Origin of the sequence: Streptomyces sp. NPDC089915 (assembly GCF_040684675.1) — a bacterium.
Taxonomy (GTDB): domain Bacteria; phylum Actinomycetota; class Actinomycetes; order Streptomycetales; family Streptomycetaceae; genus Streptomyces.
The window spans coordinates 1-44,056 of record NZ_JBFBGN010000052.1; the positions used below are offsets into that span (position 1 = coordinate 1).

General features: G+C 74.2%; 36 protein-coding genes. 22 read left to right on the forward strand and 14 right to left on the reverse strand.

The genetic code is table 11. The features are described 5' to 3' along the window. Positions 1 to 37: 37 nt before the first annotated feature. Positions 38 to 2,503: a penicillin acylase family protein gene (locus tag AB0O29_RS17620; RefSeq protein WP_365152588.1), complete on the reverse strand. Its 2,466-nt coding sequence runs from the start codon at positions 2,501 to 2,503 to the stop codon at positions 38 to 40. A 167-nt stretch (positions 2,504 to 2,670) separates the two neighbouring features. Between AB0O29_RS17620 and AB0O29_RS17625 the strand changes: the two genes are divergently transcribed. Next, positions 2,671 to 4,170, forward strand: a complete 1,500-nt coding sequence (locus tag AB0O29_RS17625; RefSeq protein WP_365152590.1) for a fatty acyl-CoA synthetase — start codon at positions 2,671 to 2,673, stop codon at positions 4,168 to 4,170. A gap of 58 nt (positions 4,171 to 4,228) precedes the next feature. Here AB0O29_RS17625 and AB0O29_RS17630 read toward each other — a convergent pair whose 3' ends face one another. The 3 genes from AB0O29_RS17630 to paaK form a co-directional block, all read right to left on the reverse strand. Continuing rightward, complete coding sequence (locus AB0O29_RS17630) at positions 4,229 to 5,086, reverse strand: oxidoreductase (RefSeq protein ID WP_365152592.1); 858 nt, start codon at positions 5,084 to 5,086, stop codon at positions 4,229 to 4,231. Between the two features lie 71 nt (positions 5,087 to 5,157). Further along, complete coding sequence (locus tag AB0O29_RS17635; protein ID WP_365152594.1) at positions 5,158 to 6,012, reverse strand: YhjD/YihY/BrkB family envelope integrity protein; 855 nt, start codon at positions 6,010 to 6,012, stop codon at positions 5,158 to 5,160. Positions 6,013 to 6,097: 85 nt separating this feature from the next. Next, entirely contained in the window at positions 6,098 to 7,435 is a 1,338-nt protein-coding gene (gene paaK / locus AB0O29_RS17640; protein ID WP_365152596.1) for a phenylacetate--CoA ligase PaaK, read from the reverse strand. Positions 7,436 to 7,563: 128 nt separating this feature from the next. Between paaK and AB0O29_RS17645 the strand changes: the two genes are divergently transcribed. Continuing rightward, positions 7,564 to 8,412: an alpha/beta hydrolase gene (locus tag AB0O29_RS17645; protein ID WP_365152598.1), complete on the forward strand. Its 849-nt coding sequence runs from the start codon at positions 7,564 to 7,566 to the stop codon at positions 8,410 to 8,412. A 106-nt stretch (positions 8,413 to 8,518) separates the two neighbouring features. On the opposite strand, the gene AB0O29_RS17650 is transcribed toward AB0O29_RS17645, so the two are convergent. Beyond that, entirely contained in the window at positions 8,519 to 10,150 is a 1,632-nt protein-coding gene (locus tag AB0O29_RS17650; RefSeq protein WP_365152600.1) for an acyl-CoA synthetase, read from the reverse strand. A 173-nt stretch (positions 10,151 to 10,323) separates the two neighbouring features. Between AB0O29_RS17650 and AB0O29_RS17655 the strand changes: the two genes are divergently transcribed. The 7 genes from AB0O29_RS17655 (at position 10,324) to AB0O29_RS17685 (ending at position 18,752) form a co-directional block, all read left to right on the forward strand. After that, positions 10,324 to 11,124 (forward strand): crotonase/enoyl-CoA hydratase family protein, encoded by an 801-nt coding sequence (locus AB0O29_RS17655; protein ID WP_365152602.1) that lies wholly within the window; start codon positions 10,324 to 10,326, stop codon positions 11,122 to 11,124. Between the two features lie 357 nt (positions 11,125 to 11,481). Beyond that, the gene (locus AB0O29_RS17660) at positions 11,482 to 12,465 is read left to right on the forward strand and encodes an OB-fold domain-containing protein (protein WP_365152604.1); all 984 of its coding nucleotides are present in this window, start codon (positions 11,482 to 11,484) and stop codon (positions 12,463 to 12,465) included. Beyond that, on the forward strand, positions 12,465 to 13,532 hold the full coding sequence (locus AB0O29_RS17665; RefSeq protein ID WP_365152606.1) for a thiolase domain-containing protein: 1,068 nt from the start codon (positions 12,465 to 12,467) through the stop codon (positions 13,530 to 13,532). Before AB0O29_RS17660 ends, AB0O29_RS17665 begins: the two co-directional genes overlap by 1 nt. Then, positions 13,529 to 14,713 (forward strand): thiolase domain-containing protein, encoded by a 1,185-nt coding sequence (locus AB0O29_RS17670; RefSeq protein ID WP_365152608.1) that lies wholly within the window; start codon positions 13,529 to 13,531, stop codon positions 14,711 to 14,713. Before AB0O29_RS17665 ends, AB0O29_RS17670 begins: the two co-directional genes overlap by 4 nt. 111 nt (positions 14,714 to 14,824) lie before the next feature. Continuing rightward, the gene (locus AB0O29_RS17675; protein WP_365152610.1) at positions 14,825 to 15,064 is read left to right on the forward strand and encodes a DUF397 domain-containing protein; all 240 of its coding nucleotides are present in this window, start codon (positions 14,825 to 14,827) and stop codon (positions 15,062 to 15,064) included. 167 nt (positions 15,065 to 15,231) lie between these two features. After that, entirely contained in the window at positions 15,232 to 17,916 is a 2,685-nt protein-coding gene (locus tag AB0O29_RS17680) for an AAA family ATPase (RefSeq protein ID WP_365152612.1), read from the forward strand. 17 nt (positions 17,917 to 17,933) lie between these two features. Further along, entirely contained in the window at positions 17,934 to 18,752 is an 819-nt protein-coding gene (locus AB0O29_RS17685; RefSeq protein ID WP_365152614.1) for a maleylpyruvate isomerase family mycothiol-dependent enzyme, read from the forward strand. A gap of 18 nt (positions 18,753 to 18,770) precedes the next feature. Here AB0O29_RS17685 and AB0O29_RS17690 read toward each other — a convergent pair whose 3' ends face one another. The 3 genes from AB0O29_RS17690 to AB0O29_RS17700 are packed head-to-tail and all read right to left on the reverse strand — an operon-like array spanning position 18,771 to position 21,156. Then, complete coding sequence (locus tag AB0O29_RS17690) at positions 18,771 to 19,991, reverse strand: MAB_1171c family putative transporter (RefSeq protein WP_365152616.1); 1,221 nt, start codon at positions 19,989 to 19,991, stop codon at positions 18,771 to 18,773. Then, entirely contained in the window at positions 19,988 to 20,518 is a 531-nt protein-coding gene (locus AB0O29_RS17695; RefSeq protein ID WP_365152655.1) for a toxin-antitoxin system, toxin component, read from the reverse strand. Before AB0O29_RS17695 ends, AB0O29_RS17690 begins: the two co-directional genes overlap by 4 nt. 14 nt (positions 20,519 to 20,532) lie before the next feature. Next, a complete protein-coding gene (locus AB0O29_RS17700; protein WP_365152618.1) occupies positions 20,533 to 21,156 on the reverse strand; it encodes a hypothetical protein in 624 nt (207 codons plus the stop codon). A gap of 326 nt (positions 21,157 to 21,482) precedes the next feature. Between AB0O29_RS17700 and AB0O29_RS17705 the strand changes: the two genes are divergently transcribed. Next, on the forward strand, positions 21,483 to 21,983 hold the full coding sequence (locus AB0O29_RS17705) for a hypothetical protein (protein ID WP_344168321.1): 501 nt from the start codon (positions 21,483 to 21,485) through the stop codon (positions 21,981 to 21,983). Positions 21,984 to 22,021: 38 nt separating this feature from the next. On the opposite strand, the gene kstD is transcribed toward AB0O29_RS17705, so the two are convergent. Together kstD and AB0O29_RS17715 are read right to left on the reverse strand one after the other, a co-directional pair. Continuing rightward, positions 22,022 to 23,821 carry a 3-oxosteroid 1-dehydrogenase gene (gene kstD / locus AB0O29_RS17710; RefSeq protein ID WP_365152620.1) on the reverse strand — a complete coding sequence of 600 codons (1,800 nt, stop codon included), beginning with the start codon at positions 23,819 to 23,821 and terminating at the stop codon, positions 22,022 to 22,024. Between the two features lie 201 nt (positions 23,822 to 24,022). Further along, positions 24,023 to 25,144 (reverse strand): aminoglycoside phosphotransferase family protein, encoded by a 1,122-nt coding sequence (locus tag AB0O29_RS17715; protein WP_365152622.1) that lies wholly within the window; start codon positions 25,142 to 25,144, stop codon positions 24,023 to 24,025. Positions 25,145 to 25,376: 232 nt separating this feature from the next. Here AB0O29_RS17715 and AB0O29_RS17720 point away from each other — a divergent pair, with 232 nt between their 5' ends. Then, complete coding sequence (locus tag AB0O29_RS17720) at positions 25,377 to 26,879, forward strand: hypothetical protein (protein ID WP_365152624.1); 1,503 nt, start codon at positions 25,377 to 25,379, stop codon at positions 26,877 to 26,879. 116 nt (positions 26,880 to 26,995) lie between these two features. Here the strand turns inward: AB0O29_RS17720 and AB0O29_RS17725 are convergent, their stop codons facing one another. Next, the gene (locus AB0O29_RS17725; protein WP_365152626.1) at positions 26,996 to 28,420 is read right to left on the reverse strand and encodes a SpoIIE family protein phosphatase; all 1,425 of its coding nucleotides are present in this window, start codon (positions 28,418 to 28,420) and stop codon (positions 26,996 to 26,998) included. Positions 28,421 to 28,613: 193 nt separating this feature from the next. Next, positions 28,614 to 28,862: an SCO4226 family nickel-binding protein gene (locus AB0O29_RS17730; protein ID WP_365152628.1), complete on the reverse strand. Its 249-nt coding sequence runs from the start codon at positions 28,860 to 28,862 to the stop codon at positions 28,614 to 28,616. Positions 28,863 to 29,164: 302 nt separating this feature from the next. Here AB0O29_RS17730 and AB0O29_RS17735 point away from each other — a divergent pair, with 302 nt between their 5' ends. Next, positions 29,165 to 31,411 (forward strand): molybdopterin cofactor-binding domain-containing protein, encoded by a 2,247-nt coding sequence (locus tag AB0O29_RS17735; RefSeq protein WP_365152630.1) that lies wholly within the window; start codon positions 29,165 to 29,167, stop codon positions 31,409 to 31,411. Between the two features lie 18 nt (positions 31,412 to 31,429). Continuing rightward, the gene (locus AB0O29_RS17740; RefSeq protein WP_365152632.1) at positions 31,430 to 31,885 is read left to right on the forward strand and encodes a (2Fe-2S)-binding protein; all 456 of its coding nucleotides are present in this window, start codon (positions 31,430 to 31,432) and stop codon (positions 31,883 to 31,885) included. 19 nt (positions 31,886 to 31,904) lie between these two features. Here the strand turns inward: AB0O29_RS17740 and AB0O29_RS17745 are convergent, their stop codons facing one another. After that, on the reverse strand, positions 31,905 to 32,324 hold the full coding sequence (locus AB0O29_RS17745) for an SHOCT domain-containing protein (protein ID WP_365152634.1): 420 nt from the start codon (positions 32,322 to 32,324) through the stop codon (positions 31,905 to 31,907). Between the two features lie 175 nt (positions 32,325 to 32,499). Between AB0O29_RS17745 and AB0O29_RS17750 the strand changes: the two genes are divergently transcribed. Continuing rightward, on the forward strand, positions 32,500 to 34,446 hold the full coding sequence (locus tag AB0O29_RS17750) for an APC family permease (RefSeq protein ID WP_365152636.1): 1,947 nt from the start codon (positions 32,500 to 32,502) through the stop codon (positions 34,444 to 34,446). Here the strand turns inward: AB0O29_RS17750 and AB0O29_RS17755 are convergent. After that, positions 34,358 to 35,884: a helix-turn-helix domain-containing protein gene (locus tag AB0O29_RS17755; protein ID WP_365152638.1), complete on the reverse strand. Its 1,527-nt coding sequence runs from the start codon at positions 35,882 to 35,884 to the stop codon at positions 34,358 to 34,360. The two genes, AB0O29_RS17750 and AB0O29_RS17755, sit on opposite strands and share 89 nt — an antisense overlap. Before the next feature lie 130 nt (positions 35,885 to 36,014). On the opposite strand from AB0O29_RS17755, the gene AB0O29_RS17760 reads away from it, so the two are divergent. The 8 genes from AB0O29_RS17760 to AB0O29_RS17795 all read left to right on the forward strand — a co-directional run bounded on the left by AB0O29_RS17760 (position 36,015) and on the right by AB0O29_RS17795 (position 43,959). After that, the gene (locus AB0O29_RS17760; protein WP_365152640.1) at positions 36,015 to 36,578 is read left to right on the forward strand and encodes a TetR family transcriptional regulator; all 564 of its coding nucleotides are present in this window, start codon (positions 36,015 to 36,017) and stop codon (positions 36,576 to 36,578) included. Between the two features lie 43 nt (positions 36,579 to 36,621). Beyond that, a complete protein-coding gene (locus AB0O29_RS17765; RefSeq protein ID WP_365152642.1) occupies positions 36,622 to 37,287 on the forward strand; it encodes a DUF6461 domain-containing protein in 666 nt (221 codons plus the stop codon). 170 nt (positions 37,288 to 37,457) lie between these two features. Further along, entirely contained in the window at positions 37,458 to 37,865 is a 408-nt protein-coding gene (locus AB0O29_RS17770; protein ID WP_365152644.1) for a hypothetical protein, read from the forward strand. Continuing rightward, positions 37,862 to 38,650, forward strand: coding sequence for a transcriptional regulator (locus AB0O29_RS17775; RefSeq protein ID WP_365152646.1), 789 nt, complete (start codon positions 37,862 to 37,864; stop codon positions 38,648 to 38,650). Before AB0O29_RS17770 ends, AB0O29_RS17775 begins: the two co-directional genes overlap by 4 nt. Before the next feature lie 71 nt (positions 38,651 to 38,721). Continuing rightward, the gene (locus AB0O29_RS17780; protein ID WP_365152648.1) at positions 38,722 to 39,168 is read left to right on the forward strand and encodes a roadblock/LC7 domain-containing protein; all 447 of its coding nucleotides are present in this window, start codon (positions 38,722 to 38,724) and stop codon (positions 39,166 to 39,168) included. Between the two features lie 48 nt (positions 39,169 to 39,216). Beyond that, on the forward strand, positions 39,217 to 39,591 hold the full coding sequence (locus AB0O29_RS17785) for a hypothetical protein (protein ID WP_365152650.1): 375 nt from the start codon (positions 39,217 to 39,219) through the stop codon (positions 39,589 to 39,591). 196 nt (positions 39,592 to 39,787) lie between these two features. Continuing rightward, entirely contained in the window at positions 39,788 to 43,345 is a 3,558-nt protein-coding gene (locus AB0O29_RS17790; RefSeq protein ID WP_365152651.1) for a bifunctional glycosyltransferase family 2 protein/CDP-glycerol:glycerophosphate glycerophosphotransferase, read from the forward strand. Positions 43,346 to 43,470: 125 nt separating this feature from the next. Then, the gene (locus tag AB0O29_RS17795) at positions 43,471 to 43,959 is read left to right on the forward strand and encodes a VOC family protein (protein WP_365152653.1); all 489 of its coding nucleotides are present in this window, start codon (positions 43,471 to 43,473) and stop codon (positions 43,957 to 43,959) included. Positions 43,960 to 44,056: the final 97 nt, after the last annotated feature.

Consider the following 44,056-nt stretch of genomic DNA (forward strand, 5'->3'; position numbering starts at 1 on the left):
CGGGCGGTTCCGGGCCCGGAACCGCCCGCCCGCCGGGTCAGCGCCGCTCGCTCGGGACGACCACCCGCAGCGCCGGCGAGGCCAGGACGTCCCGCTCGCAGAACCGCGAGGTCACCCACCGCTCCCGCGAGAACAGCCGGGTCTGGTCCGCGTGGAACGGCGAGGTGGGATCCGCCGACTGGCTGTACGTCAGCACCGTGCGCGCCACCGGGCAGCGGCTGCCGTCCCAGCCGACCGCCTGGATGTGGCTGGAGCCGTGGACCACCTCCGCGTAACCGCCGGCCGCCGCGTTCCACGGCGCCTCGATCTTGTTCCACACGCCGAGGGCCTCCGTACCGCCGCCCACCGGCAGCCGCCGCCCGTCGCGCACCACGAACTGGTGCTCGCCCAGCGGCGCGTCCAGCGCGATCCCGGCCGCCCGCAGCTCGGCGACCGTGTCCGCGAGGGCCCGGCCGACGCCGGGGGCCGCCCGGTTCAGCGTCCGGGGGGTGCGCACCGGATCGGCCGCCGAGAACGGCACCAGCCACAGCTCCCGCGCCGGCGTCGAGGCCGTCAGCCGCCGCCAGAACCGGTCGAACAGCAGCGCGCCCCGGCTCGTGGAGTCCGCCGTACGGTCCCAGCCCGCCAGCACCCCGCAGGCCGCCGACACGTCCACCGCCCCGCCGTCGCTCCCCGTCGCGCTCCCGCCGGGCAGCTCCGCGCAGGCCCGCGCCGCGTCGGCGGCCGCCAGGTCCCCGGCCGGGACCCGGTCGGCGTACTGCTGGCGCTGCAGGTCGCCCACCGTCAGCCGGCCCCGAGCGGCCATCGCCGACACGTCCTCCAGCGCCCCGCGCGTACGCGTCGAGCGCGGGGCGGAGACATCGCCCCAGACCCGCTCGTAGCCCGTCAGCGGCCGGTCCGCGTTGGCCAGCCAGGCGCTGTCGTTGGAGTTCTCCGCGTACGGGGCGTCCCGCAGCACCGGCGCCCGGCCCGGGCCGAACACCCCCGGCTGCACGGCGTCCGGGTCGGAGCCGAGGGCGCAGTCGCCGCGCGAGCCGTCCAGGACCGCCAGCCCCGACGCCGGATAGGTGGCCCGGCCCAGCGGGGTGGAGCAGCGGGCCGCGAGCTCGTCGGTGATCCGGGGGAGCACCTGGGACTGGGTGAAGAGGGTGCCGCCGGCCGAGTCGGCGGCCACCGTGTTGACCCAGGGCAGCCCCTGGGTGCGCCGCAGCGCGTCCTGGATCCCTGCGACCGAGCCGGCCCGGGCCAGGGCCAGAGCGGTGTCGGAGCCGCGCAGGTTGACCGCGTTCGGGTCGTTCAGCGCGTAGGCCTCCGCGCCCGTCCACGGCAGCGGCAGCCCGGGGCCCAGGGTGGTGACCACCGGCCCGTACCGGGTCCACCACTGGCCGCGGGTGACCGGGGCCCCGCCCGCCACCTCGACGGTCACCCTCCGCTCCGTCATCCGCTCCGGCTTCCCGTCGACCAGGTAGGCCGTCGGGTCGCCCGGAACGAGCGACAGCCGGTGCACGCTGACCGGGGTCCCGGTGGCCACCGTGTGGCTCCACGCCACCTTCTCGGTGAAGCCGATGTTCACCACCGGCGTGCCGAGCAGCGAGGCGCCCGAGACGTTCAGCTCGCCCGGGATCGTCTGCTGCGCCTGCCAGAACCGGCGCCCGCCCTGCCACGGGTAGTGCGGGTTGCCGAGCAGCAGGCCCCGGCCGTTGGCGGTGGTGGAGCCGGCGAAGGCCACCGCGTTGGAGCCCATGTCGTAGCGGGAGGTGTCGAACAGCCGGCGGGCGGCCTCGGCGGCGGCGCCGGGATCCGGCCCGTCGGCATCCGGCCCGCCGGGGACGGCCGTCCGGGCGGCCGGACCCGGCCCGGGCGGCAGCGCCGCCGTGATCCCGTCCACCGCGCGCCCCTGCCCGCCGAGCACCGACACGGCCAGGGCGCGCGCGGCGACGTCGGTGGCGGTGACCGGGCGCACCCAGGCGGCGCCCGCGCAGGCGGGGTCGGTGATCCGGTTCTGGGCGAGCCAGGCGTCGTACCCGGCGGCCCAGCCGCGCATCAGCTCCCGCAGCGGTCCGCTGGGGCCGGCCGGAGCGGGGGCGGCCAGCAGCCGCTCCACCGTGCCGGACTCCCGTACGCCCTTGAAGTACAGGTCGCTGGAGAGGTTCCGGGAGGCCGAGGAGAGCGAGTAGTCGGTCGCGGCGTCGGGGCCGAACCAGCGGGAACGCTCCCCGGACACCGTCACGAACCCGTCCGCGAGCACGCAGACCTGGTCGGCCGCCTGGGCCCAGCCGGTGCCGAAGCCCAGCCGCGCGTAATCGCGGGCCCATATGTGCGGGATGCCGTTCTCGGTGTACCGGATGACGGCCGACAGCCCGCCGCCCCGGACTGAGGAGTCCTCCGGGCCGGCGGCTCCCGCCTGGGGCGCGGCGGCCGTCGCGGTGAGCAGCGCGGCCCCGGCGACGGCGAGCCGGCGCAGCAGCCGGCGGGCTCGGGGCGGACCGTGTAACGCGTGCACTGTGTCTCCCAAGTGGCATGAGGGCGGGCGGGGTTGCCGGTGCGGCGGATGGTGCCCGCGTGACTGACACTCATGCAGCCGGCCCGACGGCCTGTCAACAACGCCGTACCCGCCCGTCCGCCGCGCCGATCTTGACCCCGGCCGCGCGGCGGGGCGAGGATCGCGCCATGACGGCAGTACGGCACCACACGGTCGACGGGCTCGTACGGGCCGCCGCGCGGCGGCACCCCGACCGGACCGCCCTGCGCTACCGGCAGCGGACCTGGACCTACGGGGAACTCGACGCGGCGGTCTCCACCGGCGCCGCCGTCCTGCGGCAGCGCTACGGGCTGGCCCCCGGCGACCGGGTCGCGGCCTTCGCCCACAACTCCGACGCCTACCTGATCGCCTTCCTCGCCTGCGCCCGGGCCGGGCTCACCCACGTCCCCGTCAACCAGAACCTCACCGGCGGGGACCTCGCGCACATCCTGCGCGACTGCGCGGGCGCCCTGGTCCTGGCCGACCCCGGCCTGGTGGACCGGATCCCCGCCGGTCAGCCCGTACGGGCGCTGCGCGACGCCCCCGGCTCCTTCCTGGAGGAGCTGGCCGAACCCCTGCCCCACGAGCCCTCCGCCGACCCCGCCGCCGTGGTGCAGCTGCTGTACACCTCGGGGACCACGGCCCTGCCCAAGGGCGCGATGATGACGCACCGGGCGCTGGCCCACGAGTACGAGAGCGCCATCGCCGCCCTGGACCTGGCGGAGGGGGACCGCCCGGTCCACTCGCTGCCGCTGTACCACTCCGCGCAGATGCACGTGTTCCTGCTGCCGTACCTGGCGGTGGGCGCGGACAACACCGTCCTGGACGGGCCGGTAGCCGAGGAGGTCTTCGACCTGGTGGAGGCGGGCCGGGCGGACAGCCTGTTCGCGCCGCCGACCGTGTGGATCGCCCTGGCCGGCCACCCTCAGTTCGGGGAGCGGGAGCTCGGCAACCTGCGCAAGGCCTACTACGGGGCCTCGGTCATGCCGGTCCCGGTCCTGGAGCGGCTGCGGGAGCGGCTGCCGGGGCTGGCGTTCTACAACTGCTTCGGGCAGAGCGAGATCGGCCCGCTGGCCACCGTGCTGGGGCCGGACGAGCACGAGGGGCGGCTGGAGTCCTGCGGGCGGCCGGTGCCGCACGTGGAGGCCAAGGTGGTCGACGAGGCCGGGGCGGAGGTCCCGGACGGCACGGCGGGCGAGGTGGTGTACCGGTCGCCGCAGCTGTGCCTGGGCTACTGGAACGACCCCGAGGCCACCCGCGCGGCCTTCCGGGACGGCTGGTTCCGCTCCGGCGACCTCGCCGTACGGGACGCCGAGGGCTACTTCACCGTCGTCGACCGGGTCAAGGACGTCATCAACTCCGGCGGGGTGCTCGTGGCCTCACGGCAGGTGGAGGACGTGCTCTACACCCATCCGGGCGTGGCCGAGGCGGCCGTCGTGGGGCTGCCCGACGAGCGGTGGATCGAGGCCGTCACGGCCGTCGTCGTTCCCCGCGGGGAGGTCACGGAGGCCGAGCTGATGGCCTACGCCCGCGAGCGGCTCGCCCACTTCAAGGCCCCCAAGCGGGTGCTGTTCGCGGAGGCCCTGCCGCGCAACGCCAGCGGCAAGATCCTCAAGCGGGAGCTCCGCGACCGCCTCGGCGACTCGTGACACCCCGCCGGCCGGGCCCCGCGGGACGCGGGACCCGGCCGGCGGGCGGCGGCGCCGGTCAGGCGTCGAAGTCGGTGCCCCGGCTGACGGACTCCCAGGTACGGGCCTCCTCGCGGCCGGCGTCCCCGTGGGCGAGGATCGCGTCGAGGGCGTCGTTGCCCAGGGCGAGCCGCAGCGGGGTCTCCTCGGCGTCCAGCGCGGCCAGGATCGCGGCGGCCGCCTTGACCGGGTCACCGGGCTGCCTGCCGTCGCTGCCGGGCAGGCCGGTGCGGACCGCGCCGACGGTGTCCGCGTACGCGGGCAGGACGGCGGCCGACTGCTGGAGCGCCGCTCCGCCCGCGAAGCCGGTACGGAAGGACCCGGGTTCCACGATCAGCGTCTTGATCCCGTAGGGCGCGACCTCGCCGCGCAGCGCCTCGGTGAGGCCCTCCAGGGCGAACTTCGTCGCCGAGTAGGCGCCGACGCCCGGGAAGGACAGCCGCCCGCCCATGCTGCTCATCTGCACGATCGCCCCGGACTTGCGCTCGCGCATGTGCGGCAGCACGGCGCGGATCAGCGTGACCGGGCCGAAGAAGTGCAGCTCCATCAGATCGCGGAGCTCGGCCTCGGAGGTCTCCTCGACCGCTCCGATCAGCCCCCGGCCGGCGTTGTTGACGAGGACGTCGATCCGGCCGAACCGCTCCACGGCCGCGGCGACGAGCTCCTCCGCCCGCGCCGTGTCCGTCACGTCCGCCGCGACCGGTACGAGCCGGCCCGGGTGGGCGGCCGCCAGGCCGTCGAGCGCGGCGGGCCGGCGGGCCGCCGCGACGACCGTGTCACCGGCCGCGAGCGCGGCCTCCGCCAGCGTCCGTCCGAAGCCCGACGTGGCTCCGGTGATCAGCCATACCCGCCCGGCGCCGAGATCCTGCGCAGACATCAATCCCCCTGATATCAAACGGTGTTGTGGGTGGTGCAGGCGTGATCCTGCCATGTTCCCGCCCGCCGGGCTCACTCCTGTCCCGGATCGTGGGAAGGGTCCTCGCCGGAACGCAGGACTCCGCCGGCCCGCAGCCGCCGCAGCGTGAGGTGCTCGTGGACCAGGCGGCCCACCAGCGCCCCGCCGTAGACGACGAAGCCGACGCCGACCAGCCAGGACTGGACGACCAGCAGCGTCCCGAACGGGCCGTACGTCACCGCGTTCGAGGCGATCAGCGGGGAGAACACGAGCTGGGAGAAGACCCGCAGGCCCAGCAGGCCGACGCTGGTCGCCACGGCCCCGGGGAACAGCGCGGCCCAGCGCACCCGCCCGCCCAGCAGCAGCCGGCCGGAGCTCCAGAAGAACAGGCAGGTGCCGACCAGGTCGCTGACGGTGCCGAGGGCCGCCCCCGCCGTGTCCGCGGAGGGTGCGGGGATCCCGACGAGCAGCGCCAGGTAGCAGACCAGCAGGGCGAGCCACACCACGTGCCGCCACATGGTGTGCCAGCGGGCCGTCGGCAGGTCCCACACCTTCTCGTAGCCGGTCTGCACGGCGGAGCCGAAGGTCAGCCCGAACACCGCGAGGGCGGCCAGCCCGAAGGCGGTGGTCCGCTCCAGCGCCAGGTCCGCCGCCCCGAACAGCATCTCGACCTTGGCGCGGGAGGACGCGGTGACCCCGAGCGCCTGCCCCAGCCAGCGGCCGAAGCCCGACCCGCTGCCCGGCGCGGCCGCCGCCACGACCACCAGCAGCGGCACCAGGGTGAGGAACCCGAGGGCGGCGAAGCCCATCGCCCGGTGCATCAGCTCGATCTCGCGGCCGCGGCTCCAGGCCAGCCCGACGGGCGAGGCCAGTAACCGGTCGTGCAGCTGCCGGAGGGTCGAGGTCACACCCCATCCCCTACCCGGGCCGGCCCGGCCGGTCCCGCACGCCGCGCCGAAGTGGGGCCGAAGGGGTGGCGCCGCCGGCCGCGTCTCAGCCCTGCGCGGTGTCCTCCCCGATCCCGCGTAGGTCCTTCACCCGCTTGATCTTGCCGACCGAGCGCTCCAGGCTCTCCGGCTCCACCACCTCCACCCCCACGGACACCCCGGCCCCCTCCTTCACCGACCGCGCCAGCTCCGCGGCCGCCGCCCGCCGCTGCCCGGCATCGGCCTCCCGGCGCGCCTCCACCCGTACGGTGAGGACGTCCATCCGCCCCTCGCGGGTCAGCCGCAGCTGGAAGTGCGGGGCCAGCGCGGGGATGCGCAGGAGTATCTCCTCGATCTGGGTCGGGTAGAGGTTCACCCCGCGCACGATGAGCATGTCGTCGCTGCGGCCGGTCACCTTCTCCATCCGGCGGAACGCGGGCCGCGCCGTCCCCGGCAGCAGCCGCGTCAGGTCCCGGGTGCGGTAGCGGATCAGGGGCATGGCCTCCTTGGTGAGGGAGGTGAACACCAGCTCGCCGAGCTCGCCGTCCGGCAGCACCGCCCCGGTCAGCGGGTCGATCACCTCGGGGTAGAAGTGGTCCTCCCAGATGTGCAGCCCGTCCTTGTGCGAGGCGAACTCCTGGGCCACGCCCGGGCCCATCACCTCCGACAGGCCGTAGATGTCGACGGCGTCGATGCCGAGCCGGTCCTCGATCTCGCGGCGCATCTCCTCGGTCCAGGGCTCCGCGCCGAAGACCCCGGTCCGCAGGGAGGTCGAGCGCGGGTCGACGCCCTGGCGCTCCATCTCGTCGAGCAGGGTGAGCATGTAGGAGGGGGTCACCATGATGACCTCCGGCCGGAGGTCCTGGATGAGTCTGACCTGGCGGTCCGTCATGCCCCCGGAGGCGGGGACGACCGTACAGCCCAGCCGCTCGGCCCCGTAGTGGGCGCCCAGGCCGCCCGTGAACAGGCCGTACCCGTAGGCGATGTGGACCATCTGCCCGGGCCGGGCGCCCGCCGCGCGCAGCGACCGCGCGACCACGTCGGCCCAGGCCGCGAGGTCCCCGTCCGTGTAGCCCACCACCGTGGGCCGGCCGGTGGTGCCGCTGGAGGCGTGCAGCCGGCGGACGTCGGGGCGGGGGACGGCGAACATCCCGAAGGGGTACTGGGCGCGCAGGTCGGCCTTGGTGGTGAGCGGGAAGAGCGCGAGGTCGGCCAGTGAGCGGCAGTCGTCGGGGTGGACGCCCGCCTTGTCGAAGGCCTCCTGGTAGAAGGGCACGCGGTCGTAGACCCGGTGCAGGGTCGCCCGCAGCCGCTTGAGCTGGAGCGCGGCCAGCTCGTCGGGGCCGAGCCGCTCCCCCTCGTCGCCGAAGTCACCCTGATCGTCGCGTTCCGTGTACGCCGCCATCGCCGTCACCTCATCCAGGACCAACCCGCAGGACCAACCCGTCCAACCGAACGTTCATTCGGTAGATTGCCGGACCCCGACCGGCAAATCAATGACTCGAACGAGTGATCGTCTGATGGGATGGGCCCATGCATGTATTCACCACGTACGACGGGACCGAACTCGCCTACCACGTCCAGGGTGACGGTGAGCCGCTGATCTGCCTGCCGGGCGGGGCCATGCGGGCCTCCCGCTACCTCGGCGACCTCGGCGGACTGGCCGCCGGGCGCCGGCTGATCCGGCTCGACCTGCGCGGCACGGGCGGCTCCGCGGTACCGGCGGACGAGTCCACGTACCGCGTCGACCACCAGGTCGCGGACGTGGAGGCGCTCCGCGTCCACCTGGGCCTGGAGCGCGTGGACGTCCTCGGCCACTCGGCGGCCGGAAACCTCGCCATGATGTACGCGGCCGCACACCCCGAACGGGTGGGCCGCCTGGTCCTGGTCACCCCCACCACCTGGGCGGTGGGCCTCGACATCACCCCCGAGCAGCGCCTGCGGGCCGCCCGGCTGAGGGCGGGGAGCGAGCCGTACGACACGGCGATCGAGGCCTACGGGCGGATCCTGGCCGGCACGGGCGCCGAGGCGGACTGGGGCCTCACCGCGCCGCTCTTCCACGGGCGCTGGGACGAGGCGGCCCGCGCCCATCAGGCGGCGGGGGCGGAGCAGCGCAACGAGAAGGCCTCACTGGCCTTCGCCGGCGAGGGCGCCTTCGACCCGCCCGCCACCCGCGCCGCCCTGGAGGGGTTCACCCGGGAGGTCCTGGTCCTGGCGGGCGAGCTGGACGGCACCCCGCCGCCGGAGGTGGCGACGGAACTCGCGGCCCTCTTCCCCGCCGGCGTCCTCGCCGTCCAGCCCGGCGCCGCCCACTTCCCCTGGCTGGACGACGCCCCCGCCTTCGCCGCCCGCGTCGAACGCTTCCTGACCACGGGAGCCTGACGACACCGCCGCCCCGGGCCCTCGGGCACCCCGTCGGCCCGGCCGACGGGGCACCCCGTCGCCCCGGCCGAGGGGGCTCCATGCCGGCCGGGGCGCCGGGCCGCGGTCAGGCGCCCGCGTCCGCCTCGGTGGCCACCGCCTTCGCCCAGCGGTAGTCCGCCTTGCCGCTCGGCGAGCGCTGGACGGACGGGGTGATCACCAGCTGGCGCGGGATCTTGTACCCCGCCAGCCGGGTCCGGCAGTGCGCCTGGATCTCCTCCAGCGTGGGCTCCGGGGCGCCCGCCCGGACCTGGACCACGGCCGCCACGTGACTGCCCCAGGTCGGGTCCGGGACGCCCGCGACCAGGGCGTCGTACACGTCCGGATGGGACTTCAGCGCCTGCTCGACCTCCTCCGGGTACACCTTCTCGCCGCCGGTGTTGATGCACTGCGAGCCGCGCCCGAGAACGGTGACGATCCCCTCCTCGTCGACCGTCGCCATGTCACCGAGGAGCACCCACCGCTCCTCGCCCTTCCGGAAGAAGGTCTCCGCGGTCTTCACCGGGTCGTTGTAGTACCCCAGCGGGACGTGCCCGCGCTGGGCGAGGCGCCCGGGGACGCCCACCGCCACCGGCTCGTGCGTCACCGGATCCACCACCTGCGTACGGTCGTTGACCTGGAGCCGGAAGCCCTTCTCCGGGCCGGAGTCGTCCGTGGCCCGCCCGTTCGAACCCGACTCGGACGAGCCGAAGTTGTTCAGCAGCACCACGTTCGGCACCAGCCGCTGGAACTCCGCGCGCACCGACTCCGACATGATCGCCCCCGACGAGGAGACGCTGAACAGCGAGGACAGGTCCGTCCCCCGCAGCGGCCCGTTCAGCGCGTCGATCAGCGGCCGGAGCATCGCGTCGCCGACCAGCGACACGCTCGACACCCGCTCCTTCTCGATGGTGCGCAGCACCTCCTCGGGCGCGTACTTGCGGTGGATCACCACCCGCTGCCCGTAGTTGAAGGCGATGAACGAGGTCAGGGTGGAGGTGCCGTGCATCAGCGGGGGAGCCGGGAAGAAGGTCAGCCCCGCCCCCCGGGCGGCGACCCGCTCCGCCAGCTCCTCCGGCCGCTTGACGGGCTCCCCCGAGGGCTCGCCGCCGAACAGCCCGGCGAAGAACAGGTCCTCGGCCCGCCACATGACCCCCTTGGGCATGCCGGTCGTCCCGCCGGTGTAGATGATGAACAGGTCGTCGGGGCTGCGCGGCGGGAACCCGCGCTCCGGGGAGCCCGCCGCCTCGGCGTCCGCGTACGCCACGGGCGCGATCGCCGGCTCCCGCGCCCCCGGCGGGGTGGGGCCGACCCGGACCAGGTGGCGCAGCCCCGGGGTCTGGGGGAGCGCGGCCGCGACCCGTTCGGTGAACTCGCCCTCGAAGACGAGCGCGGCGAGGTCGGCGTCGTTGTAGAGGTAGACCAGCTCCTCCTCCACGTACCGGTAGTTGACGTTCACCGGCACCAGCCGGGCCTTCAGGCAGGCCAGGACGGTCTGCAGGTACTCGACCCCGTTGTAGAGGTGCAGCCCCACGTGCTCTCCGGGGGCCAGGCCGCTGTCCGCGAGGTGGTGCGCGACGCGGTTCGCCGCCGCGTCCAGCTGCGCGTACGTCAGGCGGCGCTCGGCGCCGGTCCCGGGGTGGTCCACGTACACCAGTGCCTCGCGGTCGGGGACCACGTCCACGACCGATTCGAACAGGTCGGCAAGGTTGTACTCCACCGTTCCTCCTCCTGACCCGGACCGGGCGGCCGGTCTGCTCGGCGGTCATTAGAGCGTCGCCCGGCGCAACTGGGAAGGGCGCGCGCAAGAAAACTGACTGGCCGTCAGAAAACCCTTGTACTGCACCCGGCCCTCCTGCAACCTGTTCTAGGTCTCGAGACGGGAGGACGGCAATGGGTGGGACGGAACACCTCACCGTGGACCGGCACGGCGCCACGCTGGTGCTCACCATGAACAGGCCGGAGGCGAAGAACGCGCTCTCGCTTCCGCTGCTCGTGGGGCTGTACGACGGCTGGCTGGAGGCGGACGCGGACGACGGGATCCGCTCGGTGGTCCTCACGGGCGCGGGCGGGGACTTCTGCGCCGGCATGGACCTCAAGGCGCTGGCCGGGAAGGGGATGGCGGGCGACCACTACCGGGAGCGGCTCAAGGCCGATCCCGACCTCCACTGGAAGGCGATGCTCCGTCACCACCGGCCGCGCAAACCGGTGATCGCGGCGGTGGAGGGCTACTGCGTGGCGGGCGGCACCGAGATCCTCCAGGGCACCGACATCCGCGTCGCCGGGGCCGGGGCCACCTTCGGGCTGTTCGAGGTCAAGCGGGGGCTGTTCCCCATCGGCGGCTCCACGGTGCGGCTGCCCCGGCAGATCCCGCGCACGCACGCGCTGGAGATGCTGCTGACGGGACGGCCCTACTCGGCCGAGGAGGCGGAGCGGATCGGGCTCGTGGGACGGGTGGTGCCTTCGGGGACGGCGCTGGAGGCGGCGCTGGAGATCGCCGAACGGGTCAACGCGTGCGGGCCGCTGGCCGTCGAGGCGGTGAAGGCCTCCGTCTACGAGACGGCGGAGATGGCGGAGGAGGAGGGACTCGCGGCCGAACTGGCCCGGGGCTGGCCGGTCTTCGACACCGCCGACGCGAAGGAGGGGGCGCGGGCCTTCGCGGAGCGGCGTCCGCCGGTCTTCCGGCGGGCCTGACGGTCCCTCGCGGGGGCGCGGCGTCCCTGCGGGGCCGTTCCCCTACCCACCCTTCCCCCGTTCCCCGGAGCTGCGCCCCGGACCCCGGCGGGGCTGCGCCCCGGACCCCGGCGGGGCTGCGCCCCGGACCCCCCTGGGGTTGCGCCCCGAACCTCTTGGGGTTGTGCCCCGGACCCCGACGGGGCTGAGCCCCGACCCCCTTGGGGTTGCGCCCAAGACCCCCGACGGGCTTGTGCCCCAGACCCCTTGGGGCTGAGCCCCGGACCCCGTCGGGGCCCGCCCCCGGCCCCGGGGGTGGCCGGACCCCTCGCGGCCGCGCCCCCCGTATCCGTACCTTCCGAGCATCGGAGACCACCCATGACAGCAGCCGCGTCCCCGCCCGAGGTGCTGCGTGCGCCCCTCGTGGTCGAGTTCCCCTTCACCCGGTCCCTCGGGCCCGTCCAGAGCGCCTTCCTCACCGGGCTGCGCGAAGGCGTCGTCCTCGGGGTCCGGACCTCCGCCGGGGCGGTGATGGTGCCGCCCGTCGAGTACGACCCCGTCACCGCCGACGAGCTCCGCGAGCTCGTCGAGGTCGCGCCCACCGGGACCGTCACCACCTGGGCCTGGAACGGCGAACCCCGCCCCCAGCAGCCCCTCGCCGCCCCCTTCGCCTGGGTGCTGGTCCGGCTCGACGGCGCCGACACCGCCCTCCTGCACGCCCTCGACGCCCCCGGCCCCGAAGCCGTCCGCACCGGTATGCGGGTGCGCGTCCGCTGGGCGGCCGAACGCACCGGCGCCATCACCGACATCGCCTGCTTCGAGCCCTACGAGGACGACGAGCCCGACGAAAACGACGGGCGGCGCGCCAGCGCCGTTCCGCACGACGGGGTCTTCGACGAGCCCGTCACCGGCATCGTCGCCGAGGCCCGGCTGGACTACACGTACAGCCCCGGCCGCGCCCAGACCGCCTACATCAACGCCCTCTCCGAGCGCCGCACCGTCGGCGAGCGCTGCCCCTCCTGCCACAAGGTCTACGTCCCCCCGCGCGGCGCCTGCCCCACCTGCGGGGTCGCCACCACCGACCGGGTGGAGGTCGGCCCCGCCGGCACCGTCACCACCTTCTGCATCGTCAACATCAAGGCGAAGAACCTCGACATCGAGGTGCCGTACGTGTACGCCCACATCGCCCTCGACGGCGCCGGCCTCGCCCTCCACGGCCGGATCGGCGGCATCCCCTACGACCGGGTCCGCATGGGCCTGCGCGTCGAACCGGTGTGGACCGAGGGCGGCCGCTACCCCGACCACTACCGCCCCACCGGCGAACCGGACGCGGACTACGACGCGTACAAGGAGCTCATCTGATGCCCAGGACGAGCAGGCACGCGCGCGAGGTGGCCGTCGTCGCCTTCGCCCAGAGCGACCACCTGCGCCGCACCGACGAACTCAGCGAAGTCGAGATGGTCATGCCGGTCCTGCACCGGGTGCTGGCCGCCACCGGCCTGAAGACCGGCGAGATCGGCTTCACCTGCTCCGGCTCCAGCGACTACCTCGCCGGCCGGGCCTTCTCCTTCACCATGACCCTCGACGGCGTCGGCGCCTGGCCGCCGATCTCCGAGTCCCACGTGGAGATGGACGGCGCCTGGGCGCTCTACGAGGCCTGGGTCAAGATCCAGACCGGCGAGGCCGACACCGCGCTCGTCTACGCGTACGGGAAGTCCTCCCCGGGCTCCGTCCGCGACGTCCTCACCCGCCAGCTCGACCCGTACTACCTCGCCCCCCTCTGGCCCGACTCCGTCGCCCTGGCCGCCCTCCAGGCGCGGGCGCTCATCGACGCCGGGGAGACAGACGAACGGGCCCTCGCCGCCATCGGCGCCCGCAGCCGGGCCGACGCCGCCGCCAACCCACACGCCCAGCTCCGCGGCGCCGTCCCGCAGGGCGGCTACCAGGTCGCGCCCCTGCGCACCGGGGACTGCCCGCCCATCGGAGACGGGGCGGCCGCCGTCGTCCTCGCCGCCGGGGACACCGCCCGCCGGCTGTGCGAGCGGCCCGCCTGGATCACCGGGATCGACCACCGCATCGAGGCCCACGCCCTGGGCCTGCGCGACCTGACCGACTCCCCGTCCACCCGCACCGCCGCCGAGCGGGCCGGCCTCTTCGACGCCCCCGTGGACACCGCCGAACTGCACGCGCCGTTCTCCTCCCAGGAGGTCGTCCTGCGCAAGGCGCTCGGCCTCGGCGACGAGGTCGCCGTCAACCCCTCCGGCGGCGCCCTCGCCGCCAACCCCGTCATGGCCGCCGGCCTGATCCGCATCGGCGAGGCCGCCGCCCGGATCCACCGCGGGGAGTCCGACCGGGCCGTCGCCCACGCCACCTCCGGCCCCTGCCTCCAGCAGAACCTGGTCGCCGTCCTGGAAGGGGACCGAGCATGAGCGGATCGGACGCGTCCGGCAAGGAGCCGGTGGCCGTCGTCGGAGTCGGCCAGACCAAGCACGTCGCCGCCCGCCACGACGTCTCCCTCGCCGGCCTGGTCCGCGAGGCCGCCGTCCGCGCCCTCGCCGACGCGGAACTGACCTGGGCGGACATCGACGCCGTCGTCATCGGCAAGGCCCCCGACTTCTTCGAGGGCGTCATGATGCCGGAGCTCTACCTCGCCGACGCCCTCGGCGCCGCCGGCAAGCCGATGCTCCGCGTGCACACGGCCGGATCGGTCGGCGGTTCCACGGCGCTCGTCGCCGCCAACCTGGTCGCCGCCCGCGTCCACCGCACCGTCCTGACCCTGGCCTTCGAGAAGCAGTCCGAGTCGAACGCCATGTGGGGCCTCTCCCTCCCCGTCCCCTTCCAGCAGCCGCTGCTGGCCGGGGCCGGCGGGTTCTTCGCCCCGCACGTGCGCGCCTACATGCGGCGCACCGGCGCGCCCGACACGGTGGGCTCGCTGGTGGCCTACAAGGACCGGCGCAACGCGCTGAAGAACCCGTACGCGCACCTGCACGAGCACGACATCACCCTGGAGAAGGTCCAGGCCTCGCCCATGCTCTGGGACCCGATCCGCTACTCCGAGACCTGCCCCTCCTCGGACGGGGCCTGCGCCATGGTCCTCACCGACCGGGCGGGCGCGGCCCGTTCGCCCCGGCCCCCGGCCTGGGTGCACGGCGGCGCGATGCGCAGCGAGCCCACCCTCTTCGCGGGCAAGGACTTCGTCTCCCCGCAGGCCGGCAAGGACTGCGCCGCCGACGTCTACCGGCAGGCCGGGATCACCGACCCGCGCCGGGAGATCGACGCGGTCGAGATGTACGTCCCGTTCTCCTGGTACGAGCCCATGTGGCTGGAGAACCTGGGCTTCGCCCAGGAGGGCGAGGGCTGGAAGCTCACCGAGGCCGGGGTCACCGAACTCGACGGCGACCTCCCCGTCAACCCCTCCGGCGGCGTCCTGTCCACCAACCCGATCGGCGCCTCCGGCATGATCCGCTTCGCCGAGGCGGCCCTCCAGGTCCGCGGCCTGGCCGGGGAACACCAGGTCCCGGACGCGCGGCGGGCCATGGGACACGCGTACGGGGGCGGCTCCCAGTTCTTCGCGATGTGGCTGGTGGGGTCCGAGCGGCCGGGCGGCTGAACGGACCGCGGGCACCGCACCGGCCACGGGCGACGGACCGGGGTCTGTGCGGCACCCGCAGCGATGGCTACCCTGGCCCCCCGACGACGACGTACCGGGAGGAGCAGGCAGATGGCCGAGAGCACGACCGCGCGGACCCTCGCCGAGCGGGTCAGGCCCCAGCTCGATCTCAGCGGGGCGGACTGGCAGCCGAGCAGCCGGGGCGAGGGAGACCTCCAGGTCGCCTTCGTGGAGGGCTTCATCGCGATGCGCGACGGCGAGCGCCCCGGCGACCCGTCACTGGTCTTCGCCCCCAACGGATGGCGCAAGTTCGTCCTGGGCGCCCGGGCCGGCCGCTTCGGCCCGGTCTGAGCACCGCGCCCCCGGTCCGCCGCCCCGCCCCGCCGCCCCGCCCCCCTCCGGGCCGGGGCGGCGGCGAGGTCCGGAAGAGAAGATCGGGTTCTTTCCCGATAGGGGCAGCCCCCGGGTCGTGCGCGGGCGTACGCTGATCCCCCGAACCGGCCTGGGGGGTACCAGCCATGACGGACCGCCGCAGCCGCACACGGCGCACGCTCTTCGAGCGCGAGACCGAACTCATCAGCGTCGACGAGGCCCTGGACCGGCTCACCGGAACCGGCCCCGACGCGGCCGGCGGCCTGCTCGCCCTCTCCGGCCCCGCCGGACTCGGCAAGACCACCCTCCTCGCCGAAGTGCGCCGCCGCGCCCTCGCCCGCTCCTGTACCCTCCTCGCCGCACGCGGTGGCGAACAGGAGCAGAGCCAGCCCTTCCACGTCGCCCGCCAGCTCATCCAGCCCCAGCTCGCCGGCCGCCCCGAGGCCGAACTGCGCGCCGCGCTCGGCGGCTGGTACGCCATCATCGGCCCCGCCCTCGGCCTGTGCGCCCCCGAACAGGGCGCCCCGCCCGACCCCCAGGGCCTGCGCGACGGCCTCGACTGGGTCCTCACCCACCTCACCGTCCAGCGCGCCCCCGTCGTCCTCGTCCTCGACGACGCCCACTGGGCCGACCCCGAATCCCTCGGCTGGCTCGCCGCCTTCGCCCCGCGCGCCGAACACCTCCCGCTGCTCCTCGTCGTGGCCTACCGCCCCGACGAACTCCCCGTCCACGCCGAGGCCTTCCGCACCCTGCCCGGCCGGGCCGGCCGGCGCCCGCTCAGCCTCGCCCCGCTCACCGAGGCGGCCGTCGCCACCCTGGTCCGCGAGACCGTCGGCGCCCACGCCGAGGACGCCTTCTGCCGCGAGGCCTGGGCCGTCACCACCGGCAACCCCTTCGAAGCGGTCGAACTCACCGCGAAGGTCCGCGCCCGGGGCATCACCCCCGTCGAGTCCAGCGCCCCGCTCCTGCACGACCTGGCCGCCGCCCAGCGCGGCAGCGGCCTCGTCGCCCGGCTCCAGAACCTCGGCCCCTCCACCGTCCGCTTCGCCTGGGCCTGCGCCGTCCTGGGCACCGCCATCCCCCGGCAGATCGCCGCCCGCGTCGCCGGACTCGGCGCCGAGGAGGCCGCCGGCGCCACCTGGCGGCTGCGCGACGCCCGCATCCTGTCGGGACCCCCGGCCGACGCCGAGGACGAGGACACCGGGCTGGAGTTCGTCCACCCGCTCATCGCCACCGCCATCTACCGGGCCATCCCCGACGCCCTGCGCGTCGCCCTGCACGGCAAGGCGGCCGCGGCCGTCGTCGACGCCGGACTCGGCTCCTCCGCCGCCGCCCGCCACCTCCTGGAGACCCACCCCGAGAACGACCCCTGGGTGGTGCGCACCCTGCGCGAGGCCGCCGCCGAGAACCTCAGGGCCGGAGCCCCCGAAGCCGCCCGCCGCCAGCTCGCCCGCGCCCTCCAGGAACCCCCGGACTTCGACGAACGCGCCGCCGTGCTCTACGAACTCGGCTGCGCCTCCCTCCTCACCGAACCCGCCACCACCGTCAACCACCTGCGGGCAGCCCTCGCCGAGCCCTTCGACGACCCCGCGCTGCGCCAGGGCATCGTCATCCGGCTGGCCCAGGTCCTCGCCCACAGCGACCACCTGCGGGCCGCCTCCGAACTCCTCGCCGGCGAGATACCCCGCGCCCACGACCCGCGCGCCCGGCTGCGCCTGCAGTCCGAACAGTTCATGTGGGACGCCTTCGACGCCGCCGAACCCGACTCCCCGGCCCGCTCCCGCCGCCTGGCCAAACTCGCCGACCGGCTCACCGGCCGCGACCTCACCGAGCGCTACGTCATCGGACTGCGCGCCTGGGACGCCTGCCTGCGCGGCGAACCCCTGGAGGTCTCCCTCCACCACGCCGGGCGGGTCCTGGAACAGCCCTTCAGCTGGGCGCACGAGGACCGGGGCTTCGAGGTCCCGGTACTCGCCGCCATGGTCCACATGTACGCCGACCGGCCCGGCCGCGCCGAGGAGCTGTTCGAGGCCGGCACCGCCGAGTTCGAACGCCAGGGCTGGCACGGCGCCCACCTGTCCTTCGCCTACAGCCTGCGCGCCTACATCCGCTTCCGGCGCGGCCGCCTCACCGAGGCCGAGGAACTGGCCCGGGCGGGCCTGCGGCTCGCCGAGCGCGTGGGCCGCCGTACGCCCGTGCACTGGTACGCCATCACGATCCTCCTCACCACCCTCCTCGCCCGGGGCCGCACCGAGGAGGCCTGGGCGCTCGCCCGGGAGCACGCGTACGGGGAGCCCTTCCCCGCCGCCGTGGTCTTCCCCGACTCCCAGACCGTCTACGCCGAACTGCTCCTGGCCGCCGGGGACCGCAAGGCGGCCGCCGTCGAACTGGAGGCGGTGGACCGGCGCCTCACCCCGCGCGGGATCCAGAACCCGGCCTGGTGCCCGTGGCAGCTGCTCCTCGCCCGCACGGTGGCACCCGAGGACCCCGCCAGGGCCCGCGCGCTGGCCGCCGAGGCCCTGCACCGGGCGCGGGCCTTCGGCGCCCCGTCCGCCATCGGGCAGGCCCTGCGGGTCTCGGCGGAGGTGGCGCCCCCGGAGGCCCGCGCGGCCCTGCTGACCGAGGCGGTCACCCTGCTGGAGGACTCCCCGGCCGCCTACGAGCTGGCCCGCGCCCTCGCCGCGCTCGGCGCCGAGCTCCACGACCCCGACCTGCTCACCCGCGCCCACCTGACCGCCCGCACCTGCGGCGCCGACGCCCTGGAGGCCCGCACCGCGCGGGCCCTCACGGGGTTCGCCCGCGGCGCGGACCTGACCCGGACCGTCCCGTAACGGGCACAGTGGACGCTATGGACCACCACACCAGGCTCAGCGTGTTCCGCAGCGAGGCCGCGGCCTACGACAAGGCCCTGAGGCGGGCGGCCGACGGCGGCCGGGACGGCCCGCCCGTGCCGTCCTGCCCCGGCTGGACCGTCGCCGATCTGGCCGGACACCTCGGCAGCGTCCAGCGCTACGTCACCCACGTCCTCCGCGGCCGCCACACCGAACCCCCCGACCCGACGGACCCGGCCCTCTACGCCCTCCCCGAGGACCCCGCCGTCCGCGCCGCCTGGCCCCGGTACGACGCGACCCCGTACCGGGGCCCCGTGCCCGCGGAACTCCTCGACTGGTCGGCCGGGGCCGCCCGGCAACTGGCGGACGCCCTGGAGGAACTGGGCCCGGACGTCCCCGTGTGGACCTGGTCGGCCGAGCGCACCAGCGGCTTCTGGGCCCGGGTGCAGACCATCGAACAGGCCGTCCACCGCTGGGACGCGGAGTCCGTCACCGGCGACCCGGCCCCCTTCGACCCCGCCTTCGCCGCCGACGCGGTCGCCCAGACCTTCGAGGTCATGGTCCCCGCCCGGCGCGGCTGGAACCCCGCCCCGGCCGGCGCCGGGGAGCGCTACCGCTTCCGGCGGACCGACGGCCCCGAGTCCTGGACGGTGGAGTTCGCCGGGGACGGGGTCCGCCTGGAACCGGGCGGCACGGGCCCGGTGGCCGTCGAAGCCGCGGGCACGGCCTGCGACCTCACCCTGTTCCTCTGGCAGCGGCTGCCCGCCGCCGGGCTGGAGGTCAGCGGCGACCCGGCCCTGCTGGAGCGCTGGTTCGACCTCGTCCCCCCGGCCTGAACCGCGCCGGACGCCCGCTCAGCGGCGCACGCCCTCCGGGCGGTCCGAAGCGTCCGGGCGGGTCCGGAAGGAGCTGACGACGGGGGAGCGGCGCAGGGCCCGGGCCACCGCGACCAGGTCCGGGGTCCCGGCCGGACCGGCCGCGGCCGCGGCCCCGGCAGGGCCCGGCGCCCCCGGACCGGGGTCCGCCGAGGCGCCCCGGCGCAGACCGCGCACCGCGGCGACCACCGCCACCGCGTCCGCCGTCGCCGCCGCCTGGGCGGGCGCCTCGTCACGGGCCAGGGCCTCGGCGAGCGCCCGGCCGCGGACCCCCTGGTCCATGTACGGCTGGAGCCGCAGCAGCCCGTCGCTGATCTGCGTCCTGCGCTGGACCAGGCGCCGGCTCACCGGCGTCCGCCGGGGCAGCCGCAGCGAGCCGGTGTCCAGCCCGGCCAGCTCGCGCACGAACGGGGCGAGGGAGCGGTACTGGCGGTAGTCCGTCCACAGCGCCTGGAGCGCCTGGCCGGCGTGCGGGAGGATGAAGCCGACGGCGATGAACAGGGCGCACACCGAGGCGATCGGCGGGGCCACGTACGTGCTGAGCCAGTCCAGGTCGTGCCCGGTCCAGCGGGCGAACACCGCGACCAGCTTCACCGTGTCGTAGCAGAGGTTCAGGATGAACCCGATGACCAGGAACACCAGCCCCGCCCGCAGCCAGCCCGAGACCTCGCGCAGCCAGGTCCAGGTGACCACCGAGGTGATCAGGCAGGCGGCCGTGTGGGCCCCCAGGTAGAGCAGGATGTGCTCCCGCATCCAGGGGGTGTTGGCGTAGTAGGTGTCCAGGTCGCGCAGCCGCTCGACCGGCACGTCCGCGAAGGCGAAGGTGACCCACAGGCCGGCGACCACGGCGGCGTACGCGCAGCCGATCGTCCGGCTGGTCCGGCGCACCCGCCGGGGATCGCCCCCGCGCCAGTGGATGATCAGGATCAGGCAGGAGGCGCAGAACATCGTCAGCAGCGAGTAGACAAGCGGCGCCGCGAAATTGCTGACGCCGGTGGAGCTGTTCAGCAGGGCGAGGGTCTTGGGCCGGCCGAAGTAGAAGACGGCCGATCCCAGCAGGAGCAGCCCGCCGAGGGAGCGCACGTTCGGGTCGATCCGCCAGAACCTCATGATCACCGGGAGCCGGATGGCGAGGGCCAGGGTGAGGATCGCCGCCGGGATCAGGTACGGGATGTAGAACTTGTCCGAGGTCAACGTCAACCGATCGGTCCGCGGTAGCCCAGCGCGTTGCCTATCCGCCCCGCCACGCCGCCCCGCTGCCCGGCCCCGGAGGAGTCGCCCTCCGCCAGCCACGGCCGGCACCGGTCGCCGAGCATCAGCCCGAAGCGCTCGGCCTCGATCTCCTGGCGGTCCTCGTAGTGCGAGCGCGCCGCGACGCTCGCGTACGTCAGCGACGAGGCGTCCGGAAGCGCCCGGGCGGCGTCCGCGGCCCGGTTCCCGTGCTCCCCGCAGTGGCCGGCGTTCATGTGCCACAGCTCGTGCCCGAGGATGACCAGTTGGTGGTCCGGGGTCGTGTACTTCTCCACGACGACGATGTCGTAGTCCTCCATGTTCAGCCAGAGGCCCGACGTGGTCAGCTCGGTGGGGAAGCGCTCGAAGCGCAGCACGATGGGACGGCCCCCGCGCGTCCGGCTCATGGCGTCGCACAGGGCGCGGAAGAGGGTCTGCGGATCGGCCGGCGGCTCCGGCTCCAGCGTCGAGGTCAGCGTGGCGCACAGCTTGCGCATCGAACGGGACAGGTTCACCGGGCCACCTCCGCGTGCCGCTCGGCGGAGAGCAGCCCCGTGATCATGCCCAGCAGCAGGGTCTCCTGCGTACGGGTCAGGGGTCTTCCCCGGGTGGAGACGGAGACCAGGCCGTACTGGTCCACGAGGTCGGCCATCAGGTTGCCCGATCGGTAGTCGAGGGATTCGAGGGTGGGCCGCAGGGCCCGGCTGACCGCCTGGGCGGGCGTGTCCGTCAGGAAGGAGGCCTCGCGGCCGAAGAAGGCGGCGAACGCCGCGCAGTGGCGCAGGTGCGGCGGCTTGCGCCCCGACACCAGGGCGTCGACCCACCGGACCGGGGCGCCGATCGCGGCCGCGACGTCCGCGACGGGGTAGGGGCGCCCGTCGACGCCGCGGGAGACCGCGTACAGGAAGGCCGCCCGGCGGCGGACCCGCTCCTCGGGCGTGCGGGGCGCGGAACCGGCCCCCTCCTCGCCGCGCAGCAGCGCCGCCGTCACCTCCGGGGGGACACCGGCCCGCTCCGAGAGGGTGCGCGGGTCCAGGATCTCGTCCACGTCCAGTCCTCTCTCCTCGGTGAGCGCCCGTATCCGCTCCAGCGTCACGGCGAGGGGAAGCGGCGGATCGCCAACAGACACGGTCATCCGTCTGTGCTCCCATACGTCCGAGGCCGCCTGCGCGCCCGGGATGGCGGTAGGCCCCCCGGCCGTCGAGTTCCCCACCTTCGGATCGTAGTCGCCGATTCGAAAACGATCGCGGACAGGTGGCGGGGACGGACAGCAAGATACAGCCAGGAGCGCGGGTGGTGGCAGAAAAAGGCGCATGCGGGGAGACGCCCCGGCCGGTAAGGAGTATCTTGCGCGAACGCCCCATACCCGCAGGTCCGGGATCTTCACGGCCCTTCCGCCCGCCCGGCGGCGGCAGGCCCCCCGGGGCCGGAAAACCCGCGCGGCCACGTACCATGGGCCGCATGTCCTTCCTCCGCCGCCACCGCGCCGCCACTCCCGCCGGCCCGGACTTCGACGTCCTGGCCATGGACCCGGGGGACTGGCCGGGCAACCTCGGGGCCGGTCTGCTGCCCGCCCCCGACGGCAGCTGCCAGGGAGTCTTCCTCCGCTACGACCTCTTCGGCGGCCGCGGCCCCGCGATGATCATCGGCAACCTCCCCGAGGGGTCCCCGGCCCGGGACCTCGCCGAGGGCCAGGTGCCCTTCGAGGTGGCCCAGCTCCTCGACGCCCTCGAGAACGACGAGGAGGTCGAGGTCACCGGCACCGAGGACTGCCCCGTCATGCAGGGCGACAACCTCCTCATCGTCCGCAAGGTCAAGCTCTCCGAGAGCCGGATCTCCTGCGTCCAGTTCGACCGCAGCGACAACGTCCTCGTGACGATCGCCAGCTGGGACCGCCCGATCACCGACGACCTCTACGCACTGCTGAAGCCGCTCCCGGCCGAGCTCTTCCAGCAGGGCTAGCCCCCCGGGGGACGCCCGGCTGCCCGGCGGCCCGGCCGTCAGGCGCCGTCCGCGATGTCGTTCGCCGCCACGTGGCCGAAGGTCATCGCGGGCCCGATCGTCGACCCGGCCCCCGCGTAGCTGTGGCCCATCACCGCCGCGCTCGCGTTGCCCGCCGCCCACAGGCCCCGGATCACCGATCCGTCCGCCCGCAGCGCGCGGGCCCGGGCGTCGGTGACGATGCCGCCCTTGGTCCCCAGGTCGCCCGGGACGATCCGGAAGGCGTAGAAGGGGGGCGCCCAGACCGGCGCCAGGCACGAGTTCGGCAGGACGTTCGGGTCCGTGTAGTAGTGGTCGTACGCCGTGTCCCCCCGGTGGAAGTCGGGGTCGGATCCGCTCCACGCCTGCGCGTTGAAGCGGTTGAGCGTCGCCCGCAGCGCGGCCGCCGGCACCCCGATCTGCCCGGCCAGCGCGTCCCAGGTCCACGCCTTCTTCGCGGCCCCCGCGTCGAACCACGCGTCGGGGAGCGGCAGCGTCGGCAGGACGTCCTTGAACAGGTACCGGTTGCGGTAGTTCTGGTCCACGATCAGCCAGGCCGGGATGTGCGAACCCGCCGCGCCCCGGTCCTTCTCGTACATCACGTGCACCACGTCGCTGTACGGCGCCGCCTCGTTGACGAACCGGGTCCCCGCGCGGTTGACCATCAGGCCGCCCGGCAGGGTCCGCTCCGCCAGGCAGAAGTACGGCTCCCCGGGCAGCGGGATCGACGGCCCCCACCACGCGTCCTCCATCAACGCCAGCGCGGCGCCCGCCCGCTGCCCCGCCAGGATCCCGTCACCGGTGTTCTCCTTCGCGCCCACCGACCACTCGGTGCCGATCGGCTGCTGCTGGTAGCGCTCGCGCATCGCCGCGTTGTGCTCGAAGCCGCCGGAGCCGACCACCACGCCCCGCCGGGCCCGCACGACCCCCCGTACGCCCTCCTTCTCCACCACCACCCCGGTGACCGACCCGCCCTCCTGCACCAGGTCCACCAGCGGGCTGTTCAGCCACACCGGCACCCCCGCCCGCATCAGCCCGGCCCGCAGCCCGGTCGCCAGCGCCTGGCCCATCGTCAGCGGCTTCTGTCCGAGCAGCGCCGCCTTCGTACCGCGCGCCAGGCACTCCGTGGACACCGCCAGGCCCTTCGCCGTGACCGCCGCGAGGTTCAGCCACTTGTAGTCCTGGCTGAACACCACCATCCCGGCCGGCACCGGCATGTACGCCGGGTTCAGGTGCGCCAGTTCGGCGCCCAGGACGTTCCCGTCGATCTGGTCCGGTTCGATGGAGCGGCCGTTCGGCAGTCCGCCCGGCAGGTTCGGGTAGTAGTCGCTGTAGCCGTCCATGAAGCGGAACCGCAGCGGGCTGTGCGCCATGACGAAGTCCAGCATCCGGGGGCCGTTCTCCAGGAAGGCACGCTGCCGGTCGGCCGGCACGTCCGGCCCCACCACCGCCGACAGGTACGCCGCCGCCTTCTCCGGGGTGTCCGGCACCCCCGCGCCCAGGATCACCGAGTTGTTCGGCAGCCAGATCCCGGCCCCCGAACGCGCCGCCGAACCGCCGAACGTCGGGGCCTTCTCCACCACCAGCACGCTCAGCCCGCGGACGGCCGCGGTGAGGGCGGCGGTCATCCCCGCGGCCCCCGACCCGACCACCACCACGTCGTACTCGCCGAGCACGCCCCCGTCGGCCCGCGCGGCGGCCCCCGGCAGTACGGCGGAGGCGAGCACCCCGGCCCCCGCCCCGGCGAGGACCGTCCGGCGGGAGGGGAGGGCGGGACGCGCGGGGTCGGCGCTCCCGGACAGGGACACGGCCTCGGTCATGGGCGGGCTCCAGGGGTGTGGGAAGGGGCGGGCTCCGGATCGCTGATGCTGAGTCAGAAAAGGTGTTCGGGGGATCATGTGAAGTCAAGGCACGCGCACCGGGACGATCCGCTCCCCGGACATGACGAATCCCGTGGCCCCCGCACCGGGTGCGGGGGCCACGGGATTCCGTGACGGGGGAGACCGGGGCCCCGGGGCGGGTCAGCGGGTGCCGACCGCCGCCCGGACCGCTCTGCGGGCCATGCCCGCGTCGTCGTGGAGGCGGCGCAGCAGCAGGCGCTGCTCCTCCCCCGAGGACAGGGCCCCCGCGGGCAGCGGCTGGGAGGCGGGCGCGGCCAGCATCGAGCGCTGTACGGCCGTCTCGCACATCCGGATCTCCCGGGTCAGCACGAGCATCAGGTTCACCAGGAAGGCGTCCCGGGCCGCCGGACCGGACGACTGGGCGAGCCGGCTGATCTGGGCCCGCGCCGCCGGGGCGTCACCCAGCACCGCCCACAGCGTGGCCAGGTCGTACCCCGGCAGGTACCAGCCCGCGTGCTCCCAGTCCAGCAGCACCGGCCCGGCAGGGGACAGCAGCAGGTTCGACAGCAGCGCGTCGCCGTGGTTGAACTGCCACGGGGTCAGCCGCAGTCCGTGCAGCAGCTTCTGCAGGTCGCCGTAGTCCCGGTCGGTCAGCAGCCCGAGGCCGTGGTCGCGCGAGATCCGCCGCGCGTAGTCCACCGGGTGGCCGAACAGATCGGCCGGCGGCCGCCACTGGTTGACCCGGCACACCGCGCCCAGCGCCGCCCGTACGTCGGTCCTCGGCGGCGCCTCCACCGGATGCCGCTGGAGGGCGGCCACCCGGCCGGCCATCCGCTCGACGACCAGGACGCAGTTCTCCGGGTCGGCGGCGATCAGCCGGGGCACACGGACCGGCGGGCGGTGCCGGACGAAGGTCCGGTACGTCGCTATTTCGTGCCGGTACCGCTCGCGCCACTCGGGCGAGTGGTCCAGTAAAACCTTAGCGACCGCGGTCATCCGTCCCGTCGTACCGACGAGGAGGACCGACCGGCCGCTGCGCCGCAGCACCTGGACCGGGGCGAACTCCGGACAGATCCGCTGCACCGACGCGAGCGCGGTGCGCAGCTGCGCACCCTGCGGGCCGGAGAGGTCGATTCTTCCGCTGAGCGGCTGCGATCCGGCCGCCGGCATCCGCCGCGCCCGGACGGCGCCCTGCGCCGCCACCGGCTGGCGGCCGGGTTCGAGGGTGAGGCCGCCGCCCCCCGCCTGGAGGGTGCGGTGCGGGCGGACCGGGGCGGACACGGAGGACGTTGCTGCGTACATGGCGTTTACGGTTCCCTTCGTGCGCCGACGAGTTGCGTACGCCACCCCGCCGGATCCCGTGCTTCACCCTGGGGAGTTCCGCCGGTGAACCGGGTCGGGGAGGCGCATTCCTACCTGACACCCGGCGGCAGGTGGCGAACCACGGGGCGTGCCCTGGCGAACCCTGGCGAATAGTCCACGGGGAACTGACAGGGGGTTACTGTCAACTCAGCCGAGAACCTGGGGGCTTGACGTGAGCAAGGGTCCAAACACCCGTCTGAACGACCTGTTCGGCCTGGCCGGCTGGTCGAAGGGCGAACTCGCGCGGATGGTCAACCGGCAGGCGGCCTCGATGGGCCACCACCAGCTGGCCACCGACACCTCGCGGGTGCGGCGCTGGATCGACATGGGGGAGACCCCGCGCGAACCGGTGCCCACGGTACTGGCAGCACTGTTCACCGAGCGGCTCGGTCGTGTCGTGACCATCGAGGACCTCGGGTTCGTACGGCAGCGGCGCACCACCAGGAGGCAGCCGGACGGGGCGAAGGAGAACCCCGACGGAGTGCCCTGGGCGCCCGAACGCACAGCCGCGGTCCTCACCGAATTCACGGGAATGGACCTCATGCTCAACCGTCGCGGCCTGATGGGCGCGGGAGTCGCGCTCACCGCCGGCTCCGCCCTCAGCAACGCCATGTACGACTGGCTGCAAGGCGACCCCGCCACCGCCAAGGACCCGCAGCGGTTCGGCGACCCCTACCAGGCCGACCCGGCGGGCTACGACCGCTACGAGGCGGCCCCCATCGGCTCGCAGGAGATCGAGGCGCTGGAGCGCTCGGTCGAGGTCTTCCGGGCCTGGGACGCCTCCAGAGGCGGCGGTCTCCAGCGCAAGGCTGTCGTCGGCCAGCTGAACGAGGTCGGCGGCATGCTCGCGTACCACCACCCGGACCACCTCCAGCGCAGGCTCTGGGGGGTGGCGGCGAACCTGGCGGTGCTGGCGGGCTGGATGTCCCACGACGTCGGCCTCGAGCCCACCGCGCAGAAGTACTTCGTCATCGCCGCGCACGCGGCCCGCGAGGGCGGCGACCGCCCGCGCGCCGGCGAGGCCCTGTCGCGGGCCGCCCGCCAGATGGTCCACCTGGGCAAGCCCAACGAGGCGCTGGACCTGATGAAGCTGGCGCAGGCCGGCTCCGGGGAGCAGACCCTGCCGCGCACCCGCGCCATGCTGCACACCATCGAGGCCTGGGCCCAGGCCGCCATGGGCAAGGGGCAGGCCATGCGCCGCACCCTGGGCGAGGCCGAGGACCTGTTCGTGTCCGACAAGGGCGACGTGCCGCCCCCGTCGTGGATGCAGCACTTCGACGAGGCCGACCTGCACGGGATGCAGGCCCTGGCCTACCGCACGCTCGCCGACCACGACGCCTCGGCCGCCCCGGTCGCGGCCCGGCACGCGCGGGAGGCCCTGCGGCTGCGCGGCGACGGCTACCAGCGCTCGCAGATCTTCGACTACATCTCCATGGCCTCGGCCTGCTTCATCGCGGACGACCCGGAACAGGCCGACCGCTACGCCCGCCTGGCCCTGGTCTCGATGAACGAGACCTCCTCGCACCGGACCTGGGACCGGCTCCGCGAGATGTACCGGCTCACCGGCCAGTACGCCGGGTACGGGCGCATCGAGGACCTGCGCGAGGAGATCGAGCAGGCCCTCCCGGACAGCCCCTCCCCGCGCGCCCCGCGCACCGCGGAGGCGGAGGTCTAGGGGGCGGTGCCACGCACCACGCGGGACGGGAGCGTACGACGGACGGAACGGGGCCGCGCCTCAGGCGCGGCCCCGGGGAAACGATCCATGGGGGGAGCGGGAGCAGGAGCAGGGCGCTAGCCGCCGATGCGGGCGACCAGCACGCAGGCGTCGTCCTCGCGCTCGCTCTCGCCGAACTCCTCCGTCACCATCCGCACGCAGTCGCGCGCCGACCGCGCCACCGAGAACCGCGGCGCGAGCGCGAGCAGCCGCTCCGTCCCGTCGGTCCGGCTGAACCCGACGCTGCGCGAGGTGAGTCCGTCGGTGTGGAGGACGAGCACGTCACCCGGCTCCAGCTGTTCCTCGGCCTGCCCGTACACGGCCCCCGAGGTGGCGCCCAGCAGGACCCCCTCCGGTGGCTGGAGCGCACGCCCCCGGCCGTGGCGGAAGAGCAGCGGCGCGGAGTGTCCGGCCTGTGCCCAGGAGAGCAGGCGGCGGTCGGGGTCGTAGCGGCAGCAGACGGCCGAACCGAGGGCGGGCTGCGCGGAGTTCTCCAGCAGCTGGTTGAGCCAGCCCATCAGCGGGCCCGGTTCGATGCCGGCCATGGCCATCCCGCGCAGGGCGCCGAGCAGCATGGCCATGCCCGAGGTGGCGCTGACCCCGTGTCCGGTGAGGTCGCCGACCGTCAGCAGGGAGCGTCCGTCGGGGAGTTCGAGCGCGTCGTACCAGTCGCCGCCGATCAGCGTGCTGGTCGAGGAGGGGAGGTAGTGGGCCGCCACGTCCAGCGCGGCGGCGTTGTCGTGCGGGAACCGCAGGGAGCCGCGCCACGGGGGGAGCACGGCTTCCTGCAGCTCGACCGCCAGCCGGTGCTCGGTCTGCGCGATCTCCCGGCGGCGCTGGAGCGAGTCGCGTGACTCGCGCTCGGCCCGCTGGCTGCGGCGCAGTTCGCTGACGTCCCGCAGCACGGCCCACATCGAGGCCGTGCAGCCGTCCGCGTCGAGTACCGGCTCGCCCCTCATGTGCAGCGTCCGGACGCGGCCGTCGGCCCGGACGATGCGGAACTCGCCGTCTATCGGCTTGCCGTCGACCAGGCAGTCGGTGACCATCGCGGTCAGCATCGGCTGGTCTTCGGAGAACAGGGTGGAGCCCAGTTCGTCGAGGGGGAGCGGGCCCGCCTCGGGGGAGCGGCCGAAGATCTGGAAGAGCTCCTCGGACCAGGTGACCTCGTCCGTCAGCAGGTTCCACTCGGCGCTGCCGACCCGGGTCTGGCGGTCCTCGGCGGCGGACTCCGGCGGCGCCGGGGGGAGTTCGACGTACTCGGGGACGGGCGGCAGTCCTTCCTTGAGCTGTCCCAGGTGCTGGCCCAGGTCGTCGAGGTGGTGCACGGCGAGGTCGCACAGCGCGCGCTGCCAGCGGCCCTGGGCGTCGTCGTCGTCCACGACGGTGTCGCGGCGCACCGCGTCCACCTCGCCGCGGAGCCGGCGGGTCTGCGAGATCAGGGCGTCCACGGATCCCGGCTCGGGCGGCTGCGCGGAACGGTCCGCGTACAGGTGGGACGGCATGAGCACTCCGATACAGGCGCGGCACGGCCAGGTCTGACAGAAGGACCGGTTACGACTGTGGCACAGCCCGGGACGGCCTGTAAGGCGTTTGGCAACATCCGTAACGTTCTTGCTCACGGCATATGCCGAAGGCCTCCCGTTTACCTCCCGTCCGTACGAACATTTCCGGTCAGTATCGGAGTGCTCCGGGCCGTCAGACGCTGAGCGGCACCGCGTGGATCTCGTCGGCCGGGTGCCCCGCCCGCTCGTGGATCTTCTGGACCGCCGCCGCCGAGGGGGCCTCGGACAGGCAGTAGACCTCGCCGGACGCGGGGTCGGCCCAGGCGCGCTGGAAGGTCACCTTCTCCTCGGACTGGATGGCCAGGTCAGCCTTGTGGGCTTCCATCAGCTGGTCCGCGGTGATGCCCTTCATGCCGTGGTGGACATCCATGAACTGGGCCATCGCCGTACACCTCCTCACGTGTCGCCAACGTGTACGGATCTGCTTCCATCGTCCGCCCGCAGCCGGAAATCGGCCTTCCGGAAGGTGCGGGTCGATCGTACGGGCGAGACGTACGAGACCCCCGGTGCGGCAAGGGCGGCCCGGACCGGGGGCGGGGTCACGTCAGGGGCACCACTCGAACGAAGGACCCCGTCCGTCACTTCCGCTTCCCACCTCACCCGGTGATCGCTACTCTACGTGTCGGTAACGAGCCGGGGCGGTCCGCTTCCAGGCGGGCCGGGGCAGGGTGGGGGCAGGACCAGATGGCCGAAGAGAGCAGCACGCCGACGGGGCGGGGCGGGGGCGGGCACAGCCGCCGGTCCTTCCTGACCTACCTCGTCGCGGCCCCGACCCTGGCCCTCGTCACCCGCGCCGGGGCCGACGCCCTGGCCCCGCAGCCCGCGCACGCCGTGGTGCCGAGCCTGCCCGAGGTCGCCGACCTGATCGACCTCGGGGACCTGTTCATCCTGGCCGGCGCCCCGACCTCCGCCCTGCTCGCGCTCGTCGTGGAGGAGGACGGCACCATCCGCTTCCGGCTGCCCCGCGAGGAGGTCGGCCAGGGCCTCACCACCGCCGTGGCCATGCTGGTCGCGGAGGAGCTCGACGCCCCGCTGGGCAGCGTCCGGGTGGAACTGGACGACGCCCGGCCCGAGTTGCTGTTCAACCAGCTCACCGGATCCTCCAACTCGATCCGCTCCCTGTACGGACCGGTCCGCCAGTGCGCCGCAACCGCCCGGGCCCGCCTCGTCGCAGCAGCCGCCGCCCGCTGGAGCCTGCCCGCCGCCTCGCTGACCACCGCGAACGGCTCCGTACGCGCCCCGGACGGCCGCACCGCCGGCTACGGGAGCCTCGCCGCGGCGGCCGCCGCGCCCGGCCTCCTCGTCCTCGGCGCCACCCCCAAGCCGGCCGGCCGGCACACCCTCGTGGGCACCCCGACCGGCCGCGTCGACGCCCGCGCCATGGTCACCGGCGCCCAGCGCTACACCCTCGACCTCGACGTGCCGGGCGCCAAGCCCTGCGTGCTGCGCCGCCCGCCCAGCCTCGGCGGCACCGTCCGCTCCGTGGCCAACCGGGCGGCCGTCGAGGCCATGCCGGGCGTGCTGCACGTCGTGACGGTCCCGACCGGGGTCGCCGTGGTCGCCGAGACCTTCGGGCAGGCCCTCGACGCCAAGGCCGCCCTCCAGGTCGAGTGGGGCCCCGGCCCCGCCGACCGGCTCTCGGACGAGCAGATCCGCGCCAAGCTCCGCGCCGTCAACCCGCCCCCGCTGCTGCCGCCGCTGCTCACCCCTTACGTGGACGCGGAGTTCGACTTCGCCTTCGTCAGCCACGCCCCGATGGAGACCAACTCCGCCGTCGCCGACGTCCGCGACGACCGGGCCGAGATCTGGTCGGGCCTGAAGTCCCCGATCGTCGCCCGCGAGACCATCGCCGCCGACCTCGGACTGCCGCTGGACAAGGTCAAGGTGCACGTGGTCCAGGCCGGCGGCTCCTTCGGCCGGCGCCTGTTCTTCGACGCGGCCCTGGAGGCCGCCCGCGTCTCCAAGGCCTGCCGCCGCCCGGTCAAGCTCATGTGGACCCGCGTCGACGACACCCGGCACGGCCGGATGCGCCCCGCCACCCACCACCGGATCCGCGCCACCCACCTGCTCGGCGAGGTCCTCAGCTTCGAGCACCGGGTCGCCGCCGCCGAGACCGACTTCCGGCACGGGCTCGGCGAGATCATCACCGCCACCGCCGCGAGCCTGCCCTCCGGCATCGGCAACGCCACCCTCGCCCAGACCCTGTTCCTCACCACGGTGAAGTCCCCGTACCACTTCGGACTCACCACCCAGGCGCTGACCGAGGTGCCCACCGGGATCCCCACCGGGTCCTGGCGCTCGGTCTACTCGGCCAACACCCGGGGCGCCGAGGAGATCGTGGTCGACGAACTGGCCGCCGCCACCGGCAAGGACCCGTACCGCTTCCGGCGCACCTTCCTCAAGACCGACGCCCAGCGCGCCGTCCTCGACAAGGTGGCCGCCGAGGGGCAGTGGGGGCGCGCCCTGCCGGCCGGCTGCGCCCAGGGCATCGCCTTCCACGAGGAGTACAAGTCGCGCACCGCCTGCCTGGTGGAGATCGACACCCGAGACCCGGAACACGTCCGCGTCACCCGGGCGGTCATCGCCGTCGACGTGGGCCTGCCCGTCAACCCGCGCGGACTGGAGGCCCAGATGATCGGCGGCCTCACCGACGCCGTCTCCACCACCCTGCGCGCCGGCCTGCACCTGGACAAGGGGCTTCCGCTGGAGGGCAGTTACAGCCAGTTCCACTGGGCGAAGCAGCGCGACACCCCGCAGGACGTCAAGGTCTTCGTGCTCCCCGCCACGGGCACCGAGCCGGGCGGCGCGGGCGAGCTCGGCGTGCCCGCCGCCGTGGGGGCCATCGCCAACGCCTGGGCCCGGGCCACCGGTTCCAAGCCGCGCAGCTTCCCCCTCGACTTCGACGTCGACTTCACCCCTTACCCGCGCTGACACCTGGAGTACGCCGCCGTGCCCTCGCACACCTTCACCGTCAACGGGCGGAGCGTCACCGTCGACGCGCCCGACAACCTCCCCCTGCTGTGGGTGCTCCGCGACATGCTCGGGATCACCGGCCCCAAGTACGGCTGCGGGGTGGACGTCTGCAAGGCCTGCACCAGCCACCTCGACGGGACGGACGTCCGCCCCTGCGTGGTGCCGGTCTCCGCCTGCGCGGGCAAGTCGGTCACCACCATCGAGGGGCTCGCCGACGGGGACCGGCTCCACCCCGTCCAGGAGGCCTGGCTGGAGCAGGACGTCGCCCAGTGCGGCTACTGCCAGCCCGGGCAGATCATGGCCGCCGTGGCCCTGCTGAAGCGGACGAGCGAGCCGACCGACGAGGACATCGACGCCATCGCCAACATCTGCCGCTGCGGGACCTACTTCCGCATCCGCGAGGCCATCCGCAGCGCGGCCGCCCGGATGTGACGGCCGCCCGCGGACGGGATCAGGCCAGGAGCTTCTCCTTGGCCTGGCGGAACTCCTCCTCGTTCAGTTCGCCCTTGGCCCGCAGCTCCGAGAGCTTGACCAGGTCGTCCGCCGTGGCCTTGCCGGGGGAGGGCGATCCGGCCGTCTCGCGGATGTAGGCGTTGAAGGCCTCCTGCTGCTCCTGCGCGTGCTTGATCTCCCGCTTGCCCATGTTCCTGCCCCGGGCGATCACGTAGACCAGCACGCCCAGGAAGGGGATCAGGATCAGGAAGACGAGCCAGGCGGCTTTGACCCAGCCGCTCATCTCGTGGTCCCGGAAGATGTCCACCACGATCCGGAACAGCAGGACCAGCCACATCACCCAGAGGAAGATCCACATCACGGTCCAGAAGGCACCGAGCACCGGGTAGTCGTAGGCCAGGTCGACGGATGGCTTCACGGCCGTCTCCTTCCGTAGGGCCGGCCGCTCCGCGCGGATGGCCGCGCGGCGGCCGACCGGATCACCATCGCAGCGGCCGTTCAAGATCGCCACTGGGCCGTACGGGCGACGCCGACCCGGCGGAGTACCGCCCCTGAACGTCTGAAACCCGCTGGAAATGGATATTCCTCGCGGAATGAGGCGAATCAATGCGAAACGGTTGCTGGTCGGTGAGCCCCTCGACACCGCGCGCCTGGGCGAGACCCTGCTGCCCAAACGGCTCGCGCTGCCCATCTTCTGCAGCGACCCGCTCTCCTCCGTGGCCTACGCCACCGAGGAGATCCTGCTGATCCTCGCCCTCGGCGGCGTCGCGCTGCTCCACCTCGCGTGGTACGCGGCCGCCGCCATCGTCTTCCTGCTGGTGGTCGTCGTCGCCTCCTACCGGCAGACCTGCCACGCCTATCCCGGCGGCGGGGGCGCGTACGTCGTCAGCTCCGAGAACCTCGGCCCCACCGCCGCCCTCACCGCGGCCAGCGCCCTGCTCGTCGACTACGTGATGACCGTCGCCGTGTCCGTGGTCTCCGGGGTGGCCGCCATCACCTCGGCGATCCCCTCCCTCACCGACCACCAAGTCGGCCTGTCCGTCGCCTTCGTGGTGCTGCTGACCCTGATGAACCTGCGCGGGGTGCGGGAGTCGGGACGCGTCTTCGCCGTCCCCACCTACGGGTTCGTGCTCATCATCTACGTGATGTTCGCCGTCGCCGCCGTCCGCCTCGGCACCGGTGCGACCATCCGCGCCGAGTCCGCCCACCTCCCGATCGACGCGGCCGGCACCTACACCGGCATCGCCGTCGTCTTCCTCGCCCTGCGCGCCTTCGCCTCCGGCTGCACCGCCCTCACCGGAGTCGAGGCCATCAGCAACGGCGTCCCCGCCTTCCAGAAGCCCAAGGCCAGGAACGCGGCGACCACCCTCGCCGCGATGGGGGCGCTGTCGGTGACCATGTTCGCGGGCATCACCGCCCTCGCCATGGCCTACCGGGTGCACGTGGCCGCCGACCCCACCGAACTGGGGCTCCCGCCGAACACCCCGATGTCCACCGCCCTCGCCCAGATCGGCCGGGCCACCTTCGGGGACCTGGACTTCCTCTTCTACCTCCTGCAGGCCGCCACGGCGGGGGTCCTGGTCCTCGCCGCCAACACCGCCTTCAACGGCTTCCCGATGCTCGCCTCGATCCTCGCCAAGGACCACTACGCGCCGCGCCAGCTCTACAACCGGGGCGACCGGCTGGTGTACTCCAACGGCGTCGTGCTGCTCGCCTGCGCCGCCATCGCCCTGATCGTCGCCTTCGACGCCCAGCTGACGCGGCTCATCCAGCTCTACATCATCGGCGTCTTCGTCTCCTTCACCCTCTCCCAGGCGGGCATGGTCCGGCACTGGCGGCGCGAGCTCGCCTCCCCGGCGACCCCGCGCGCCGGGCGGGTCCACATCCACCGCCGGCTCGCCATCAACGCCGTCGGCGCGGTGATGACCGCCGTGGTCCTCGTCATCGTCCTGATCACCAAGTTCACGCACGGCGCCTGGCTGGTCGTCATCGCCATGCCCGCCCTCTTCCTCGGCATGAAGGGGGTCCGCCGGCACTACGACCGGGTGGCCGGACAGGTCGCCGTCGCCCCCGGCGACCGGCCGCGCAAACCGGCCCGCCACCACGTCGTCGTCCTCGTCGCCAACGTCCACGCGCCGACCCTCAAGGCCCTCGGCTACGCCCAGGGCCTGCGGGCGGACACCCTCAGCGCGCTCTCCGTCGCCGCCGACGAGCAGGAGGCGCGGCGGCTGCGCGAGGCCTGGGCGGAGATCGACCCGGGCATGCCGCTGAAGGTGCTGCACTCGCCCTACCGCGAGGTGGTCGGCCCGGTCGTGTCCTACGTCGAGGAGGCCGCGGCCGCCGAGGGCACCGACGTCCTCTCCGTGGTCATCCCCGAGTACGTCGTCGGGCACTGGTGGGAGCAGCCCCTGCACAACCAGAACGCCCTGCGGCTCAAGGCGAAGCTGCTGTTCACCCCGGGGATCGCGGTGATCGACGTGCCGTACCTGCTGGAGTCGGCCCGTCATCCGCAGCCGCAGGGGGAGGCGGCGGGGCCGTAGGCCGCTGGACCACCGCCGCGTGGGCCAGAGCCAGTTCCACCACGTGCGCCGGGTCGGACAGGGCCCGGCCGGTGAGCTGCTCCAGGCGCCGCAGCCGGTTGGAGACGGTGTTGCGGTGGCAGTAGAGCCGCTGGGCCGCGTACGTGGTCGAGCCCCGGCAGGCCAGCCAGGTGCCCAGCGTGACCAGCAGCAGCCGCGCCTCCTGCGGGGGCAGCGCCAGCACCGGGCCCAGCACCACCTCCCGCAGCCGCCCGGCGAGTTCCGGGTCGGCCGCGACCAGCGCCGCCGGGAGCCGCTCGTCCAGCAGGGCCGCGGCTCCCGGGCCGGGAGCGGACGGCGCCGTGCGCAGGGCGAGCGCTGCCAGCCGGCGGGCCCCGGCCAGTTCGGCCGGGGTCGCGACCACCGGGCTGATCCCCGCGCGCACCGGGAGCGGGGCGAGCAGCGCGCGCAGGGCCTCCAGCGGGTGGGGGCCCAGCTCGGCGACCCCGGTCTCCCCGTCGGCCCGGATCCGCCACAGCACCCGCGGGCCGTCGGGCCCCCCGCCCGCGCCGCCGGGGCCGGCCGGACCCTGGCGGGCGGCCGGGCCGCCGTCGCCGCCGTATCCTCCGCCGCCGGGTGCCCGGCCCGGCCCGCCCGCGCCGCCGTCGTGTTGCCCGCCGCCGGGTGCCTGGGCGGTGCCGGCCGTGCCGCCGCCGTCGTGTCGCCCGCCGCCGGGTGCCCGGCCGGCTGCACCCGCGCCGCCGTCCCCGGAGCCGCCGCCGGTCCCCGCGCCGTAGCCCTCGTACCACCGGCCGCCCGGTGCCGGGCCCGGTCCGTCCGGTCCGTCGCCGGCCGGGCCCGACGGGGCCAGGACCACCACCGCGAAGCGGCCCCGTTCCGGCAGGCCCAGCCGGGCCGCCGCCGCGGCCGCCGGCTCCGGGGCCGCCGCGGCCGGCCCGGAGTCGTCGAGCAGGGCGTCCAGCAGGGCCGCGCGCCGCTCCCGTTCCCGCTCGCCCCGCTCCGCCTCGGCCGCGTGGTAGGCCTCCGACGCGGCGTCGGCCAGCTGGTCCAGCACGTCCCACAGCGCGCCCGCCCCGGCCAGCAGCCGGGGCAGCGCCGCCCGGTCGTGCGCCGCCACCGCCTCGGTCAGGCACTGCCACACCAGCCGCCCGGCCCGCCGGTAGACGCGCCGCAGGGAGCCGAGCGGCAGCCCCTGCCCGGCCCGCAGGGCACCGGTGGCCCGGGCGTCCGCCAGCTCGACCGGCTCCGCCCGGGAGACGCGGACCAGGCCCTCGACGGTCTGGCGCAGGGTGTGGTGGACGCGCTCGCGCAGTTCGGCCCGGCCGAGCAGGGCGGCGTAGGCGGGGTCCTCGGTCAGGGTCCGGTCCGTGAGCCGGTCCGCCGCGACGGCGAGCCGGCGGTCCAGGTCCTCGCGTATCTCCTCGATGATCCGCTCCATGACGGGCAGGGTGACACGGGGGAGGGGGCGCTGGGGAGGGCCCGGAGCGGGCCGGTCCGCTAGCGTGGGCTGAGCACTGCACCCGCAGTGCTCTGCCCCAGCCGCTCCGCCAGACCCCAGGGAACCGCCCATGCGCCAGAATCCGGAACGCCGGGCCGCGCTGCTCGACGCCGCCATCGAGGTCCTGGCCCGCGAGGGCTCCCGGGGCCTGACCCTGCGCGCGGTGGACAAGGAGGCCGGGGTCCCGACCGGCACCGCCTCCAACTACTTCGCCAACCGGGGCCAGCTGCTGGCGCAGATCCTGCGCCGCACCCGCGAGCGCCTCACCCCCGACCCGGCCGAACTCGCCGGCCCCCTCGACACCGTCGAACTGCTCCGCCGCCTCCTCGGCCGGCTGCGGCGCGAGCCCGCCGTCCAGACGGCCGTCCTGGAGCTGCGCCTGGAGGCCACCCGCAGGCCCGAACTCCGCGAGGAGCTCTCCGCGTTCCTGGCCGCCGAGCTGGAGGCCAACATCGCCGGCCATCTGGACGCGGGACTGCCCGGCGACCGTCAGGGCGTGGAACTGCTCTACTTCGCGATGCAGGGCCTGATCGTGGACGACCTCACCGTGCCCGCCCTCCTCGACGCGCACCCGGTGGAGCCCCTCCTCGGGGTGATGGTGGAGCGTCTGCTCCCGCGGCGGCCCGCCGACTGACTAACGTGGCCGCGGGGAAGCACCGAGGGGCGCGGGGGAGACCGTGGGCAGTGTGCGGCGGGCGGGCGGCGGGGACACGCCGGAGGGCGGAGCGCCGGACGACGGGGGCGGCGGCCCCGGCATCCAGTGGCTGGCCGGCTGGGAGGGCTGGTTCGCCGGTCTGACCTTCGCCCGGGGCATAGGCCCCCGCCAGCTCGCGGCCCGGCTCGGCGCCGCTCCCGGGATACACCCCGGCCCGCTGGGCGGGACCGCGGCCTGGAGCATGGCCGCCGAGACCCCCGACGGGGACGGGGTGGCCCGCGTCGGCCGCTGGGGCGGCTGGTCCTTCGCCGTGGAACACGGGATACCCGCCGGCGCGGACCGCCTCGCCGAGGTCTCCCGCGCCGGCGCCGAGGCCGTCCACCTCGACCCGCAGCCCGACCACCCGCCCAAGCAGTTCGCCTACGCCCGCGACGGCGAGCTGGTGTGCTGCTTCGGCCTCGGCGAGGAGGGCTGGCGCGGCGGCCACCGGCCGGACTTCCTGCTCCCCGAACTCGTCGCCGCGCGCGTCCTCGCCCCGGACGGCACCTGTCCGCACCCCGAGGACGAGCCCTGCGGGCCCCGCGAACGGGTCACCCTCGCCGTCCTGGAGGCGCGGTTCGCGCTCTCCCTGCCCCGCCATCTGGTCGAGGACGCTCCTCTTCCGGCGTTCGTCACGCGCACACGATGACACTCTTGATCAAAAACGAACGGGTTCCGGCCAAGCTGTCACGCCCGACCGCGCATGTTCCAGCGGAAAATGCCAGAACGCCGTTCCGCAGTGTGGAACTTGAGTAAGTTCCCTCCTGTCACGCCGTACGACGACCGTGCGCAGCACGTTCGGCCGGGAGGGGAGCCCGCGTGCCCGGGATCGACGAATGCCTGCTCGAAGCCATGGCCCTGCCGGGCGCCCGGGGGGCCGCGCTGGTCGACTGGAGCAGCGGACTGGCCCTCGGGACCGCCGGAGAGTCCCCCGTCGGGGACCATGAGACCACGGCCGCCGAGACCGCCGAACTGGCCCGGGCGGCCGCCGAGTACGAGTCCTTCGCCCAGCCCCTCCCCGCCCCGGCGCAGTCCGGCGGCCTCGGGGGCCCGCCGGTCGAGGACCTCATCGTCACCACCCGCACCGGCTACCACGTGCTCCGCTTCGTCGAGACCAGCTTCGACAGCAGCGTCTTCCTCCACCTGTGGCTCGACCGGACCGAGGGCAACCTCGCGCTCGCCCGCCTCAGACTCCGCGCCCTGGCGGAGGGGCTGGTGCTCCGGTGACCGCCACCACCCCCTTCCAGGGACTCGCCGCCGTCTCCCCCCTGCTCACCCGGCTCGCCGCCGAGCGCGCCACCGGAGCCCTGCTGCGCGACCGGGGCACCCTCTTCCTGGAGGACGGCCGGATCGTGCACGCCGAGAGCCCCTCCACCCCGGGGCTGGACGTGCTGCTCACCACCGGCGGGGGACTCGCCCCCGAGCGCTGGAACGAGGCCGTCAACGAGGCCGGCGCCACCCGGCAGGTCGGCCGGTTCCTCGTGGACAGCGGGGGCCTGGCCGACGGGGAGCTGGAGATCTGCCACATAGCCGCGATCTTCGACGCCGCCTTCTTCGCGCTCTCCCCGGGCAGCGGCCCCTCCCGGTTCCGCCGGGGCGCCACCCACTGGATCGGCTCCGTCCGCTCCGTCCCGGCGGCCGCCGTGGAACGCGAGACCCGCCGCCGCCGCGAGCTGCTGGACGCCGTGTGGCCCTACCCGCAGCTCGACACCGCCCCGGTCGTGCCCCGGCCGGCCGCGCCCGGCCAGATCGTCACCGCCCGGCAGCGGGCCCTGCTCGGGCAGGCCGACGGCTTACGGACCCCCGCCGATCTGGCCTGGGTGCTCGGCCGGCCCGCCTTCCACACCCTGCTCGACGTGCGAAGACTCGCGGCCGCCGGACTCGTCGAGACACCGCACACCCGGCCGGCCCCGGTGCCCGCCGCACCCCTGCCCGACTGGATGACCCAGGCCCAATCCCCGGACGTGGCGCTGCTCCGCCGGTTACGCGACGCACTGGAGGCAAGTCTGTGAGGCTCCCGCTGCGACCGGTTCTGCGAGCCGACCGTTCCGAGCGGAAGCCGCCCGAAGGGAGGAAGGCCGACATGAACACGATGACGGTGCCCGCGGAGGCCGAAGCCGAGATACTCGCCGAGCTCCGCCGGCTCCGGGCCCGGGTGCCCCAGCTCAGCGGGGCCCTCGCCGCGAGCGTCGACGGCCTGGTCCTGGCCCAGGACAGCGCCGCCACGGAGGCCGAGTCCGTCGCGGCCCTGACCGCCGCCGCCCTCGGGGTGGCCCAGCGGCTCAGCGACTGCACCGGCCAGGGCGGTTTCCGCGAGCTCCTCGTACGGGGCGAGCACGGCTACGTCGCCACGTACGCCGCGGGCGAGGCGGCCGTCCTCACCCTGATCGCCGAGCCGCGGGTCAACGTCGGCCGCCTCCACCTGGAGGGCCGCCGCTCCAGCGTCCGGATCACCGAGCTCATAGAGCACAGCCTGGGCCGCCGGTCCGGTCCCGAGGCGCCGGCGACGGACCACCCCGACCGCTCCTGACGGAAACGACAGATCAAGCCAAAAGCAAACGACTGCAAAGGAAGTCTCATGGTCAACGTGGAAACCGCCCTCAAGGAAGCCACCACCAGCATCGAGGGCGCGATCGGCGCGGCCCTCGTCGACTACGGCAGCGGTATGGCCCTCGGCCACGTCGGCGGCGGCAAGGAGCTGGACCTGACGGTCGCGGCGGCCGGGAACACCGACGTGGTGCGGGCCAAGGTCCGCACCATGGAGATGCTCGGTCTGAAGGACGAGATCGAGGACATCCTGATCACTCTCGGCAGCCAGTACCACCTGATCAGGCTGATGAAGGGCAGGAACAGCGAGGGCTTCTTCCTCTACCTCGCACTCGACCGGGGGAGGGCGAATCTGGCCATGGCCCGGCACCAGCTGAAGAAGATCGAGGAGAGCCTGGAGGTCTGACGGCTCTGAGGGCGGCCCCGCCGGGGTCGCGACGGCGCGGTGGCGGGCGGCTGAATTCTTTGCCGTCCGCCCCGGCGGACCGAGCGGTATGTCCGAGATGGGTCAGCTTTATCATCCTGTTACAGAGTAAGATGCTGTAATTGGCTGATCATCAACCCGATCGACAAAGATAAAAACGCTGGAGAACCCGTCACCCATGCCCCCGCGCCTGAGCATCGTCGTACCCTCCTACAACGTCGAGCTCTACCTCGACGAGTGCCTGGAATCCCTAGCAGCTCAGACGTTCGACGACTTCGAGGTCGTCATCGTCGATGACGGGTCCACCGACAACAGTGCGGCCCTCGCCAAGGCCTTCGCTGAGCGTGACAAGCGCTTCCGGGTGGTCCTCCAGGAGAACGCCGGCCTCGGTGCCGCGCGGAACGTAGGCTTCCGCCACTCCTCGCCGGACAGCGAGTTCGTGGCCTTCGTCGACAGCGACGACACCATGCCCCCGGACGCCTACCAGAAGCTGATCGACGCCCTCGACGCGAGCGGCTCCGATTTCGCCGCGGGCAACGTCAAGCGCTTCCGCTCCGTCGGCATGCAGCAGTCCTGGGGGCACCGCGTCGCGTTCGCGAACACGCGGCTGAAGACCCACATCTCCAAGTTCCCGGCGCTGGTCACCGACCGCACCGCCTGGAACAAGGTGTACCGGCGCGGCTTCTGGGAGGAGCACGGCTTCCAGTACCCCGAGGGCATCCTCTACGAGGACGCCCCGGTCAGCGTCCCCGCGCACTACTTCGCCAAGAGCGTCGACGTGATCAGCGACGTCGTCTACCACTGGCGGGTCCGCGAGACCGGCGAGCGCTCCATCACCCAGCGCTCCACCGACCCGGTCTCCGTCATCGACCGCGTGACCTCCGTCCGCCTGGTCCGCGAGGCCCTGCTCGGCAAGACCGGCGAGAAGTACGCCCGCTACCTGCGCGACTACGACTACAACGTGCTGAGCGAGGAGCTCCCGCTCATCTACAAGTACGTCGCCGAGGGCGGGGACGACTTCCGCGCCGCCTTCGTCAAGGAGGTCGGAGGCCTGGTCCGCGAGATCGGCACCGGCCCCTGGAGCGACCTCACCGTCGCCGACCGGCTCAAGGCCTTCCTCGCCCGCGAGGGCCGCGTCGAGGAGTTCATCGCCCTCCTCCACCACCAGCGCGACTTCTCCTACAGCGTGCCGGTCAAGGGCCTCGCCCGCCCGCAGGCCGACTACCCCTTCCTCAAGGCTCCCGTCCCGCCCAGGCTGCTGGCGCTCGGCCCGCGCGAGCGCCGCGTGGTCAGCCGGCTGGAGCAGGCCGTCTGGAGCGACGGCAAGCTGCTGCTGCGCGGCTACGCGCTGCCCGGGCACATGGGGGCCGAGAGCCGCCTGGGCTCCCGCAAGATGCTGGTCTTCCGCGAGCAGGGCAAGCGCCGCCGCACGGTCGTCCCGACCCGCACCGTGGCCTCCCCGATGGCCACCGTGAACTCCCCGCACCTCGCCCTGCGGCACGCCGACTGGGCCGGCTTCACCGCCGTCGTCGAGCCGACCGTCTTCCAGACGGGTGGCAAGTGGCACGAGGGCATATGGACCACCTCCATCGCCGTCACCGGCCCCGGCGGCCTGCACCGGGCCCGCCTCAAGGGCGGCGACCACGACAGCGGCATGAACCCGCCCCCGCACTGGGCCACCCCGGACGTCCGCATCCTGCCGACGGTCGCCGGCGCCCTCACCGTCCAGGTCGAGATCGTCCGCGCCCGCGTCCTGGACGTCCGCCCCTCGGGCGACGACGCCCTGGAACTGACCGGCGAGCTGGCGGCCGGAGCCGGCGAGGGCGTGACCCTGCGCGCCGAGCACGCCACCGGCGGCACCCTCGACATCCCGCTCACCCAGGCCGCCCCGGCCGGCGGGCGCATCCCCTTCACCGCCGTCGTCCCCCTGGCCGCACTGGCCGCCGCGGCGTCCACGCCGGAGCCCGGCGAGTGGACCCCCGAGGCCTGGACCCTGACCGCGGTCCGCGCCGACGGCACCCGCCACCCCCTCGTCCACGACGAGCGCGGCGGATTCACCGGCCTGGCCGTCCCGCTCCCCGGCGCGGAGGCCGACCTCGCCGTCTTCGCCAAGCGGAGCAAGGGCGGCCACCTCGTCCTCTCCGTCCAGCCCTCCCCGCCGCTCGTCGACGCCGTCGTCGCCGAGGACGGCACGCTGACCCTGCGCGGCACCTACCGCGCCCCCGCGGACAGCGCCGACGCGGCGTACGAGCTGGTCCTGCACGACCACCACGGCACCGAGTTCAGCTACCCCGTCACCCGTGACGGGGACCGCTTCGAAGCCGTCTTCGAGCCCGTGCTCCCCGAGTCGTACGCGGGCCGCACCACCCTGCCGCAGGGCCGCTGGTGGCCCACCCTGCGCCCGGCCGGCCAGGGCGGCACCACCGCCGGGCTGCTCGGCGTCGACCGCGGCGCCCCCGTCCAGCTCGTCGGCGCCGCGCTGGACAACGGCCCCCACGCGGTCACCGTGCTGGGCCGCCGCATGCGCGTCGAGGCCCGCCACCACGACCGGATGGCCCTGGTCGCCGACCCGCTCCTGAGCCCGCACGACCGCTCCCGCTTCGCCCAGCGCGTCGCCCGCGACGTGACCTACCCGGCGCAGCGGCGGCTCCCGGTCAAGGACCTGGCCGTCTACGACACCTTCCGGGGCAACGGGGCCGGCGACGCCCCCCGTGCCATCCACGAGGAGCTCCTGCGCCGGGGCGAGCGGCTGGAGCACGTCTGGCTGGTCCGCGACGGCCGCGCCGAGGTCCCGCCGACCGCCCGCGCCGTCCAGTACGGCAGCCTGGAGGCCTGGGACGTCCTGGCCCGCGCCCGCTACTACGTGGTCAACGACAGCGTGCCGGCGACTTTCCGGCGCCGCCCCGGCCAGACGGTCGTCCAGACCTGGCACGGGACGCCGCTCAAGCAGATCGGCTACGACTTCGTCCACGACTACTACACCAGCCCCGAGGTCCTGGAGGGCCTGGCGCACGACGGCGCCCAGTGGACGCTGCTCGCCTCCCCGAGCTCGTACGCCACGCCCATCCTCAAGCGGGCCCTCGGCTACGAGGGCGAGGTCGTCGAGTCCGGCAGCCCGCGCACCGACGCGCTGGTACGCCCCGACGCGGAGCGGATCGCGGAGGTCCGCCGGCGGCTCGGCCTGCCCGAGGGCAAGAAGGTCGTCCTCTACCTCCCGACCTGGCGCGAGAACCGCGAGGGCTGGAGCGGCGGCTACAAGCTCGACCTGCGGATCGACCTGGACGCGGCCCGCCGCGAGCTCGGCGAGGACCACGTCCTGCTCGTCCGCGGCCACCACCTGGTGACGGAGCAGGTCCGCGACGGCGTGCGCGACGGCTTCGTCGTGGACGTGTCCCGCTGGCCCGACACCACGGACCTGCTGCTCGTCGCCGACGTGCTGATCTCGGACTACTCGTCCGCGCTGTTCGACTTCGCGCTGACCGACAAGCCGATCCTGCTCTTCACGTACGACCTGGAGCACTACCGCGACACCCTGCGCGGCTTCACCTTCGACCTGGAGGAGAAGGCCCCCGGCCCGCTGCTGCGGGACTCCGAGAGCCTGATCGCGGCCGTCCGCGACGCGGACGCCGTGGGCGCCCGCTTCGCCGGGGCGCGCGAGGCGTTCCGCGCCGAGTTCTGCGACCTGGACGACGGCCACGCCGCCGAGCGGGTCGTCGACCGCATGCTCGGAAAGTAGCCGCTCGGCCCGAACGGGTGAAAGTACGGATTGGCCCCGCGCCCACCGATGAGATTCGGGCGCGGGGCCGGTCCGTATGGGTACGGGGCCGCCCGGGCCCCCTCACCCCCTGGAGGGCAGCAGCCATGACCGGTAACGGCTTCACCACGTGCCTGTGGTTCGACGGCGAGGCGGAGGCCGCCGCCGACCACTACCTCTCCGTCTTCAAGGACGGCCGGATCCTGCGCACCGCCCGCTACACCGAGGCGGGCCCCGGCCCGGCCGGGGCGGTGATGGTCGTCGAGTTCGAGATCAACGGCCAGCGCTTCCTCGGCCTCAACGGCGGCCCCCAGTTCCCCTTCACCGAGGCCATCTCGTTCCAGATCCACTGCGCGGACGAGCCCGAGGCCGACTACTACTACGAAGCGCTGACCCGCGACGGCGGGCAGGAGTCGGCCTGCGGCTGGGTCAAGGACCGCTTCGGCGTCTCCTGGCAGGTGATCCCGCCCGGCGCCATCGACCTGATCAGCGACCCCGACCCGGCCCGAGCCGCCCGCGCCACCGCGGCGATGCTGCGCATGAAGAAACTCGACGTGGCCGCCATGCGCCGCGCGGCGGACGAGGAGACGGCCTAGGTCGTGTCCGCAAAGTCGGTTGGTCGTTACTCCGTTCGTGGTGCGACGTCATGAACTGACTGATCAGGCCTGGACGGTGATCGAGCCGTTGCTGGCC

Coding starts and splice junctions, on each gene's coding strand:
- AB0O29_RS17735 (WP_365152630.1), top strand. CDS start 29,165: ATGGCCGAAGAGAGCAGCACGCCGACGGGGCGGGGCGGGGGCGGGCAC.
- AB0O29_RS17760 (WP_365152640.1), top strand. CDS start 36,015: ATGCGCCAGAATCCGGAACGCCGGGCCGCGCTGCTCGACGCCGCCATC.
- AB0O29_RS17695 (WP_365152655.1), bottom strand. CDS start 20,518: ATGCGCAAGCTGTGCGCCACGCTGACCTCGACGCTGGAGCCGGAGCCG.
- AB0O29_RS17625 (WP_365152590.1), top strand. CDS start 2,671: ATGACGGCAGTACGGCACCACACGGTCGACGGGCTCGTACGGGCCGCC.
- AB0O29_RS17790 (WP_365152651.1), top strand. CDS start 39,788: ATGCCCCCGCGCCTGAGCATCGTCGTACCCTCCTACAACGTCGAGCTC.
- AB0O29_RS17725 (WP_365152626.1), bottom strand. CDS start 28,420: ATGCCGTCCCACCTGTACGCGGACCGTTCCGCGCAGCCGCCCGAGCCG.
- AB0O29_RS17630 (WP_365152592.1), bottom strand. CDS start 5,086: ATGTCTGCGCAGGATCTCGGCGCCGGGCGGGTATGGCTGATCACCGGA.
- AB0O29_RS17655 (WP_365152602.1), top strand. CDS start 10,324: ATGGGTGGGACGGAACACCTCACCGTGGACCGGCACGGCGCCACGCTG.
- AB0O29_RS17645 (WP_365152598.1), top strand. CDS start 7,564: ATGCATGTATTCACCACGTACGACGGGACCGAACTCGCCTACCACGTC.
- AB0O29_RS17685 (WP_365152614.1), top strand. CDS start 17,934: ATGGACCACCACACCAGGCTCAGCGTGTTCCGCAGCGAGGCCGCGGCC.
- AB0O29_RS17675 (WP_365152610.1), top strand. CDS start 14,825: ATGGCCGAGAGCACGACCGCGCGGACCCTCGCCGAGCGGGTCAGGCCC.
- AB0O29_RS17755 (WP_365152638.1), bottom strand. CDS start 35,884: ATGGAGCGGATCATCGAGGAGATACGCGAGGACCTGGACCGCCGGCTC.
- kstD (WP_365152620.1), bottom strand. CDS start 23,821: ATGACCGAGGCCGTGTCCCTGTCCGGGAGCGCCGACCCCGCGCGTCCC.
- AB0O29_RS17670 (WP_365152608.1), top strand. CDS start 13,529: ATGAGCGGATCGGACGCGTCCGGCAAGGAGCCGGTGGCCGTCGTCGGA.
- paaK (WP_365152596.1), bottom strand. CDS start 7,435: ATGGCGGCGTACACGGAACGCGACGATCAGGGTGACTTCGGCGACGAG.
- AB0O29_RS17780 (WP_365152648.1), top strand. CDS start 38,722: ATGAACACGATGACGGTGCCCGCGGAGGCCGAAGCCGAGATACTCGCC.
- AB0O29_RS17730 (WP_365152628.1), bottom strand. CDS start 28,862: ATGGCCCAGTTCATGGATGTCCACCACGGCATGAAGGGCATCACCGCG.
- AB0O29_RS17660 (WP_365152604.1), top strand. CDS start 11,482: ATGACAGCAGCCGCGTCCCCGCCCGAGGTGCTGCGTGCGCCCCTCGTG.
- AB0O29_RS17750 (WP_365152636.1), top strand. CDS start 32,500: ATGAGGCGAATCAATGCGAAACGGTTGCTGGTCGGTGAGCCCCTCGAC.
- AB0O29_RS17785 (WP_365152650.1), top strand. CDS start 39,217: ATGGTCAACGTGGAAACCGCCCTCAAGGAAGCCACCACCAGCATCGAG.
- AB0O29_RS17715 (WP_365152622.1), bottom strand. CDS start 25,144: ATGTACGCAGCAACGTCCTCCGTGTCCGCCCCGGTCCGCCCGCACCGC.
- AB0O29_RS17705 (WP_344168321.1), top strand. CDS start 21,483: ATGTCCTTCCTCCGCCGCCACCGCGCCGCCACTCCCGCCGGCCCGGAC.
- AB0O29_RS17700 (WP_365152618.1), bottom strand. CDS start 21,156: ATGACCGTGTCTGTTGGCGATCCGCCGCTTCCCCTCGCCGTGACGCTG.
- AB0O29_RS17680 (WP_365152612.1), top strand. CDS start 15,232: ATGACGGACCGCCGCAGCCGCACACGGCGCACGCTCTTCGAGCGCGAG.
- AB0O29_RS17665 (WP_365152606.1), top strand. CDS start 12,465: ATGCCCAGGACGAGCAGGCACGCGCGCGAGGTGGCCGTCGTCGCCTTC.
- AB0O29_RS17795 (WP_365152653.1), top strand. CDS start 43,471: ATGACCGGTAACGGCTTCACCACGTGCCTGTGGTTCGACGGCGAGGCG.